Origin of the sequence: Mesorhizobium sp. CA6 (genome assembly GCF_020165035.1) — a bacterium.
In the GTDB taxonomy this organism is placed as follows: Bacteria; Pseudomonadota; Alphaproteobacteria; order Rhizobiales; family Rhizobiaceae; genus Mesorhizobium.
In genome coordinates this window covers 1-56967 of the sequence record NZ_JAIUHI010000026.1, presented here as the reverse complement: position 1 = coordinate 56967, position 56967 = coordinate 1, and the positions used below count along the sequence as shown (strand labels likewise).

Below are 56967 nucleotides of genomic sequence, written 5' to 3'. Positions count from 1 at the left end.
ACTCGGCCGGCGGGACTCCCTGGCTAAGCGCGAAATCCTCCAGCGCCTCGCGCGTGCCCGACCCGCCTTCCCTGATGATCCAGCGCAGCGCCCTGATGTCGAGGTTCCCCGCCCGCGTCATCGGGATTTCGGGATGCGCGCGCGCGACGACCAGCATCGGACGGTCTTCGTCGACCGTGGCGCGGCGCAGGATGTCGGACTCGGTGCGGCCCTCGACCAGTCCGAAATCGGCCCTGCCGTCCAGCACATTGGTCTCGACCTGCCTGGTGTTGCCGATTGTCACGCTGAGCTTCACGGCAGGATAGGCCTCGTGGAAGGACGCCAGGCGGCGCGGCAACCAGTAGCTGGCGATGGTCTGACTGGCCGCGATCGACAGGCTGCCGGCGACGGTCTGCGAGACATCCTCCAGCACGCCACGGGCCGCCACGGCGCGATCCAGAACCGCCTTCGCCTCCGGCAGGAAGCGGTGGCCGGTCTGGGCCAGCTCGATGTTGCGGCCGACCCGGTTGAACAGGCGCACGCCGTGCTGGCTTTCGAGCGCGCGAATGGCAGCCGACGCCGCCGACTGCGAGATGCCGAGCCGCTCGGCAGCCTTGGTCATATGGCCGTGCTCGGCGACAGCGACGAAGATGCGCAACTGATCGAGTGTCATGGGCTAACTAAGAAGCAAAATCGATCGGAATTACAAGAGCTGCTTGTTAGACGCATCAATAGCTTTGTTCTAAGTTTTTACAGGAAATTGGAAAAAACTGGTCGTCAGAGGCCAAGAGCGGGAAATGGCAGGGCGCTTCAAATCCCTATTCGCGCATTGGAGCCGCCGGCTGAAGCGGCAGCTCGCCGGTGAGCGCTATCATCCCGAGCTCCACTACATGCGCGGCCCCGGCCCCAAGACGAAGGCCAAGATGGCGAGCGGCAAGAGCGTTCGCGGATCATGAGCAGGGCCGAGCCGCGCGGCGCCAATTCCGCCCCCTCGCAACGGCCGCTGGCGGACAGCCGAGCGCCGGAGGAGGGCGATGGCGTCGAGACCTCGCCAAGCGTCTCCGACCGCATCGCCAAGACCACCTGCTACATGTGCGCCTGCCGCTGCGGCATCGACGTCCACATCAAGGACGGCAAGGTACGCTACATCAACGGCAACAAGGACCATCCGGTGAACCGCGGCGTGATCTGCGGCAAGGGCAGCGCCGGCATCATGCAGCATTACAGCCCGGCGCGGCTGAAGAAGCCGTTGCTGCGCACAGGTCCGCGCGGCTCCGGCGAATTCCGCGAGATCGAGTGGGAGGAAGCGCTGACCATCGCCACCGAGAGGCTGTCGGCGATCCGGCGCACCGACCCGAGGAAGCTTGCCTTCTTCACCGGGCGCGACCAGTCGCAATCGCTGACCGGCTGGTGGGCGTCAAAATTCGGCACACCCAACTTCGCCGCCCATGGCGGCTTCTGTTCGGTCAACATGGCGGCCGGCGGGCTCTATACGATCGGCGGCTCGTTCTGGGAATTCGGCGAGCCCGACTGGGACAACACCAGATACTTCATGCTGTTCGGCGTCGCCGAGGACCATGATTCCAACCCAATCAAGATCGGCCTCGGCAAGCTCAAGGCACGCGGCGCCAAGGTGGTTTCGATCAATCCCTGCCGCACCGGCTACAATGCCATCGCCGACGACTGGATCGGCATTCGCCCCGGCACGGACGGCCTGTTCGTGCTGGCGCTCGTCCACGAACTGCTCAAGGCCGGACGCGTCGATCTCGACTATCTGCTGCGCTACACCAACGCGCCCGTGCTGGTCGTGCAAGAACCGGGATCCGCCGATGACGGGTTGTTCGTTCGTGACGACGGCGGCAACCCGCTTGCATGGGACAGGATGGCGAAGCGGCCGGTCAACGCAGCCGACCCCGAAGCAAAGCCGGCGCTGACCGGCAGCTATGAGGCAGGCGGGCGGCGTTGTGTGCCGGTCTTCCAGCTCATCGCCGAACGCTATCTCGACGAGACGTACTCGCCGAACGCAGTGGCAGAGCGCTGCGGTGTTGCCGCCGACACGATCCGGCGCATCGCGGCTGAGCTGGCGCATGTCGCCTTCGAGCAGCCGATCGAGCTGCCGATCGCCTGGACCGATTGGGCCGGCCGGCGACACGAGACGATCAAGGGACGACCCGTCTCGATGCATGCCATGCGCGGCATCTCGGCCCATTCCAACGGCTTTCACACCTGCCGCGCCATCCATCTGCTGCAGGTTCTGCTGGGCACCGTCGATGTTCCAGGCGGTTTCCGCTTCAAGCCGCCCTACCCGCGCCCGGCGCCGCCGGAGCCGAAGCCATGCGGAAAAAACGTTCGGCCGATGACGCCGCTGGACGGCATGCCGCTCGGCTTCGTCTGCGGCCCGGACGATCTTCTCGTCGACGAGGCCGGCCGGCCCACCCGCATAGACAAGGCCTATTCCTGGGAAGCACCCCTGGCCGCGCACGGGCTGATGCACTCGGTCATCCGCAATGCCTGGGCCGGCGATCCTTATCCGATCGACACACTGATGATGTACATGTCGAACATGGCGTGGAACTCGTCGATGAATACGGTCGAGACCGTTCGTATGCTGACCGACAAGGACGAGGCGGGCGCCTACAAGATCCCGTTCATCATCTATTCCGACGCCTATTATTCCGAAACGGTGGCTTTCGCCGATCTGGTGCTGCCCGACACCACCTATCTCGAGCGGCACGACTGCATCAGCCTGCTCGACCGGCCGATCAGCCATGCCGACGGTCCGGGCGACGCCATCCGCCATCCCGTGGTGCAACCGGACCGCGACGTGCGGCCGTTCCAGTCGGTGCTGATCGAGCTCGGCGCGCGGCTTGGTCTGCCGGGCTTTGTCGACGAGGACGGCTCAGCCAAATACCGCGACTATGCCGACTACATCGTCAACCACGAGCGCACGCCCGGCATCGGCCCTTTAGCCGGCTGGCGCGGCGAGAATGGCGGCTCGATCGGCAGGGGCGACGTCAACCCCAACCAGCTGCAGCGCTACATCGACAATGGCGGCTTCTGGCACCACGATTTTTCCGACGACCAGCGCTATTACAAAATGGGCAACCGCGCCTATCTCGATTTCGCGGTCGAAATGAGTTTCATTTCCAAGGCCGAGCCTATCGTCTTCCAGCTCTACTCGGAGCCGATGCAGCGGTTCAGGCTTGCCGGGCGCGGCCATGGCGAGGTGCAGCCGCCGGACGCCGAGCGCGGGCGCATCGAGGCCTATATGGACCCGCTGCCCTTCTGGTACGCGCCCTTCGAGGACAGCACCGTCGACCTGCAAAAATATCCGCTGCATGCGCTGACGCAGCGGCCGATGCACATGTACCATTCCTGGGGTTCTCAAAATGCGTGGCTGCGGCAGATCACCAGCCAGAACCGCCTGTTCGTGCATAGGCAGACCGCCACCGGTCTTGGCCTTTCCGACAACGACTGGGTGTGGATCGAAAGCCTCAACGGAAGGGTGAAGGGCCAGATCAAGCTGGTCGACGGCGTGAACCCGGACACGGTGTGGACCTGGAACGCGATCGGCAAGCGGCGCGGCAGCTGGGGCCTGAAGGACGATGCGGCGGAGAGCAATCGCGGTTTCCTGCTCAACCATATCATCGACGACCAGACGGCGACGAACGCCAACGGCAAGCGCTACTCGAATTCCGATCCGGTCACCGGACAGGCCGCGTGGTTTGACGTGCGCGTGCGGATCGTCAAATGCGCGGCGGAGGAAGCCGGCTTCACCGAGCCGCATTTCGAGCGTTTTGCACAGCCACCGCATTTCGAGCCATCGCCTGACGTGCTTCGCTTCGGCACGGAATTCCGCATGAAGAGGGAAGCTGCCGAATGACCTGTCTTCCCGCGCAAACCGATAAGAAACTCGGCCTCGTCATCGACCTCGACACCTGCGTCGGCTGCCAAGCCTGCGTCACCGCCTGCAAGGAGTGGAACACTGGCGGCCATATGGCGCCGCTGACCGACATCGACCCCTATGGCGGGCATGTCGACGGCGTCTGGTTCAACCGGGTGCACAGCTACGAGCACATGACGGAATTGGGCAGCCGCACGGTGAACTTCCCGCGCTCCTGCCTGCATTGCGAGCAGCCGGCCTGCGTCACCGTCTGCCCGACCGGCGCCTCCTATAAGCGCGCCTCGGACGGCATCGTGCTGGTCGACGAAGACAAGTGCATTGGCTGCAAATTGTGCAGTTGGGCCTGTCCTTACGGCGCGCGTGAATTCGACACCGATGTCGGCGTGATGAAGAAATGCACGCTCTGCGTCGATCGGATCTACAACGACAATCTGGCTGAGGAGGACCGGGTGCCCGCCTGCGTCGCCGCCTGCCCGACCAGCGCCCGGCATTTCGGCGACCTCGGCGATCCGGCCTCGGCGATTTCGCAGCTTGTCGAGGAGCGTGGCGGCGTCGCGCTGATGCCGGAGCTCGGCTACAAGCCGACCAACCGGTATCTGCCGCCGCGCGCCCGTAGCGAACGCGCTGCGAAGGTCGACGCGGCGGCGCTGGAGCCGATCAAGGCCGAGGGCGGGTTCCTCGGCTGGATCGACCGCATGCTTTCGAACTAGCCATGCATCCCGCCTTCTCGGTCGTCTTCTTCACCACCGCCACCGGGGCAGGCTACGGCCTGCTCGCGCTGCTCGGCCTGCTTGGCGGATCTGGCGTGATCCCGGCCGATTTCTGGCTTGGCCTTGTCGGCATGGGGCTGGCGCTCGGTCTTGTTGTTGCAGGCCTGCTCTCCTCGACCGGCCATCTCGGCCGCCCTGAGCGAGCCTGGCGCGCTTTCTCGCAATGGCGCAGCTCGTGGCTGTCGCGCGAAGGCGTGGCCTCGGTCGCCACCTTCATTCCGGCCGGCCTGTTCGGCATCGGCTGGGTGTTGCTCGGCAGGAGCGGCGGCTGGGTAGCGATCGCCGGCCTGCTGGCGGCGGCAGGCGCGGTCGTGACAATCTGCACGACCGCCATGATCTATGCTTCGTTGAAGCCGATCGCGCAGTGGCACAGTCGCTATACTTTGCCGGCCTATCTCATCTTCGCGGTGATGACCGGAAGCGTTCTTGCCAACGCCTTGCTCCAGGGGTTCAAGCTGGGTTCAACGGCGATGCCGATCTGGGCTCTGCTTGCCACGCTCGCCGGCTGGGGCTGGAAGCTTGCGACTTGGCGCTACAATGACCGGCTGGAAATCCCGACCACCGCCAACACAGCGACCGGCCTTGCCGGCGGCACGGTGCGTTCCATCGAGTGGCCGCACACGGAAGAGAACTATCTGCTGAAGGAAATGGGATTCCGCATCGCGCGCAAGCATAGCGCCAAGTTGCGGCTGATCACGCAGGCGCTGGCATTCGCAGTGCCAGCCATTCTGCTGGCGATCGCGTACTTCCTGCCAGGGCCCTTAAGCGCAATTGCGTCCATGCTTGCAGCCGTCGCGCAACTCGCCGGCATGCTGGTCGAGCGCTGGCTGTTCTTCGCCGAGGCGAAGCACACGGTCACCCTCTATTACGGCAGGGAGTAAGTTTCAGCCCGGCCTGAGCATCGAGCCGGAGATAGCAAAAATGCGTTCGGCGCCCAGCATATAGGCCATTAGCGTCTCCAGCCGGAACAGGCCGGCATAGGCGCGGTCGAGAACGTTGAGCGAGCCGGTATAGGCGCCGAAGGCCGGCATGATCATGCGGCCGCCATCGCCGGCAAAGCAGCGCCGCCTGACCGAGCGCCCGCGCTGAACGATGCGCGCGCACGGATGGAGGTGGCCTGATATCTCGCCCTCCACCCGGACCTTCGACGGCTCGTGACGGAAGAGCAGCGAGCCGATGGCGAGTTCCCGCACGGTCTCGCCCGGCAGGTCGGCTGGCGCATCCGGGTCGTGGTTGCCGGCGACCCAGAACCAGTCGCGGCCGGCCATCATCGCCTCCAGCCTTTCGCGGAAACTCAGATGCATGCGCTCGGCACCGCCGCCGTCATGGAAGGAATCGCCCAGGCTGACGACGATGCGCGGCTGATAGTCGGCGATCACCGCCTGAAGCCGCAGCAGGGTGGCCCCGGTGTCGTAAGGCGGGATCAGCGCGCCGCGCCTGGCGAAAGAAGAGCCTTTTTCGAGATGCAGATCGGAGACCGCGAGCAGCCGCAGATCGGGGAAATAGAGCACGCCGCGCCGGTCGCAGACCGCGCGCTCGCCGGCGATGCCGACAGGGTCGGCCTCGGCGATCAGCGTTGCGCGCGACAGCGAAAAATTCATCCCCTCTTAGGCCTTCTTTCAGTCCGCCATCTCCGGCCCCATGGCCTCTTCGACGAGCGTGGCGGCGTCCATCAGCAGCGTCTCGTCTGCCTCGCCATTCACCGGCATCTTGCCGATTTCAAGCATGATCGGCACGGCCAACGGCGATATCTGCTCAAGGTTCTTATGCATGATTCGACCGCGGATGCGCGAGAGCATCTCGGCAAGTCTGCTGACATCGAGCAACCCGGTCGCGGCATCCGTACGGGTGGCCTGCAGCAGAATATGGTCGGGTTCATGGCTGCGCAACACGTCATAGATCAGGTCTGTCGACACGGTGACCTGGCGGCCGCTTTTTTCCTTGCCTGGGTGGCGCTTCTCGATCAATCCGGAAATCAGCGCGCAGTTGCGGAAGGTGCGCTTCAGCAGCCAGCTGTCGGCGAACCAGGCTTCGAGATCATCGCCCAGCATGTCCTGATCGAATAGCGTGGCCAGCGACGGTTTTCTGCTCTTGAACATCCAGCCCATGTCGGCCAGCGACCAGATGGCCAGCGCGTAATCGGTGGCCACGAAACCGACTGGCTTCGCGCCCGCCCGATCCAGCCGGCGGGTGAGCAGCATGCCCAGCGTCTGATGGGCAAGCCTGCCTTCGAAGGGATAGGCGACGAGGTAATAGCGGTTGCCGCGTGGAAAAGTCTCGATCAGCAGATCATCGCGTTTCGGCAAAACGGACTTGTCCGCCTGAAATCTTAACCAGTCAGCGACCTGCTCAGGCAGTTTCTTCCAGCGTTGCGGGTCGTCGAGCATGGCCCGCACCTGCTCGGCGAGATAGGTCGAAAGCGGGAATTTGCCGCCGCCATAATAGGGCACCTTCGCGTCGCTGCCGGGCGCGTTCGAGACGAAGCACTCGTTCTCGCGAATGCCTTCGAAGCGCAGGATCTTGCCACCGAACATAAAGGTGTCGCCGTGGCTCAAAGTCTCCAGGAATGCTTCCTCGATCTTTCCCAACACCCTGCCGCCGCGAGAGGCTGTCCCCCTGCTGCCGGCCTGGACGTAGCGCACATTGAGCGCCGGCACTTCGATGATGGTGCCGACATTCAGCCTGTATTGCTGGGCGACGGCGGGATTTGACACCCGCCACAAGCCTTCCTTGGTCTGTCGGATGCGGGCATAGCGCTCGTAATTTCTCAGCGCGTAGCCGCCGGTGGCGACGAAGTCGATAACCCGGTCGAATGTCGGCCTGTCCAGGCTGGCGTAAGGCGCGGCCGTCCTTACTTCATCGAACAGCGTGTCGGCATGGAACGGCGCCCCGCAGGCGCAGCCCAGCACGTGTTGAGCCAAGACGTCCAGCCCGCCATTGACAAGCGGCGGCGTGTCCTGGGCGCCGAGATAGTTGGCATCGAGCGCCGCCCGGCATTCCAGCACTTCGAAGCGGTTGGCCGGGATGAGAATCGCCTTTGAGGGCTCGTCCATACGATGGTTGGCACGGCCGATGCGCTGCGCGAGCCGGCTGGCGCCTTTCGGCGCACCGACATGCACGACCAGATCCACATCGCCCCAGTCGATGCCGAGATCCAGCGTCGAGGTAGCGACGATGGCGCGCAAAGCGTTTTCGCCCATGGCCTTCTCGACGCGGCGGCGCTGGGCGACATCCAGCGATCCGTGATGAAGCGCGATCGGCAGCGTGTCTTCGTTGACGCGCCATAGTTCCTGGAACAGCAGCTCGGCCTGGCTGCGCGTGTTGACGAACAGCAGCGTGGTCTTGTGCCGCTTGATCTCGCGGTAGATCTCAGGCGTGGCGTAGCGGGCGGAGTGACCGGCCCAGGGCACCCGCTCTTCCGAGTCGAGGATCGATATCTCGGGCTTCGCGCCGCCGGTGACGACGATGAGCTCGGACATGGCGCCTGGAGAAGCCTGGCTTACCAGCCAGCGCCGCAACTCGTCCGGCTCGGCCACCGTGGCCGACAGGCCTATGGTTTGCAACCCGGGCACAAAGGCGCGCAAGCGCGCAAGGCCGAGCGCCAGCAGATGGCCGCGCTTCGAGGTGACAAGCGAATGCAATTCGTCGAGCACGACATAGCGCAGGTCCTCGAAGAAGCGCTTTGCGTCGTTCGAAGCGATCAGCAAGGCGAGTTGCTCGGGCGTGGTGAGCAGGATGTCGGGCGGCGCCAGCTTTTGCCGCTGGCGCTTGTGCGAAGGCGTGTCGCCGGTGCGCGTCTCGATGGTGACAGGCAGGCCGATCTCCTCGACCGGCTTGCCGAGATTGCGCTCGATGTCGACGGCCAGCGCTTTCAGCGGCGAAATGTAGAGTGTGTGGATGCCGCGGCGGGCTTCGCCCGGCTTTCGCTTGGGACGGCTGGCCAGCTCGGTCAGCGAGGGCAGGAAGCCGGCCAATGTCTTGCCGGCGCCGGTCGGCGCGATCAGCAGCACCGATTGGCCGCTTTGAGCCTTCGACAGCAGCTCGAGCTGATGGACGCGCGGCGACCAGCCCTTTTCGCCGAACCATCTGACGAATGGCTCAGGCAGCAGGACGGCGGCATTCTGCTCGGCAAGGCGCGGCTGCTCGGTCACGCGCAAGAGGTAGCGCGGCAGCAAGCAATCGCCAAGGAAAATCGGAACAAAAGGGGATCAGCGCGATTCTTCCTTCCCCCCTTGTGGGGGAAGGTGGATTGCCGCGTAGCGGCAAGACGGATGAGGGGTGCTGGAAGAAACGAGACCTGACTAGATAAAGGTGCTAAAGACGCTTAGCTCTTCAACGTAGCGATCCGTCCAGCACCCCTCATCCGTCTCGGCGCTGCGCGCCGATCCACCTTCTCCCACAAGGGGAGAAGGGGAGGCTGGCGCTACGGCCTCCGAAACCCAGTCGGACCGCCATAAAGATAGCCGATGCGGTCGACAGCCTCTTTAAGGCCCTCACGCGAGACGAGCATGGTGTGGCCGTTGGCGTGGATCATGTCTCTTTCGTCGGTCATGATCGCGACGTGGCCTTTCCAGAAGACGAGATCACCGCGCCGGAGACCTGAATAGTCCGGACCCGGCTCAAACGGCGTGCCGATCGACGCCGCCTGCATATCGGAGTCGCGCAGCACATCCTTGCCCGTCATGCGCATTGCCAACTGCACGAGGCCGGAGCAGTCGATGCCGAAGCCCGAGACCCCGCCCCAGAGATAAGGCGTGCCGAGGAAGCTTTCGGCGACCGTGACGTAATCCTCGGCCAGCTCGGCGATCGGCCGCAGATGGCGGGCGACGATCGACTGGCCGGAGGGCAGCAGCGCATAATGCGTGCCGCGCGTTTCGGCCGAGCCGGTCACCGTCACGGTCGACCCCATCGACAGCTGCCCGCTCATCGGGAAACGCAAATCGGGGCCCGGATAGAGGAAGGTGCGCGGCACGGAGACGACATGCGTGGGCGCATGTTCGCGTGCCCCAATCAGATTGTCGGCCACATAGCCGACATAACCGTCGCGCTCGGCCTGCACCCAGGCCCAGCCTTCCGCGTCCTCGAAAACGAGCACGTCGTCGCCGAACAGCGCCTGCGTGTTGACGCCCGCGTCGGGGCGCGGCGCCTTGCGCAGATCGGCGATGGACGCCGTGATCCGCGCCGGGCGGCCGGTGACGAAGCGGTCGGCGGCGACCTCGCCCTTCAGCCTCGCATCGGCAAGGTCGGAGCGGAAGGCATGAAGGCGGGCATCCCTGGCGGTCAAATCGATAATCCAGTCATATCAGATAGGGCCAATGAGGTCAGATGGGCAGCTCGTGCGCCCGGGCGACGATACCATCGCCGAAGCGCTCGACAAAGAGCGCGCCTTCCACCGTGCGCCGGATCAGCACGTTGCGCTTGTCGAGCTCGTCGCGGTGGCGAGAGACCAGCTTCAGCGCGCCCATCGTGTCCAGCGCCCGGGTGATGACCGGCTTGGTGACGTTGAGCTTGGCGGCCAGCCCGCGCACCGTATGGGGCGGCGGATCGAGATAGATGGTGAACAGGATAGCCGTCTGGCGCATGGTGAGATCGGGCTCGCCGTCGCGCACCTGGGCCAGCATCACCTGCTGCCACAGTCGCAAGGCCTGGCTCGGGCGCATCGAGATCGACATCGCCCAAGCATGCCGGCAAATTGTTTCGGTTCCGTTTCAGTGACGATCTGCCACCTTGGTCTTTCGGCCTAGGCAAATCGCTGCGTAATTATCCGCTCCAGCGCGCGAATGCCTTGCGCTTCGCCGCCGGTCAGGCCGTAGGGTCGGTCGGCCGGGTTCCAGGCGAAGATGTCGAAATGCGCCCAGCTGTCGGTCTTCTCGACGAAGCGCTTGAGGAAAAGCGCGGCGGTGATCGATCCGGCAAAGCCGTCCGTCGTCACATTGTTGATGTCGGCGATCTTCGAGGAAAGCTTTGCATCGTAGGGGCGCCACAAAGGCATGCGCCACAGTGGATCCTCGACCGCGACCGACGCCGCGGCCAGGTCGGCGGCAAGCGTCTCGTCGTTGGTGTAGAAAGGCGGCAGATCGGGCCCCAGCGCGACGCGGGCGGCTCCGGTCAGCGTCGCCATGTCGACCAGCAAAGCGGGCTGCTCCTCATCGGCCAGCGCCAGCGCATCGGCCAGGATCAACCTGCCTTCGGCGTCCGTGTTGCCGATCTCGACCGTGATGCCCTTGCGGCTCCTGAGCACGTCGCCGGGCCGGAAGGCATTGCCGGCGATCGAATTCTCGACGGCGGGGATCAGCACGCGCAGCCGGACATTCAGTCTCGCCGCCATGATCATGGCGGCGAGGCCCAGCACGTTGGCGGCGCCGCCCATGTCCTTCTTCATCAAAAGCATGCCCGACGACGGCTTGATATCGAGGCCGCCGGTGTCGAAGCAGACGCCCTTGCCGACCAGCGTCACCTTAGGCGCGTCGGCACGTCCCCAGCTCATGTCGATCAGCCGCGGCGCGCCGGTGGAGGCCCGGCCGACGGCGTGGATCATCGGGAAATTCCGCATCAGCAGATCGTCGCCATGGATCACCGAGATATCGGCGCCGTGGGCGGCCGCCAGTTTTCGGGCGGCTTCTTCCAGTTCGACCGGACCGAGGTCGCTGGTCGGCGTGTTGACGAGGTCGCGTGTCAGGAACACGCTGTCGGCGATGCGGCGGAGATGCGCCGCGTCGGCGCCCTCCGGAAGCGCGAAGCGCAAAGCCTTGCCGGGCTTCTTGCCGTAGCGAGTAAAGACATAGCCGCCGAGGACAAGCGCGAGCGCCGCGAGATCGGGTTGCGCCGGGCGCGACGCGAAATGCCAGTCGCCCTCCGGCAACGCCCTTGCGAGCGCGCCGAGGGCAAGAACGCTCTCGCCATCGCCTGTGCCGAACAACGCGCCGGCAAGGCCGCCACCCTCGCCCGGCAAGACCAGCGTGCGCCCTGCTTCGCCGGAAAAACCGTTGGCTCTTGCCCAGGCGATGGCGGAGGGCGGCAGTGCCGCGGCTTCAAGGGCGTCCTTCGCCACCAGATAAACAGGCAAGGCGGCTTCCGGCTTCTGCTCAACGAGTTCGACAGGCATGCGATGATCTCCGGCCGAACCGTCCGAGTCGGCGCTTCTTAACGGTCCGTTAGGGTTAACAGAATATTTCTGCCGGAGGGAAGACGGCCAGCCAATGGCCGCACAGGAATGGAGACCGGGCGATGCCGACCGAAGCGTTGAACCTTACAGCCAAGCGTCTGATCACCACGGCTTTCATGGCGGCGCTGGCGGCCAGCGTGGCGGGTTGCGGCAGCACCAGCAAGTTCACCACGGGCTCCATCTCCCGCTCCGACAACAGGCCGCTGGAAACGATGTCGTCCGGCGAATTGCGTACCGCCACGTCCAGGCTCGGCCAGTCCTATGCCCGCAATCCGGGCGACAAGCGCATCGCGATGAATTTCGCGGCGGCACTGCAGATGGATGGCGATGCCGACCAGTCTCTGGCGGTGATGCGCAAGCTGGCGATCGCCTATCCCAAGGATCGCGAGGTGCTTGCGGCCTATGGCAAGGCGCTCGCCGCCAACGGCCAGTTCGAACCGGCCCTCGATGCCGTGCGGCGCGCGCAGACGCCCGAATATCCGGACTGGAAGCTGGTGTCGGCGGAAGCCGCCATTCTCGACCAGATGGGACAGAAAGACGAAGCGCGGCAAGACTATCGCAAGGCGCTGGAACTGAAGCCGAACGAGCCTTCGGTGCTGTCCAATCTCGGCATGTCCTATGTGCTCGAAGGCGACCTGCGCACGGCAGAAACCTATATGCGCTCGGCCGCGCAGCAGCCCGGCGCCGACAGCAGGGTGCGGCAGAACCTCGCGCTGGTTGTCGGTCTGCAGGGCCGCTTCGACGAAGCCGAAAAGATCGCCTCGCAGGAACTGTCGCCCGAACAGGCGCAGGCCAACGTCGCCTACCTGCGCCAGATGCTTGCCCAGCAGAACGCCTGGAGCCAATTGAAGGATCAGGACAAGAACAAGGCGAAGGTCGCCACGAACTGACCGCGGACGGCATTGCCAAATCGACCACCGTTGAAATCAAAAAAGCCGCGCGGATCCCGCGCGGCTTTTTGATTTGAAGCGAACGGCCCTACCTCTTTGTTTTTACGCAATTCCGGACGGAAAACCGCTCGACACTTTTCCTGGAAGCTTTACTGGCTCGAGGAGCTGTGCTGGTCGCCGAAGATGCCGCGCTGGCTGACCTGGATGCCGGCCGGTCCCAGAATGATGGCGAACAGAACCGGCAGGAAGAACAGGATCATCGGCACGGTAAGCTTCGGCGGAAGTGCCGCGGCCTTCTTCTCGGCGGCGTTCATGCGCATGTCGCGGCTTTCCGAGGCGAGCACGCGTAGCGCGTGCGCCACCGGCGTGCCGTAGCGTTCGGCCTGGACCAGGGCCTGGGACACCGACTTTACCGATTCCAGGCCGGTGCGGCTTGCCAGGTTCTCATAGGCGTTCTTGCGGTCCTGCAGATAGGACAGCTCCGCATTGGTGAGCACGAATTCCTCGGCAAGCGCCACCGACTGCGCGCCGATCTCGTCGGCAACCCTGCGCAGGGCCGCTTCCACCGACATGCCGGATTCCACGCAGATCAGCATCAGGTCGAGCGCATCCGGCCACGCCAGCTGGATCGACTGCTTGCGCTTGGTCGCGCGGTTGTTGACGTAGAGGATCGGCGCGTAGAAGCCGCCATAGGCGACAACGACACAGACGAACAGCTTGATGAAGGCCGGCTGCTGCGGCAGGCCGCCGAGCATGAACAGATAGATGGCCGCCAAGGCAAAACCGACGAATGGCAGGACCAGGCGGAAAAAGAGGAAGCGCGTCAGCGGGTTCTGGCCGCGGAAGCCCGCGACCTTGAGCTTCTGGATCGTGCTTTCATCGGCAAGCGCGCGCCTGAGATCCAGGCGGTCGACGATGTTGCGCATGCCGATGGACTGTTCCTCCCGCAGGCCCTTGCGGCGGCGGTCGGCCTCGTTGGCCAGCCGCGCACGCTGCTCGGCGCGCATTTTGTCGCGTTCGAGCGCCACGCTTTTCATACGCGACTTGAGCGACGTGCCGCCGAACGCCGGCATGAGCGTGAAGACGGTCGCGAACACGGCGATGCCGACCAGCATCGCGATCAGGAAAGAAGGGTCGGTGAGTGTTTTGACGACCTGCTCTGTCACCGGATCCGCGCCCCTACACTTCGAAGTTCATCATCTTGCGCATCACCAGGATGCCGATCGACATCCACACACCCGAGCAGCCGAGGATCAGGTTGCCGACGTTGGTGGTGAACAGCGGCATGATGTAGTTCGGGCTCGACAGATAGACGAGGAAGGCGACGACGAAGGGCAAGGCGCCGATGATGACGGCCGATGCCTTGGCTTCCATCGACAGCGCCTGGACCTTGGCCTTCATCTTCTTGCGGTCGCGCAGGACGCGCGAAAGGTTGCCCAGCGCCTCGGACAGGTTGCCGCCGGCCTGCGACTGAATCTGGATGACGATGCCGAAGAAGCCGGCTTCGCTGCACGGCATCGTCTCGGGCATGCGCATGGCGGCGTCGGGCACCGACATGCCCATCTGCTGGGAATCGACGATGCGGCGGAACTCGGACCGGACCGGTTCGGGCGATTCGTTGGCGATCAGGCGGATCGCATCGTTGAGCGGCAGGCCGGACTTGACCGCGCGCACGATGATGTCGAGCGCGTTCGGAAATTCTTCCAGGAAGGCCTTGGTGCGACGTGTGCGGCGAAACGACACGAACCAGCGCGGCAGGCCGAGGCCGCCCACCAGCAGGGCACCGGGCAGCGCCCATAGAGGCGCGCCGAGGAAAAAGAGAACGGCCGTCAGGATGATCCCGCAGACAGCGGAATAGATATAGAAACGCTCGATCGGAACCTGCATGCCGGCTTGGCGGATCTGAACCTTCAGCGGCGGTTTCTTGACGTTGCGATCATTGGCCTTCTGCTTCTCGTCGAGCTGCTTCAGCGTGTCCTGAACATTTTTTCGCCGCTTGACCGCCTCCGCGGCGCGGTCGCGCGTCGCTTTCACCACCGACCGGTCCGTCTCGGCTGTCTTGATGGTCTGAAGCCGTTTGCCGGCCTGCTTCTCGTTGTCGATGCGCGTGAACAGGAAAGCATAGGCCACCGCGCCGGCGCTGAAGCCGGCAAGCACGATGAAAGCCAGTACGGTGGTGTCAATTCCGAACATCGACCGGGGTCCCTAGGGCATTTCGCCGTTCCAAGGAAACGGCGAACCGTCCTGTCTCTTTGCCTTGACGCAATTGCGGACGGAAAGTTACGGCGAAGTCACCGAACTCGACCGCATCACGCCTTTCCTGGAATTGCTTCCAACCTCCAGATGCATCAGTCAGCGCGTTTCTCCATCGCCTCGAGCGCATTGGCGAGGCGCTGCTCCTCGCCATAATAGCGGGCGCGGTCCCAGAAATGCGGGCGGCCGATGCCTGTCGACACATGCTCGCCGACCAGCCGGCCGCCGGCGTCTTCACCCTTGATGTTGTAGAGCACAAGGTCCTGGGTGATGATGACGTCGCCTTCCATGCCGACCACCTCGGTGATGTGGGTGATGCGGCGTGAGCCATCGCGCAGGCGAGCCGCCTGGATGATCACGTCGATCGAGCCGACGACGATCTCGCGCACCGTCCGCTGCGGCAGGGAATAGCCGCCCATGGCGATCATCGATTCGATACGATTGAGGCATTCGCGCGGGCTGTTCGAGTGGATCGTCCCCATCGAGCCGTCGTGACCGGTATTCATCGCCTGCAGCAGGTCGAATACCTCCGGTCCGCGCACTTCGCCGACGATGATCCGCTCCGGCCGCATGCGCAGGCAGTTCTTGACCAGGTCGCGCATGGTCACCTCGCCCTCGCCCTCCAGATTGGGCGGCCGGGTTTCGAGACGGACCACATGCGGCTGCTGCAGCTGCAGTTCCGCCGAATCCTCGCAGGTGATGACGCGCTCCTCGCGGTCGATATAGTTGGTCAGACAGTTGAGCAGCGTCGTCTTGCCGGAGCCCGTGCCGCCCGAGATGACGACGTTGCAGCGGACGCGGCCTATGATCTTGAGGATTTCCGCGCCTTGCGGCGAGATGGCGCCGAACTTGACCAGCTGGTCCAGCGTCAGCTTGTCCTTCTTGAACTTGCGGATGGTGAGCGCGGTGCCGTCGATCGACAGCGGCGGCGCGATGACGTTGACGCGCGAGCCGTCGGGCAGGCGAGCGTCGCAGATCGGGCTCGATTCGTCGACGCGGCGGCCGACCTGGCTGACGATGCGCTGGCAGATGTTGAGCAGCTGCTGGTTGTCGCGGAAACGGACGCCGGTCTGTTCGACCTTGCCGTTGACTTCGATGTAGACGTTCTTGGAGCCGTTGACCATGATGTCGGCTATGTCGTCGCGGGCAAGCAACGGCTCCAGCGGTCCATAGCCCAGAACGTCGTTGCAGATGTCCTCGAGCAGCTCTTCCTGCTCGGAGATCGACATCGCGAAGTTCTTGATCGCGATGATGTCGTTTACGATGTCGCGGATTTCCTCGCGCGCGCTTTCGGGATCGAGCTTGGCGAGCTGCGACAGGTCGATCGTGTCGATGAGCGCCGAAAACACCTGGCTTTTGGTATCGTAATAGGTCTCGGAGCGCTCGCGCTGGACCCTTCTTGGCGGCTCCGGCGCCATAGGCGGCGCCTCGACGGGCCGGCGCGCCGGCGGCGTGGCCGGCGTGCCGGACGGCGGCGCGACCGGTCGTTCGGCCGTCATCGTCCCGGTTGGAGCGGCGGCGGGAGCGGATGCCGGCGGACGGAATTCGGGCGTTGCCCGGCCGCCGTCGTCTTTGCCTCTTTTACCAAACATGATCGACTACCCGATGCCGCTCAAATCAGCGTCACTTTTTGTTGCGCGAGAGCTTGCCGAGGATCGAGCCCAGGCCTGCTTTCTTCCTTGTCTTGATTTCGCTGCGTCCGGTCAGCACATGCGCTATTTCATTGATGGTGGTCACGACCGGGCTCTTGGCGTCCATCTCGGAGAGCATGCGGCCGTTGTTGGCGGCATTGCCGAACAGCAGCGGTTCGAAGTTGATCACCGCCATCGGCGTGATGCCGAGCGGTTCGGCGAAATCGGACGCCGCGATCTCGGGCCGTTTCGGCACGCCCGCCTGGTTGATGATCAGCTTCGGCGGCGGATCGTTCGGACGCAGCCGCTTCAGCATGTCCACCATGTTTTTAGTGTTGCGAAGATTTGCGAGCTCTGGCGTGGCCGTGATGACGATCTCGTCCGCCTTGATCAGCGTGCTCTTGGTCCACCCGCTCCAGACGTGCGGGACATCGAGGACCAGCAGAGGCGCGCTGCGCTGCGCTGTCTCTATGATCTGCGCGAAGGCCTCGGACTCGAAATCGTAGACGCGCTCGAGCGTGGAGGGAGCCGCGAGCAACGACAGATGCTCGGCGCATTGCGCAAGCAGACGGTCCAGATAGACCTCGTCGACCCGCTCCGGTGAAAACACCGCCTCGGCGATGCCTTGCGCCGGATCCTGATCGAAATTGATGTTGGCGGTGCCGAAGGCGAGATCGAGATCGGCGATGACGACCTCGGACTTGAACAGGGAAGACATCGCCCAGGCGACATTGTGAGCGATGGTCGAGGAGCCGACGCCGCCCTTGGCGCCGATGAACGCGATCGAGCGGCCGATCGGCTCCGAATCCGGATCGACGAAGATCGACGACACGACACTGACGATGTCTGTCATCGAGACCGGCGCGATGACATATTCGGAAATGCCCGAACGGATCAGCTCGCGGTAGAGCCCGACATCGTTGTAGTGGCCGATAACCACGACCTTGGAGGACGGATCACAATATTCCGAGAGGTGGCCGAGCTGTTCAAGCAGCTGCTGCGGTTCGCTGCGCGATTCCAGCAGGATCAGGTTCGGTGTCGGCGCGGACTGGTAGAATTCGATCGCGGTCGGGATGCCGCCCATATGAACCTTGAGATGGGCCTTGGCCATCCGGCGATCCTCGCCGGCGCGCTCGACGGGGTTGGCGACCCCCTCGGTCTCGCAGAAGGCCTGGATCGAAATGCGCGGCACGGGGCGCAGCGCCTGCATGGCGGCGATGTCCTGCTGCGAAAGGTCGCCGGTTTCCGCGGGCGTGTCGTAGGCAAGATTGCTCATCGTCATGCTCTTTCCGTGACTGCTTTCTTCGTCGTCCGGCGCAGCTTAGTAGGTTACTTCCGAATTGCCGAGGAACTCGTCCGAGATGCCCCTCTCGCGGTACCTGTCGATCACCGCGCCGCGATTTTCGGCGTCGATGTCGGACTGTTTGCGCGGCCCGATCAGATCGTTGGGATTGGCGATTTGAGCCGCGAGGTTGTTCTGATAGGAGCAGCCGAAGTCGGCGTAGTGCTTGTTCTGCGACGTCTCCAGGATGTCCTCGGGCCAACGCCCGCATTTGTCGGTCTGGGCCCTCACTGCGACGAAGGCGACGCGCACCGGCGCTGACGCCTCCGGCACCGCCGACTGATAGGATGTCATGACGATACGGTTGCGCTTGACGCCTGCTGCCATGGCGAGCCTGGCAAAATCGCGACCGGCGGCACGGGCGGCAAGCTCATTGGCGGACCCGGCCGGCATCGCGATCGTCAGCGCCGGCGCGGCGCTCTTGTCGTAGCGGTCGAGAAAACCGAGCAGCGTATCGCGCTGCGCACCGGTCATGCCGCGATCACCGGCGCCGACCGGCAGGTCAATCTTCTGGTTCTTCTCGGCAATGACGATCGGATGGGTCGTGCGGTAGTCGTCCGGGATCGACCCGACGGTCACGCTGTCGCGATTGGCGCAACCTGCGAGCGACGCGGCAAGCATGACCGCCAATGCCGGGACCACCTGCCGACGGATCCTTGCGATACCGGATGCTGTCCGGACCGTCATGACCTTCGATGCTGACTTGGACATATCCGCATTCCCACTCATTTGTAGATGAAGCCCACGACGCCGTGGTAGCGGCCGGCCGGCCTGTCGGTCTGCATGGTGCCGTAGACGCGGTTGACGCGGCCGAGGAACATGCCGGCGCCGTCGCTTGCCGCGTTGAAGTTGTCGTCCGGCTTGGCGAGATCGTTGCGCGCCACCGGCCGCGTCAGATAGGGCGTGATGATGATGATGAGCTCGCTCTCGTTGCGCACAAAATCCCGGCTGCGGAACAGCGTGCCGAGGACGGGGATCTTGCCCAAGCCAGGGAATTGGCTGATAGCCTGGCGAACATCGTCGCGGACAAGGCCTGCGATCATCATCGAGCCGCCCGAAGGGAGCTCGACGGTGGTGTCGGCGAGACGCTTGCGAATAGAGAGAATGTTTGCGGCGGGAACGTTCTTTGAGCCGGTCGAAAATGCGGCGGAGCCTTCTGTCGTCGGCTCGGAAACCGCCGTCCGGACTTTCAGGCTGATGCGACCGGCGGACAGGACGACCGGTTGAAATTCCAGTCCGATGCCGTAATCGACCTTGTCGAGTTGGTACGTCAGCTTCGCAGGAATGCCTTTGGTGATGTCAGGATCGGTAATGGCCTGGCTGGAGACAATATTATACTCGCCGCCAACCCTGAACGTGGCTTTCTCGCCTGAAACTGCCGTCAAAGTCGGCTCGGCTAGCGTCTTCATCACCCCCGACTGTTCCATGGCGTTGACATAGGCCTGCAGCGAGGACGAGCCGATGTTAAATCCCGAATTGCTGAGGGGCTTGCCGAGCCCCATCGGGTTGTCGCCTGTCGACATCCAGCTGATGCCGTTGCTCTCGCCGCTGCCAAACATGTTGACGCCGAGCTGCTTCATCACCGAGCGGCTGACTTCGGCGACGGTCACCTTGAGCGTCACCTGGTCGTCGCCGATGATCTGCAAGAGGTTGACGATCTTGGAGGTCCGGCGCTCCTGGTCGGGATTGTTGATGTCGACGCCGCCATTGACCGAGCCGCCGGCGGCGGTCTGCGAATATTGGCCCGTCGTCGCTTCACCGCCGGACACGAAGATGGTGGCCAGGTCGACGGCACGCTTGGAATCGAGCGGCGTGTCGACCATGCCCGTCAGGACGACGTTGTCATTGAGAAGCTCGACCTTGATCTGCGAGGACGGGATGAAGCGCTTGAGATAGTCTTCCAGACCTGCGACGTCGCGCTCGACGGCCAGATCCAGGCTGACGATCTGCTCGCCATTGGGGCCGAAGACGAAGATGTTGGTCTCGCCGACCGTCTTGCCGAACAGGTAGATGCGCCGCGCGGTGCGCGTCACGGCATCGGCAACCGCCGGATTGGCGACGAGGATATCATAGGCGTCGCTCGGCAAGTCGATGACAACGGATTTGTTGAGGCCGAGCTTGACGCGCTGCGTGGCGACGGAAGCCGACACGCCGGCGCCCGCGGCTTTGGCTTCGACCGTTCCCGGGGCGCCGGCGCCGAGCAGGAAAATAGCGATCGCCGCGGCGGCCAGGAAGGGCAGCAGTTTACCGTTCAGCCTCATTTCCTTGCTCCCACCTCGGAAACCTCGCCGGACTTGATCAGCCGCACGGTTCCGCGTCGGCCGTTGCCGTTGACCAGATAGTCGGCCTCGCCCGTATTCTTTTCATGGATGTCGGTGATCGGGCGCAGCGCCAGCGTCAGGCGGTCGGCCATCTGCTGCGCCACTGTGATGATTTCCGCCTGCTGCGGCGTCAGCTCCAGCGTCGCGGTCTGGCCGACCCTGGTCTTCTTACCTTCCTCGTCTTCCTGGATGGTCTGGTCGATGGCCAGCACGCGGATGTTCTTGAGGATCGTCTCGGTGTTGAACCCGCTGCCGCCGTTGCCGGTGTCGGCGCGGCGGGTCATGATGACGTCGACGAAGTCGTTGGGCAGGATGAACCCGCCGGCGGACGTGTCGGCCGATATCGCGGTGGCGACGGCGCGCATGCCGGAAGGCAGGATCGACGACATGAAGCTCTGCCCCTCGCCGACCAGCTTGGAGCGTCGCAACGGCTCGCCGGTATACATGGCTACGCGGGCGACCGAGCCCTTGAGCTTTTCGATCGCGTCAGGCTCGGCGGCGCGCGTGATGAAATTGGCGTTAACGCCATCGGCCGGCCATTCTTCCCAGCTGATGTTGTTGCCGAGCTGGCTGCCCATTGACACGTCACCGGAAAGCACCAGCACGTCCTGCAATGCGATCGCCGGCTGCTTGGGCGCATCGACAATGACCTGAGGCGGCGGCGCTACGACCATGTTCTTCGCCACGTAGCCCGCGCCACCCGCCGCGACCGCAGCCACGCCCAGAATAATCAATCGGGATGCTGGCATTCGTCCGAAACCCTTCGCCTCATGGCAACCACCTCGCCAGGCCGGACTTTGCAGCTGCAATCGTCAAAACAAGGTTAATGTAATGCTTACGATCGTGATTAATTTAAGGTTTACTCAAATTGGATTGAACAGTGTGCCGTTAACAGAAAAAAGCGGCCGGGGCCGCCTTCCGATCTGATAAAAGGCGCCCTGGGATCGCCGACATCGAGATCGCCGGGCCTATGTTGTGAGCCTCTCCAGCGCCCAGACCATCAGCGGCGAATCCGGGAAAGTGATCAGTCCGCCGGCGCCAAGCGCGATGCCATATGGGATGCCAACATTCTCGTCCGCGAAATGGCGCAGAAATCGGCTGTGGCCGGTGTACGTGACGAGCGGCGATTTCCGGTAGGCAAGGATTGCGAGGGTAAGCAGGCCGCCGATGAAAGCCGACGTCACCAGATAGCCGACCAGGTTGATGTTGAGGCCCATCCACAGAGCGGTCGCGGCCAGAAGCTTGGCGTCGCCGCCGCCCATGCCGCCGAGCGCAAAAAGGCCGAAGGTCGTGGCAAGCACGAGGGCGCCGGCGGCGAAATGCCAGCCATAGGTTGCCCAGTCCATACCGGCGAGTGGCGCAACAAGCGCGAATGTCGCCACCAACAGCACGGGAACGCGGTTGGCGATCGTCATCGACAGCGTGTCCGAGATCGCAGCAAACAGCATGCAGAAAGGAAAAACGACGAAGATCACGGCTTCAAGCATGGATGCGGCCTGCCTGTGGCATGTTTTCAGCGTCATCCTAGACGCGCTGGATTAACGATCGATGAGGCCGGACGATCAAATCGGCCGACTGCATAAAAAAGGGCCGCCAGCCGGCGGCCCTTTTTCTTTCTGTCGAAAAGGCGCGATACGCAGCCTTATTACGGAGCAGTGGCGCCGTTGAGGGTGGCGGCGATGTTGGCGAACTTGGCGTTCAGCGCGCCGCCGAGCTGGGTAGCACCAACCATGATGGCAAGCGCGATGAGAGCGGCGATCAGACCGTATTCGATGGCGGTCGCGCCGGATTCGTCCTTCACGAAACGTGCGATGAGATTAGACATTCGAGAGCTCCTACTCCACGTGTTACAGCACTACCGTCAACTTCTCTTCCGGGTTGATCGGATGGCGCAAATCTAGGGAGAAGCCGTTTCGATCGGCTTAATAAACAGCCTTACCGATTCCTTTCCGATGGCGAACGCACTGCGTGGTTAACCGTGGCCTAAACATCGCCAGAGGTCCGAGTTCCCGAGAAACCGGCGCTTGTGCAATATTCCTAAAACAGTAAGCGCCATGGACGCATGGCGCATCATGCAGGCGATCCTTAATCATGGCGGGCCCGGTTTAACCGTTACTTCACCAATCTCGTTCATGTTCCGTTGAAGAATCTGCCTGCCGGAGCGCTTCAATGACCTTGTCGAGATCGCTGTTTCCAGTCGCCGCGCTGCTGGCAACTGCTGCCTTGGTCATGCCGGCCAGCGCCGGCGCGGGTATAGAAGTCACCATGAACCAGGCCAAGATCGTCAAATTGTCACGCGGGGCCGATACGGTCGTCATCGGCAATCCGGCAATCGCCGACGCCTCCGTGCAGGACGCCTCGACCATCGTTCTCACCGGCAAGGGCTTCGGTGTCACCAATCTGGTCGTGCTCGACTCGGAAGGCAGCCCGATCATCGACGAACAGGTGACCGTCGTGCGACAAGCCGCCTCCTCGGTGCGCATCTACCGACGCGCCGAAGTCCAGACCATGTCCTGCACGCCCTATTGCGAGAGCGCATTCAAGAGCGAGGCCGAGAAAACTTCCGAAGCCGAAATGAGCGCCGGGCACTGAGCCCTGCGAGGGCGAGAACCCACGGGCATTAAAGACGGCTTAAAGCTTGCCCGACGAATTTAACGATCATCAAAACCGGAACTCAATGGGTTATCGCTAACCCTGCCGCCGGTACCGCAAAGGGGATCGGCAGGAACGCAATATGAGCAAGGATGCCATATCCGGCAACGGCATGGACAACAGGGCGCGCGCCAGATCGCGCCCCGGCTTCTTCAGCGACAGGCGCGGCAGCACGGCGATGGAATTCGCGATGCTGGCCATCCCGTTCGCGCTTCTCGTCTTCGCCATCCTCGAGAGCTGCATTTCTTTCGCCGGCCAGGAGGTGATGGCCAACGTCACCGACGACGTGGCCCGCCAGCTGCGGACCGGGCAGTTGCAGAAGTCGAACGTCACCGAAGCCTCCATCAAGCAGCTGATCTGCAGCAGGCTTGAGATCATGGTGGCCAAGGACTGCCCGGGATTGCTGGTGGATCTGCGCGAATATCCGAGTTTCGCCGACGCCGCCACGGCGGGCTTCAAGATTGTGGATGGAGATATCGTGCTTACACAGGGGACGAACTCGACGACCCCAACCGTCTCGCCCGGATTGGCAGAGTCCATCAACATGCTGCGGGTGTTCTACAAATGGCCGGTGATGACCGATTTCCTGGCCCAGTCGATGGCAAATCTGAAGGACAAGAAAACGCTGCATTTCGCATCGGTGACCTGGCAGAACGAACCGTTCGACGACAATTGAGACTGCTCGACGGCTAAGCCGCGGCGTGGAGGACGATATGCATAGTGCGGGGGCACTCCGGGGCATTTCGGCGAAGGTGAAGCGGTTTTGCCGCGATCGCCGCGGCATCGCGGCGATCGAGTTCGCGTTCATCGTGCCGGTGCTCCTGATCATGTATTTCATCACGATGGAGGCCTCGCAGGCCATCGAGACCGGCAAGAAGGTCAGCCGCATCGGCAGCATGGTTGCGGACCTCGTCACGCAGCAGCAGGCCGTCGTGAAGGCTAACCTCGATGCAATGATGAAGATCGGCATATCGACGCTTCGGCCCTACAATCGCTCAAGTCCAACGATCATCATCACCGGCATACAGATATCCGACGAGGCGTCGCCGACAGTGAAGGTGGCGTGGTCGCGCAAGCTGGTGGGCAACACCTACAGCGTCGATGCCAGTCCCGGCGACACCACGACCGTCCCTTCGACGCTAAAAATCCGCAACACTTTCCTGGTCCGCGTGGAAAGCGACCTCGGCTATGTGCCCGTCATCGCCTGGAGCGAGAACAACAACCAGCAGAAGGCGCTTGGACTGTTGTCGACCTTCAGCCACATAAATATGAGCGAGACTTATTATCTCCGGCCTCGCCGGAGCCCAACGATCCCCTGCAGCGACTGCTGACGGTCAGTCCCGGCCGTCGGACGCCTGCCGCACAATGGCCGTGGCCATAGCGTAGTCCTTGGACGCCGCCGGCACAAAGCCACCGGTATGCGCGGCCTCCAGCAGATCGTATATGTCGGGCGTCTGGGACTTGAGATTGGTCAGGAAGACCGTCAGCCGGCGCTTTGCCTCGGGATCGATATCGTTGCGGACGGCGTGCGGCCCGTAGCGCAAGAGGCCCGAGGTCCACAACACCCGAAGCGACGCCTCTGGGACGCCGGCAGCCTCCAGCCGCGCGACGGTGCCCCCGGAACGGGTGGATCGGCCGTCGGCATCGGCTGGTTCCCAGCCGAACAGGGCGTCCGCTTCGCCGCCGGCGAGCATCGTCTCGGCCGCAGTGGCTGAAGCGGCGCGCGCCAGGAAGGGCGAACCCCGGGTGATGTTGACGCCTTCAGCCGGCAGCGCCGTCAGCGGCAGCAGCGCGCCGCCGACGTTTTCGGCCGGCGCTATCGCGATCCGGTGCGAAGCCATGGCGGCAAGGTCCGCAAGCCGGCCGTCGCGCGTCACCAGGACGGAACGGATGCCGACGGCGCCGTCGGTATCGACCGGCGCCACCAGCGGCTCGACGCAGCCGCAGCGCTCCGAGGCCGTGGCATAGGCGAGAGCGGAATAGATCGCATATTGCACGCGCCCGCTCGCCTGCGCCTCGATCAGCGCCGCGTAGTCGCGCGCAACGACGAACTCGACCGTCATGCCGAGCGCATTGGCATAGGCGTCGGTCAGGCGCGCGAGCCCCGGGACGGTGTTGCCGCCGCCTGGTTCGGCAACGATGCCGATGCGGAACGTGCCGATGTCGCCACGCCAGTCGGCGCGTGCCGGCGAGGAGGCGGCACCTAAGGCCGCGAGAGCGGCCGCGCACATCTTCACGGCTTGCCTTGTCGCGGTTTTGCCGCGCCTTGCCATACCTGCCACGCTCCCGCCCCGCATCCGCGCCTCGCCGCAACTATGGCGCCAAGCCGTTGCGGTTTGGTTTCCGATTTGCCAACGCCGCCGGGGAACCTTATGTCTGGCGATCAAGGCTGACAACAAAGATACCCATGGCGCGCGCGTTCCTGTTCGTTCTCGATTCTTTCGGCATCGGCGGCGCGGCCGACGCCGAACGCTATGGCGATAACGGCGCCGACACGTTCAGGCATATTTTTCAGGCTTGCGCCGATGGTCGTGCCGATCGGCAAGGTTTGCGCAAAGGGCCGCTCGCCGTGCCCAACATGATGTCGCTCGGACTTGGCCGGGCGGCGCAAACCGCGACGGGACTGAAAACCGGTATCGACGCGCCGCCGGTCGCCTCGGCCTTTCATGGAGCCGCACAGGAAGTGTCGAGCGGCAAGGACACGCCTTCCGGCCACTGGGAGATCGCCGGCCTGCCGGTGCGTTTCGACTGGGGCTATTTCCCCGATACGGTGCCCGCCTTTCCGGCCGAACTGACCGACGCCATCATCCGCGAGGGCAAGCTGCCGGGTATCCTCGGCAACTGCCATGCACCCGGAACCGAGATCATCGAGCGGCTCGGCCAAGAGCATATCCGCACCGGCAAGCCGATCTGCTACACGTCGGTCGATTCCGTGCTGCAGATCGCCGCGCATGAGACGCATTTCGGCCTGGAGCGGCTTTATGAGCTTTGCCTCACGGTGCGTCGGCTGGTCGAGCCGCTCAAGATCGGGCGGGTGATCGCTCGGCCATTCGTGGGCGAGACGCCGGCCACGTTCCAGCGCACCCACAATCGCCGTGATTATGCGGTGCCGCCGCCGGAGCCGACCCTGCTCGACCGGCTGACCGGGCGCGGCAACAAGGTCATCGCCGTCGGCAAGATTGGCGACATCTTCGCTCATCGCGGCATTTCGGAAGTGCGCAAGGCCGGCGGCAACATGGCAATGTTCGACAAGGCGCTCGGCGCGATGAACGATGCCGGCGACGGCGACCTGGTCTTCGCCAATTTTGTCGATTTCGATACCGAGTTCGGTCACCGGCGCGACGTCGCCGGCTATGCCGGAGCGCTCGAAGCGTTCGACCGCCGGCTGCCGGAGGCGCTGTCGCGGATAAGGCCTGGCGACCTGCTCATCCTCACGGCCGATCATGGCAACGATCCGACATGGCGCGGCACCGACCATACGCGCGAACGCATTCCGGTGATCGGTATCGGGCCGGGACTGACGGGTGGCGACATCGGGCTCAGGCCGACCTTCGCCGATATCGGCGAGACCGTCGCGGACCACCTCGGCCTGGCTGCCGGTCGCCACGGAACATCGTTCCTTGCGATGATCGGCGGCCATGCCTGAGCTGCCCGAAGTCGAGACCGTCCGGCGCGGTCTGCAGCCGGTCCTGGAAGGGGCGCGGCTCGTCGAGGTCAGGGCGCGCAGGGCCGACCTTCGCTTTCCTTTCCCCGAACGCTTTTCGGAACGGCTTGCCGGCAAGACCGTGACGGCGCTTGGCCGGCGCGCCAAATACCTGACGATGCATATCGAAAACGGTCCGGTTCTCATCTGCCATCTCGGCATGTCGGGGTCGTTCCGGATCGAAGCCGCGGAAAGCAGCGACGTCCCCGGCGCCTTCCACCACGACCGCTCGAAAAGCGCGGCGCACGACCATGTCGTGTTCGACGTCGTCTCTCCGAGGGACGAGCGCTCCCGCGTCATCTTCAACGACCCGCGCCGCTTCGGCTTCATGCTGTTTGCCGAAGGAGCGCCGGACACGCATCCGATGCTGGCAGGGCTCGGCATCGAGCCAACTGGCAACGCGCTCGACGGTCCCCTGCTCGCCTCGCTGTTGAAGGGTCGCAGATCGCCGCTCAAGGCAGCCCTGCTCGACCAGCGGCTGATCGCCGGACTCGGCAATATATACGTGGCTGAGGCCTTGTGGCGCGCCGGCCTCTCGCCGCTGCGCGAAGCCGGCACCATCGCCGGGTCGGCCAAGAAGGCGAAAGAGCAAAGCGCGCGCCTTGCCGAAGCGATCCGCTCGGTCATCGCCGATGCGATCGCCGCCGGCGGCTCCTCGCTGCGCGACTATGTCCAGGCCGACGGATCGCTCGGCTATTTCCAGCATTCCTTCGCAGTCTACGATCGCGAGGGGGAACCATGCCCGAAGCCGGGCTGCCGCGGCCACATCGAGCGCATCGTGCAAAGCGGCCGCTCGACCTTCTATTGCCGGACCTGTCAGCGGTAAGCTAGGAACGTATCGATCGTCCCACTGCCGCGGAAGGAAGCGAACCATGGCCTATGAAACCGTTATCGTGGAAACACGCGGCAAGGTCGGGCTGATCACGCTGAACCGGCCCAAGGCGCTCAATGCACTGAATTCGCAGGTCCTTGCGGAGGTCGTGGCGGCGGCGAGCGCGTTCGATGCCGATCCCGAGATCGGCGCGATGGTGCTTACAGGGTCGGAGAAGGCGTTTGCCGCCGGCGCCGACATCAAGGAAATGCAGGCGATGTCCTTCGCCGACGCCTACACGCAGGACTTCTTCGTCGGCTGGGAGGAACTCACGCGCACGCGCAAGCCCATCATCGCGGCGGTCGCGGGCTATGCGCTCGGCGGCGGCTGCGAATTGGCCATGATGTGCGATTTCATCATCGCCGGCGACAACGCCAAGTTCGGCCAGCCCGAAATCACGCTCGGCGTCATGCCGGGCATGGGCGGCTCGCAGCGGCTGACCCGATTCGTCGGCAAGTCGAAGGCGATGGACATGTGCCTGACCGGGCGGATGATGGACGCCGCCGAAGCCGAGCGCAGCGGACTGGTCTCGCGGGTGGTGCCGGTCGCCGAGCTCGCCGAGGAGGCGCTGAAGGCGGCGGCCAAGATCGCCGAGTTCTCGCTGCCGTCGGTCATGATGACCAAGGAGGCGGTCAACCGCGCTTACGAGACGACGCTCGCCGAAGGGCTGCGCTTCGAGCGCCGCCTGTTCCATTCGCTGTTCGCGCTCGACGATCAGAAGGAAGGCATGGCCGCGTTTGTGGAGAAGCGGAAGCCGAATTTCACCAACCGCTAGAGCATGATGCCGAAAAGTGTGGAGCGGTTTTCGGACGACATCATGCTCTCTCTTTGATTTAGAGCCGGATTCAGATTTCAGGTCGGCTCGACCTGAAATCATCCGGCTCTAGGGCACCTTGCCCAATGTCTGAAGGCGGGTCATGACGTGACGCGCTTTCAGTCTCCAAAAAGACCGCCAAGTGGCGTTGACGCGCCGGAAAAGCTGAACTATAAGCCGCACCAACCGAGGCGGCCTGTGGCTGCCCGTTTGTTTTTTGCGCCCTGCGGCACCCGCTGGCGCCCACCAGATCGGAAGAGAGGCATCATGGCCAACACGTCTTCGGCCAAAAAGGCAACGCGCAAGATCGCCCGCCGCGCGGCGATCAACAAGAACCGTCGCTCGCGTGTCCGCACCTATGTGCGCCAGGTCGAAGAGGCGCTGGCCGCCGGCGACAAGGCCGCGGCGGTGGCAGCCTTCAAGGCGGCGGAGCCGGAATTGATGCGCGCCGCCACCAAGGGCGTCGTTCACAAGAACACGGCTTCCCGCAAGGTTTCGCGGCTGGCCCAGCGGGTTAAGACGCTGTCGGCCTGACCGACTTAATCCTTACTCCATCGATGTTGAACCCGGTCGCATAGACCGGGTTTTTTTCGTTTGCCGGCAAGTACTTAAAAAAATTGCTCGAGAGCAACGCTCGCGACGTGATTCCAACGCCAGTAATGTTTTGCCGGCATATTCAACGCCGCTGACAGCGGAACGCCCTCCCCGCGGCAACTGCCTAAATTTGCCTGGCAAAAAATCCGAAGTTTTTTCAAAGACTTACAGCCGGTCGTCCACAGCTTGTTCAGCTCAAGGTCGAGCGACGGGGGAGAAGTAGCTGTCAAGACAATTATTTCAGATTATTTCGTTTCGGGCCGCCTTTTTCATATTCGCCGGAAAAGGGTTTGAATCACAATGGCTTTGTCAAAACGTGCCGGCGCAGCTCCCGATTTCAAGCCCCGTCCGGTAACCAGATTCGTTAAAAAACCGTTAGATGTGGCCTTGCCCTATCCACAGCGATTTCGGTAATGTCCATCCATCGAAGGGACGGGCTCTAGCCCCTGACCCAGCCTGAATCGGCCAGCACAAAATGGCGGAATTCATGACGTGGAGCAATTCCGCGTACGGCTTGGTTTGTCTCTTCGGTGCGGGTAGGGGACTGGCGTAATTGTACATGGCAGTCGATGTCTCGCCGGCGTTTTCGCCGGAGGGTGAGGTATTGACTTGTTTTTGTCGGAGGCCGGCGTGCGGAGCCGGCAGCTGGTCCCTTGCGCGAGTTGCGACGATCGTTGCCGGCGGCGGCAATGGCATCGCGGCTGAATGAGGGTCGCCGGACCAAGGATGCAGGAGGCGCATCCCCGGCGGAAAAAGGGTACGAGAAGACAAAGGGACTTTGATCATGCAGAGCGGCATTGAAAGGGAGATAGCGGGCGAGCTCCCATTTCCAGCAACTTTTGTCGGAGGGGGCGACGTGGCGGTATCCAGCGACGCGGAACAGAAGTTCGAACGGGTCAAGGCCCAGCTGAAGGCGCGTCTTGGAGCCGAGGTCTATTCGAGCTGGTTCGGTCGCATGAAGGTCGCCGAGGCTTCCCGCGGCGTCGTTCGCATCTCCGTGCCTACAGCCTTCCTGCGGTCCTGGATCAACGGCCATTACCTCGAGCTTATCGCGGAGCTGTGGCGGCATGAGGATGCCGACGTCCTCAAGATCGAGATCGTCGTGCGCACCGCAACGCGCCAGGGGCGCAATCCTGTCGAGCCCGAGATCGCGCCGGCGCGCAAGATGACCAAGCAGACGCATACCGCGCTTGCCAACGGCACTGCGAGCGCCGGGCGTGTGGAGCAACGGGCGCCGGCGCCCCGCCAGGGCGTGTCAGCGGAACCGGAGTTCCGCCACAATGTGCTGGGGTCGCCGCTTGACCCGCGTTACACATTCTCCTCCTTCATCGAAGGGCCGTCGAACAGGGTGGCCTTCGCAGCGGCCAGGGCGGTGGCGGAATCGCAGTCCAGCGCGGTACGTTTCAACCCGCTTTTCCTGCACGCGACCGTCGGGCTCGGGAAGACGCACCTCCTGCAAGCGATCGCCGCGGAATCGCTGCGGCAAAACCCGAAGTCGCGCGTCGTCTACCTGACGGCGGAATATTTCATGTGGCGCTTCGCCACCGCGATCCGCGACAACAACGCGCTGACGCTGAAGGAGCAGCTGCGCGATATCGATCTCTTGATCATCGACGACATGCAGTTCTTGCAGGGCAAGTCGATCCAGCACGAATTCTGCCATCTCATCAACATGCTGCTCGACAGCGCCAAGCAGGTGGTGGTCGCGGCCGACCGGCCGCCCTCGGAACTGGAATCGCTGGAGCCGCGCGTGCGTTCGCGCCTCAATGGCGGCGTGGCGCTGGAAATGTCGGCGCCGGATTTCGCCATGCGGCTCGGCATGCTGAAACTGCGCCGCGCCAGCACCAAGACCGATGACACCTCGCTCGATATCTCGGACGAGATCCTGGAGCATGTCGCGCGCACGGTGACCGGCAGCGGGCGCGAGCTCGAAGGCGCCTTCAACCAGCTTCTGTTCCGCCAGTCCTTCGAGCCGCAGATCACCATCGACCGCATCGACGAGATCCTCGGCCACATCTACCGCTCCGGCGAGCCGAAGCGGGTGCGCATCGAGGACATCCAGCGCATCGTGGCGCGCCACTACAACGTGTCGAAGACCGAGCTTCTATCCAATAGGCGCACGCGCACGATCGTCAAGCCGCGGCAAGTGGCGATGTATCTGTCGAAGGTGATGACACCGCGCTCATTGCCGGAGATCGGGCGGCGGTTCGGCGGCCGCGACCACACGACCGTGCTGCATGCCGTGCGTAAGATCGAGGACCTTTCGGGCGGGGACAACACGCTGGCGCAGGAACTGGAACTGCTCAGAAGGCTGATCAACGACCAGGCCTGAAGGAGCGCACAAACAGCCGGCGGCACGCTTCGCCGGCTTTATCCCCAGAAAGCCCGCGCCGCCGGTCGGAACCGGCGCCGCGGGCTTGCCTTTGCAGGCTTTTTACTGTCAGCTTACGGAGATTCTGGAAGCCTTTCAGAGCTTTCACGGGATGCCGCCTGCCGGTGACCTGTTCATTCTTGAAGCGAGCCTGTTTCGTCATGCGTGTTATCCTGGAACGGTCAAATCTCTTGAAGTCCCTCAACCACGTCCACCGCGTGGTCGAGCGGCGCAACACCATACCGATCCTGTCCAACGTGCTGCTCAGCGCCGAGGGCGCCAGCCTCGAGATGAAGGCGACCGACCTCGACCTCGAAGTGACGGAGGCGACGCCCGCCAAAGTCGAGCGCGGCGGCGCGACGACGGTGCCGGCGCATCTGCTCTACGACATCGTGCGCAAGCTTTCCGACGGCGCGGAGGTGATGCTGAAGACGGACGAGGACGGCAACGCGATGACCGTCACCTCCGGTCGTTCGAGCTTCCGCCTGCAGTGCCTGCCGCAATCCGACTTCCCGGAGCTTTCGGCCGGTTCGTTCTCGCATATCTTCCGGCTGGAATCGGCGGCGCTCAAAGGGCTGATCGACAAGACGCAATTCGCCATCTCCACCGAAGAGACGCGCTATTATCTCAACGGCATCTTCCTGCACACGCATGAGGTCGGCGGCAAATTGAAGCTGCGCTCGGTGGCGACCGACGGGCACCGCCTGGCGCGGGCCGAGATCGACGCGCCGGCAGGCTCCGAAGGCATGCCCGGCATCATCATTCCGCGCAAGACGGTGAGCGAGCTGCAGAAGCTGGTCGACGATCCCGACGTGGCGGTGACCACGGAGCTGTCGGACACCAAGATCCGCTTTACCATCGGCAGCGTCGTTTTGACCTCGAAGCTGATCGACGGCACCTTCCCCGATTATCAGCGCGTCATTCCGACCGGCAACGACAAGAAGCTGATCATCGACCGGCAGAGCTTCGCTGCGGCGGTAGACCGCGTTTCGACCATTTCCTCCGAACGCGGCCGGGCGGTGAAGCTTTCGATCAATGACGGCCAGGTGACGCTCGCAGTCAACAATCCGGATTCGGGCAGCGCCACCGAGGAACTGGCGGCCGACTACTCGTCGGACCCGATCGAGATCGGCTTCAACGCCAAATATCTGCTCGACGTCGCGGCCCAGCTCACCGGCACGGAGGCGAAATTCATGCTGGCCGATGCCGGCTCGCCGACGCTGATCCACGACATGGCCGACGAGACCGCGCTCTACGTGCTGATGCCGATGCGGGTCTAGGCTCAGTCACCTTGACGCAATTCCGGACGGAAAACCGCTGTGCACTTTTCCCGGAATTGCGCCTTTGTCTTTCGCAATTCCGGACGGAAAACCGCTGTGCACTTTTCCTGGAATTGCTCTGACGGACCTGATGTGTCGCCGTGAACTCGGATGCGAAACAGCTTCGGCAGCAGAGCTATGTAAGTAAGCTTATACTTACGAATTTTCGCAATTACGCGACGCTGTCGCTCGAGCTCGCGCCCGGCGCGGTGGTGCTGTCAGGCGACAATGGCGCCGGCAAGACCAATCTCTTGGAAGCGATCTCGTTCCTGACGCCCGGCCGCGGCCTGCGCCGCGCGCCCTATGGCGATGTGGCGCGCGAAGGCGGCGATGGCGGCTTCGCCTTGCATGCGCGCATTGAGGGGCCGGGAGGCCAGGTCGAGATCGGCACCGGAATTTCCGGCGGAGACGCCGCCGGCGAAGGCGGCAGGAAGGTACGGATCAACGGCGCGCCGGCGCGATCGGCCGAGGATATGCTGGAATGGCTGCGGGTCGTGTGGCTGACGCCGGCGATGGACGGGCTGTTTCGAGGGCCGGCGGCGGACCGCCGCCGCTTCCTCGACCGGCTGGTGCTGGCGATCGATCCCGGGCATGGCCAGCGCGCGCTCGACTATGAGAAAGCCATGCGCGGCCGTAACCGCTTGCTTACCGAAGGCTCCCGCGACGGCGCCTGGTTCGACGCGATCGAGACGCAGATGGCCGAGACCGGGGTGGCGATCGCCGCGGCGCGGGCCGAGCTGATAAGGCTGCTTGCCGCCATGATCGACAGATTGCCTGGCAGCGGACCGTTTCCGCAGGCTGACATCAGCCTTGCCGGCGACCTGGAGAGCGAGGTCGCCGCCGCGCCGGCCGTCGATGTCGAGGAGCGCTTCCGCCGCGCGCTTGCCAATGGCCGCGAGCGCGATCGTGCCGCCGGCCGCACGCTGGACGGCCCGCATCGTTCCGATCTCGTGGTGCGGCACCGGCCGAAGTCGATGCCGGCCGAGCTTTGTTCGACCGGCGAGCAGAAGGCGCTGCTGGTCGGCATCGTGCTGTCGCATGCCAGGCTGACCGGCGAGATGTCGGGCCTGACGCCGATCCTTCTGCTGGACGAGATCGCCGCGCATCTCGACGCGGGCCGGCGCGCGGCGCTGTTTTCCATCCTGGAAGAGCTGAACTGCCAGGCCTTCATGACCGGCACCGATGCCGCCCTATTCTCCAGCCTTGCCGGCCGCGCGCAGTTCCTGACCGTCGATCACGGCAACGTCGAGCCGACCGGCTGACCTTTGAAGCGAGTTCTGCACCTGCGTATATGCGACAAGGCCGCGCCTTGCGCTTACTGACAAGGCCTCGCCACGGCGATATGGTCCAGCCATGACCGACGCCGCCCTCACCGACGAAGAGCTCGAACGCTACGCTCGCCATATCGTGCTGCCGGAGATCGGCGGGCCGGGCCAGCAGAAGCTGAAACGGGCACGGGTGCTGGTGATCGGTGCCGGCGGGCTCGGCGCGCCGGTGCTCGAATATCTTGCCGCCGCCGGCGTCGGCACGCTCGGCGTCGTCGATGACGACACCGTCTCCTTGTCCAACCTGCAACGGCAGGTGATCCATGGCAGCGACAGGGTCGGCATGGCCAAGACCGACAGCGCACGGGAAGCGATCATGCGCATCAATCCCAACGTCACGGTGGAATCGCACCGCCTGAGGTTGACGGAGGAGAATGCCCCTGCCCTCGTCGCCCGCTACGATATCGTCGTCGACGGCTCCGACAATTTTGAAACGCGCTACGCCGTCGCCGATGCCTGCGCGGGCGAGAAGAAACCCCTCGTCACGGCGGCCGTCGGGCGCTTCGACGGCTCGGTGACGGTGCTGAAGCCGTTCGAGGCTGGCGCCGACGGCAAGCGCAATCCAAGCTATCGCGACCTGTTTCCGGAAGCCCCGCCCGAAGGGCTGGTGCCGTCCTGCGCCGTCGCCGGCATCGTCGGCGCGCTGACGGGCGTCATCGGCACGCTGGAGGCGATGGAGGCGATCAAGCTGATCGCTGGCATAGGCGAGCCGCTGATCGGCCGGCTGCTGCTCTATGACGGGCTCACGGCCCGCTTCGACACCATCCGCTACAAGGCCGTCTGAGCGCATGGACCAGAACGTCGGCATCTCCATAACCGGCCTTCCAGCGGATTTCGATCGGTGGGACGATCTGCTCGCGCTGATCCGGCGCGCCTTCGCCTATATGGACGGCGTCATCGACCCGCCCTCCTCGGCGCATCTTTTGACCGCCGAGGCGCTTGCCGCGAAGGCGAAGCGGGAGACGGGGTTTCTGGCCGTCGAGAACGGCCGCATCGTCGGCTGCGTCTTCGCCCTGGAACGGGCGCGGGACTTCTATGTTGGCAAGCTCGCGGTCGAGCCACGGCTGCAGGGCCAAGGCATCGGAACCCGGCTGATGCGGGCGGTGGAGGATCTTGCCCGCAAGCGCGGCATGGACGCCATCGAGCTTCAGACCCGTATCGAACTGACCGCAAACCATGCAGCCTTCACCCAGCTCGGCTTCCGCGAGACCGAGCGCACGGCGCATGCGGGCTATGACAGGCCGACCTCCATCACCATGCGCAAGGTGCTGTCTTGAGCCTGGTCCTCAGCCCGGAAGAACGGGCGATCGCCGCCGGCCGGGACGGCGTGGGCATGGCGATGCGCATCGTCGCCGAAAGCGCTCGCCTGCTCGGCGCGCCGCGACTGATCCCGATCGTCTCCACGCATATCGATGGCGCTCTGTATCACGGCGATTCCGGCACGCTGTTCGCTGAAAAACTGGTCGAAGGCGGTGCGAAGGTCGCGGTGCGCTCGACGCTCAATGTCGGGGCGCTCGACCTGATGGGTTGCTCGCGCATCCGCCTCGAGGAGCCGCAGCGCGGCATGGCACGGCGGATGATGGAGGCCTATCGCAAGCTGGGCTGCGAGCAGAGCTGGACCTGCGCCCCGTACCAGGCCGGACACAGGCCCGCGCTCGGCAGCGACGTCGCCTGGGGGGAGTCCAACGCGGTCGTCTTCTGCAATTCGGTACTGGGCGCGCGCACCAACCGCTATGGCGATTTCCTGGACATTGCCTGCGCCATCACTGCCAGAGCGCCTGACTACGGCCTGCATCGGACGGAGAACCGCCGAGCGCGGCTCATTTTCGATGTCTCGGGCCTGTCGCCGTCCTTCCTTGCCTCGGAGATCGCCTGGCCGGTGCTGGGCAGCCTCTATGGCCGCGAGGTGGGCAACGCCATCGCCGTCGTCACCGGCGTGACGGATAATCCCGGCGAAGACGCGCTGAAAGCCTTCGGCGCGGCGGCCGCATCGTCCGGCGCGGTCGGCCTGTTCCACATTGCCGGCGTGACGCCCGAGGCTCCAGACGCCGAAGCCATTCTGGCCGGGCCGGAGCCGGAAGCGGTGATCCGCGTGACACCCGACATGGTGGCGACGGCGCGCGCGGGCCTGTCGACCGCGGCAGCGACCGAGACCATCGACGCGGTGGCGATCGGCAGCCCGCATCTGTCGAACGCCGAGTTCGACAGCCTGGAACGGCTGATCGCCGGGCGGCGGCTCTCTGTCCCGATCTATGCCTGCACCGGCCGTCACGCGCTCGCCCTGCTGGAGCAGAACGGCCGGCGGAAGCGGCTCGAAGCCAGCGGCGTCGTTGTCGTCGCCGACACCTGCGTGGTGGTGACGCCGATCATTCCGGACCTTGCCGGCGGTATTTTGATGACCAATTCGGGCAAGTTCGCGCATTACGCGCCGGGCAACACCGGCTATGCGGTGCTCTACGCCTCGCTCGCCGATTGCGTCGAAAGCGCGGTCCTCGGCAAGCCGGTCTTCACGGATATCGCGGCATGAGCGCGAGGGCCGAAATCCTGGTGCCGGGCAAGGCGGGCGAAGGCGACGCGCTGGTGCTGACGGCGCCGATCAGCTTCTGGGGCGGCGTCGACCCCAGGACCGGGCGTATCGCCGACGTTCGCCACCCGCAACATGGCGAAGTCATCGCCGGTCGGGTTCTGTTCCTGCCGGGCACGATCGGCTCGTCATCCGCTTCGGCGGTGCTGATGGAGCTCGTCCACAACGGCCGCGCGCCGGTCGCCCTGGTGCTGCACGAGCCGGACGCCATCCTGCTGCTCGGCCTGATCGTAGCCCATGAGATGGGCTGGGAAACGCCGATGGCGGTGAGGCTCGAACGCGGCGCGTTCGACAACTACCGCGGAGCCGCCGTCACGGTCGCTTCGGACGGCGCAGTGAGCGCCGCCGTCTAAAGCTTTTCAGGTCCTGAGCGGCAGGACACGATCCGGCGGACGGTGGCCATCGAAGAAGGCGCGGATGTTGATGATCACCTTCTCGCCCATGTCGATGCGGCCCTCGAGCGTGGCCGAGCCCATATGCGGCAACAGCACCACCTTGCCCTTGGCGGCGAGCTTCAACAGCTTGCTGTTCAGCGCCGGCTCATGTTCGTAGACGTCGAGGCCGGCGCCGGCGATCTTGCCGTCATGGATGAGCTTGATCAGCGATTCCTCGTCGATGATATCGCCGCGCGCGGTGTTGACGAGGTAGGCCGAAGGCTGCATCAGCGCGAGCCGACGGCCGGACAAAAGGTGGAACGTCGCCGGCGTCGAGGGGCAGTTGACCGAGATGATGTCCATGCGGGCCAGCATCTGGTCGAGGCTTTCCCAGTAGGTCGCCTCCAGTTCTTCCTCGACCGCCGGCAGCACGCGGTGCCGGTTGTGATAGTGAATCGATAGGCCGAAGGCCTTGGCCCGCCTGGCGACCGCCGTGCCGATGCGGCCCATGCCGACGATGCCGAGACGTTTGCCCCAGATGCGCCGGCCGAGCATCCAGGTCGGCGACCAGCCGGCCCATTTCTTCTCGCCCGTCAGCACATTGGCGCCTTCGGCGAGCCTGCGCGGCACGGCGAGCATCAGCGCCATGGTCATGTCGGCGGTGTCTTCGGTGAGCACGTTCGGCGTGTTGGTGACGGTGATGCCTTTCTTGGCGGCCGCCGCGACGTCGATCTTGTCGACGCCGTTGCCGAAATTCGCGATCAGCTTGAGGTTCTCGCCGGCCTGGGCGATCAGCGCGGCATCGATATGGTCGGTGATGGTGGGAACCAGCACATCGGCTTCCTTGACCGCTGCGACCAGCTCCGGCTGCGTCATCGGCCGGTCCTCGACATTCAGCCTTGCGTCGAACAGCTCGCGCATGCGCGTTTCGACCGGATCGGGCAGCTTGCGCGTGATGACGACGAGGGGCCGTTTTTTGCCTGCCATTTTATCCCCGAAGCTTCTTCGATCAGGATGACGTTCGTCGAATCGTCATCCTGATCCTACTCTTTGTAGGAGCATGATCTTTTCCGAAAACCGGTTCCCACTTTTCGGGATCATGCTCTCGAAACCGATCTCGTTGAGACCTCTTTAACCAAGACCGGCGAAACTTGCAGCCAGTCGCGGCATCAGTCCACTCCTGTAACAAGCGGTGCCGCCGAAGACAAAGAAAAAGGGGCGCTCATCCGCACGGACCGGCGCCGAAAGGAACGAAAGTGTCTGGATTCGCGTCGCTTCGCCTGGCCTTCAGTGCAGCCATTCTTGGCGCCCTGCTTTGCGCGCCGCAGGCATTCGCGCAAAGCGCGGCCGCGCCGGCGCAAACCATAACGCTTGGCCCGAGCGGGCTGCCGCTGCCGCGTTTCGTCAGCCTCAAGCCGGCCCGGGTCAACTCGCGCGTCGGCCCCGGCGCTAACTATTCCGTCAACTGGATGTATCTGAAGGCCGGCCTGCCGATGGAAGTCATCCAGGAATTTGATACATGGCGCCGCGTGCGCGACGCCGACGGCTCGGAAGGCTGGATCAACCAGTCGCTGCTTTCCGGCCGCCGCACCGCGATCGTCGCGCCCTGGCAGCGCGGCAAGGGCGGGCGAATCAACCTGCTCGACGAGCCCGACAAGGATGCGGGTGTGATCGCCATCATCGAGCCAGGCGTGATCGGCTCGATCAAGAAATGCGACGGCCAATGGTGCGAGATGACCTTCGACGGTCACACCGGCTGGATGGCGCAGTCACAGGTGTGGGGCGCCTATCCCGGCGAGAAGGTCAAGAACTAGGCTGTGTCGAGATTCAGGTGAGGCCGGTCTGCGAATGCCGGCTTTCTGCGCTTCCGGTGCTCACGTACTTTAAGTACGCTCCGCTCCGGTTCTCGAAAACCGCCATTCTCGACTCGGCCTGACCTGAATCTCAACACAGCCTAACTGGACACACCGTCCTGCTGGCGGCCGATGCGGCCGAGATGCGTATCCTGAAAACCGGTGGGCAGCTTGAGGCCGTAGCCGAGGGCACGGTCGATGGCGATGTGCGCGATCCAGATGAGCGCCACAGCGGTCGTCATCGGGCCGGCGAGCAACGCGCCCGCAAGCAGAAGCACGAGCGGGGCAATCAGGATATGCAAGGCGTTGTAGGTGACGGCGCCGACGCTTGGCCCGGCGAGATAGCCCAGCATCGACAGGTCCGGCGCAAGGATGAGCAGCGCAAACAGCCACCAGGAAAAACCGGAGATCGCATAGCAAACGATAGCCAATGCAGCGACGGTGGCCCATTCAAACCGGACAATCAAATCGACGGGCCGCATCACCACGGATCAGTTGCCGCGCTTCGGGCGAAGCCTCACGACGATGTCCACATTGGCGATCTCCATGCCTTCCGGAGGCGCCGGCAGGTTGGAGACGGTCACCGGTCCGCTCTCGATGTCGAAAATCCGGTTCTCGCCCTCGACGTAGAAGTGATGGTGGTCGGAGGTGTTGGTGTCGAAATAGGTTTTCGAGCCTTCGACCGCCAGGATGCGCAGCAGTCCGGCCTGGGTGAACTGGTGGAGCGCGTTATAGACCGTCGCCAGCGAAACCGGCACGCCGGCGGCTATCGCCTCTTCGTGCAGTTCCTCGGCCGAAAGGTGGCGGTCGCCCTTGGCGAAAAGCAGGTCGGCCAGCGCAATGCGCTGGCGCGTCGGCCTCAGGCCGGCTTCGCGAACCCGCTTGTCCACAGCGACATTTTCCTTCCTGTAGCCCGAATCCATCTCTTCGCGTCGAAGCTTTGCTGCCCAGCCCACCAACAGGTCCAGAATGGCAAAAAGACGTCAAAAGCCAAAACCGGACATCAGCCGACATATATTCTGTAGTCCGAATGCGATCAATAGCGCGCATTGACCCGGGCAGGCGCACGGGTTAAGCGCAAACGCCGGTTTCCGGCCGCAAACAGAGTGTGTTAGGAAACCAACGAGAAGGGCGCCCTGCCGCCCGCGAAGGAACACGGGGACAGAAATTTGATGGCGGATCAAAAGTCCAGCTACGATTATGAGGAACTGCTTGCCTGCGCCCGCGGCGAGCTGTTCGGCCCGGGCAATGCCCAACTGCCCTATCCACCGATGCTGATGTTCGACCGCATAACCGAGATCAGCGAGACCGGCGGCGCTTTCGACAAGGGCTTCATCCGCGCCGAGTTCGACATCAAGCCGGACCTGTGGTTCTTCGCCTGCCACTTCATCGGCAACCCGATCATGCCGGGCTGCCTCGGCCTCGACGCCATGTGGCAGTTGACCGGCTTCTATCTCGGCTGGCTGGGCGAACCGGGCAAGGGCATGGCGCTTTCGACCGGCGAGGTGAAGTTCAAGGGCATGGTGACGCCGTCGGTGAAGAAGGTCGAATATGGCATCGACTTCAAGCGCGTGATGCGCGGCCGCCTGGTGCTCGGCATCGCCGATGGGTGGCTCAAGGCGGATGGCGAACCCATATATGCGGCTACGGATCTGAAGGTCGGCCTGTCCAAGCAGCCGGCCGCCTGACCGTTTTCCGCCACGGCGCCCGCGTAGCCAACGGATGCCACGTCAGTTTGTTTGCGTATGATCAAGGGCGAAGCCGGTTAGGTCTTTCGCCCGAATACGCGGGAAGGAGTTGCGAATGAGACGGGTCGTAGTGACAGGGCTCGGCATTGTGTCCTCGATCGGCAACAATGCCAATGAGGTGCAGAGCTCGCTTTACGATGCAAAATCAGGCATCAGCTTTTCCAATTCCTTCGCCGAACACGGCTTCCGCTGCCAGGTCTGGGGCGCGCCGACGCTCGATCCCACCCCGATGATCGACCGCCGCGCCATGCGCTTCCTGAGCCAAGGCGCCGCCTGGAATCACGTCGCCATGGACCAAGCGATCGCCGATGCCGGCTTAAGCGAAGGCGACATCACCAATGAGCGGACCGGCATCGTGATGGGTTCCGGCGGGCCCTCGACCCGCACCATCGTCGAAGCGGCCGAAACCACGATCAAGAACAACAGCCCCAAGCGTATCGGCCCGTTCGCCGTGCCGAAAGCCATGTCATCGACGGCGTCGGCCACCTTGGCCACATGGTTCAAGATCCACGGCGTCAATTATTCGATCTCGTCGGCCTGCTCGACCTCCGCGCATTGCATAGGCAATGCCTATGAGCTCATCCAGTGGGGCAAGCAGGACGTGATGTTTGCCGGCGGCCACGAGGACCTTGACTGGACCATGTCTGACCTGTTCGACGCCATGGGCGCCATGTCGTCGAAGTTCAACGACAACGCATCGGCCGCTTCGCGCGCCTATGACGCCAACCGCGACGGTTTCGTCATCGCCGGCGGCGCCGGCGTGCTGGTGCTGGAGGAACTGGAGCACGCCAAGGCGCGCGGCGCCAAGATCTACGCCGAGGTCGTCGGGTACGGCGCGACTTCCGACGGCTACGACATGGTCGCACCTTCGGGGGAAGGCGCGATCCGCTGCATGCGCCAGGCGCTTGCCACGGTGTCTTCGCCGGTTGACTACATCAACACCCACGGCACCTCGACGCCGGTCGGCGATTCCAAGGAAATGGGCGCCATCCGCGAGGTGTTCGGCGACAAGATGCCTTACATCACCTCGACCAAATCGCTCACCGGCCATTCGCTGGGCGCGGCCGGCGTGCAGGAATCGATCTATTCGATCCTGATGATGCAGGGCGGTTTCATCGGCGAGAGCGCCCATATCGAGGAGCTCGATCCGGAATTCGAGGGCATGCCGATCGTGCGCAAGCGTATCGACGACGCCAGGATCGACACCGTCCTGTCCAACTCCTTCGGTTTCGGCGGCACCAACGCAACGCTGATTTTCCAGCGCTATTCCGCATAAGACCAGCGTTTTTCATAAGGATTGCCAGGCATGGAAGGGTTGATGAAGGGCAAGCGCGGGCTTGTCATGGGTGTTGCCAACGACCATTCGATTGCCTGGGGCATCGCCAAGAAGCTGTCGGAACATGGGGCCGAGCTCGCCTTCACCTATCAGGGCGACGCCTTCGGGCGGCGGGTCAAGCCGCTTGCCGAGAAAGTTGGAGCCTCGCTGATCGTGCCCTGCGATGTCGAGGACAGTGCCTCGGTCACCGCGACCTTCGAGACCCTCGGCAAGGCCTGGGGCGGGCTGGATTTCGTGGTGCACGCCATCGGCTTTTCCGACAAGAACGAGCTGAAGGGCCTTTATGCAGACACCAGCCGCGACAACTTCGTGCGCACCATGGTGATCTCCTGCTATTCCTTCACCGAGATCGCCCGCAACGCCGCCGCGTTGATGGGCAATGGCGGCTCGATGATCACACTCACCTATGCCGGCTCGGTCAGGGTGATGCCGAACTACAACGTCATGGGCGTCGCCAAGGCCGGGCTGGAAGCCAGCGTGCGCTACCTGGCCAACGACTACGGCCCGCGCGGCATCAGGGTGAACGGCATCTCGGCCGGGCCGGTGCGGACGCTGGCCGGCTCCGGCGTGTCCGATGCCCGCCACATGTTCTCCTACCAGCAGCGCAACTCGCCTTTGCGGCGCACCGTGACCATCGACGAAGTCGGCGGCTCGGCGCTTTACCTGCTTTCCGATCTGTCGTCGGGCGTCACCGGTGAAATCCACTATGTCGATTCCGGCTATCATATCGTTTCGATGCCGGCACTGGAGGAATTGAAGCAGAACGACGGCACGCGGGAATAGTTCGCGGCGGCGACAGTTGCGCTCCAGTAAAATTGGATTCATCGGCGGAAACTCATTTTAAGGAGATATCCGCTATAAGGCCCCGTAATCTGGGGACAATGCATGCCTGCAGTCAGCAATCCCAAACGGACTCCGCTGTTCCGGCTGATCACCATCGCCAGCTCGGGCATGGGCAGTTTCATCCTTGGACTGTGGGGGCTGAGGTTCGGCTTCGGCGACGGCATGGCCGGCATGCCGGCCGAAACGATGGCGGGCGTCATTGCCGCTCTCTGCGCCCTTGCCGCCGGCGGAGCAGCACTCTCGTTCTTTGCCGGGGTCGACGAATCGGCGGCCTATGTCTTCAAGGAAACCCATTTCGACAAGCTGACCGGCCTTTTGTCGCGCCAGGCCATGGTCGGCAAGATAGCCGAGGCCGCCTCTGGGACGATCCGAACCGGCGAGCCGGTATTCTTGATCGACATCGATATCGACCGCTTCAAGCAGATCAACGACGCCATCGGCTACAGCCAGGGCGACGAACTGATCTGCGCCTTCACCAGCAGGCTGACGGAGAATATGCCGGAGGATGCGGTGATCGGCCGTATCGGCGCCGGCGAATTTGCGGTGCTTTTGCCGGACCGCCAGATCAGGGGCTCGATCGAGCGGCTGATCGAGAAGCTCATCAACGAGATGATGGAGCCCTATCAGCTGCAGACGCATCTGCAGTCGGTCAGCCTGTCGGTCGGCATCGTGGCGATGCCAAAGGACGGCGTCGACCCGGTCCTGGTCCTGCGCCGCTCGAACCTGGCGCTGCAGAACGCGCGCGCCAGCGGCATCGGCAACTGGTCTGTCTTCAACGCCGACATGGGCCGCGTTGCGGACTATCGGCAATGGATCGAGTCGGAGCTGAAGACCGCTTTCGACCGAGGCGACTTCAGTCTTCACTACCAGCCGCAGCTCGACCTGCCGAGCGGCCGCATCGTCGGTTATGAGGCGCTGATCCGCTGGAAGCACCCGGAGCGCGGCATGATCCCGCCGATGGAATTCATTCCGATCGCCGAGGAAACCGGCATGATCAATCCGATCGGCGAGTGGGTGCTGCGCAAGGCCTGCAGCGACGCCCGGTACCTGCCGGAGGAATGCTTCGTCGCCGTCAACATCTCGCCTGTCCAGTTCATGACCAGGGATTTCGTCGGCATCGTGCGGGAGGTGATGGAATCGACCGGCATCAAGCCCTCGCGGCTGGAACTCGAGGTCACCGAGACGGCGATGATGCAGGACCGCGACCGCGCCGCAGCCATCCTGGAACAGCTTGCCGAGATGGGTATCTCTGTGGCCGTCGACGATTTCGGCACAGGCTATTCCAATTTGAGCTACCTGATCGATTTCTCCTTCGGCAAGCTGAAGATCGACCGTTCCTTCGTCAGCCGCATCGACACCGATTCCAGCTCCGGCGCGATCGTTTCGACCATTGTCGGCCTGTCGCGGGCGCTGGGCGTGGGCATCATTGCCGAAGGCGTCGAGACCGAGAATCAGGCCACCCTGCTCCGAGCGGCCGGCTGCGAGGTGGTGCAGGGCTATCTGTTCGGCCGGCCGGCGCCGCTCAAGGTCGAGCTTGGCGAAGCGCGGTCCGCCTTCGGCACGCACGAGCCGGCCCGCATCGTCAGCCTGCAATAGAACAAGTATTCTTCCCGCCGCGATTGTGGATCCAAGGCTACGGCGAAGGCGCCGAATCCACCCCGCTGCACGCTTTTCCTTGGTTGCTTCAGCGGCGCGCCGAAAACACCTTGAACATGCCGTCGCGGGCGATCTCGGCATGGCTGGCGAAGGCCGCCGAGAGCGCCTGTTCGTAAGGAAGCTGGCGGTTGGCGACCATGAACAGGCGGCCGCCCGGTTTCAATGCCTTCGACGCGGCGCGGATCATGCCGGCGCCGATCTCCGGCTCGGACGCGCGGCCGCGGTGAAAGGGTGGATTCATGACGATCGCGTCGTAGCGCCGTTCGACCGCCTCGGTCAGCAGATCGGTCCAGAAGAAACGCGGCTCGATGGCGCCGCCGTGGACGTTCAACCTGGCTGCTTCCAGGGCCCCAAAATCCGCTTCGTAGAGATCGAGTGCGGTGAGGCCTTGTGAGCGCTGCAGGACTTCCACCGCCAGATAACCCCAGCCGGCGCAGAAATCAGCGACATTGCCTTTGAGATCGTCAGGCAGGTTCGCGGCCAGCAGTTTCGAACCGGCATCGATCCGATCGAAGGAGAACATGCCAGGCCTGGTCTTGAAACCGCCTTCGATGATCAAATCGGGGTTGCCGGCGCGCAGCGTCGCGGCTGTCTCCGCGCCGGCTCGCTTGAACCAGAAGGCAACGCCGTGATGCTTCGGCAAATGGCCTTCGAGCGGCACCAGGGCGTTGATCCGTTTGCGCAGGCTGTCGATGCCGTCGTCCTTGCCGCCGGCAACGACGACCAGCCCGCCCGGCTGGACGCGTTCTATCGCCTCGGCGACGCGCTGCTCGTTCTGGCCGCGATGACGGCCAGCAAGCACCAACGCCAGGTCGAAGCCGGTATCCTCAGCGCGCGGCGTGACCGCGTAGCCGGACGCCTGCAGCGTTCGAAAGTGTGGCCGAAAGCCTTGCACGAGATGCAGCGCCGCCTCGAAGCCGGCAGGCAAGCGGAAGCCGGGCTCGGCGCCGAGAAACAGGACACGGGCATCCTTTCGCGGCAAAGGCAGCGCCTCGGCCTCGAACGGGTAGAACAGCGTCTTCAGCGGCTCCGCGGCCATTCACCTGCTCCGTAGGACCTTTGGCCGACGCAATTCCGGACGAAAACGGTTGCCGCTATCCTGAAACTGCCCTGAAACAAAACGGGCGCGACCTCGCGGCGCGCCCGTCTAAATTATCCGGTCAAACCGATCAGGCGGCGTCTTCCTCGCCGTCCGACTTCTTCTTGTCCTGGACGATTTCCTTGCCGGTCGCCTGGTCGACGACCTTCATCGACAGGCGCACCTTGCCGCGCTCGTCGAAGCCCATCAACTTGACCCAAACCTTGTCGCCTTCCTTGACGACGTCCGAGGTCTTGGCGACGCGCTCATTGGCGAGCTGCGAGATATGGACGAGACCGTCGCGCGGGCCGAAGAAATTGACGAACGCGCCGAAGTCGGCCGTCTTGACGACCGTGCCTTCATAGATCTCGCCTACTTCCGGCTCGGCGACGATGGTGTGGATCCACTTCTTCGCCGCCTCGATCTCCTTGGCGTTCGCCGAAGCGATCTTGACCGTGCCGTCGTCCTCGATGTTGATCTTGGCGCCGGTCTTCTCGACGATCTCGCGGATCACCTTGCCGCCGGAACCGATGACGTCGCGGATCTTGTCTGTCGGGATATGCATGACCTCGATGCGCGGCGCGAATTCGCCGAGCTCGGCGCGGGCGCCGGACAGCGCATGCGCCATCTCGCCGAGGATATGCAGGCGGCCGTCCTTGGCCTGGGCCAGGGCAATGCCCATGATCTCCTCGGTGATGCCATCGATCTTGATGTCCATCTGCAGCGAGGTGACGCCGTTGGCGGTGCCGGCGACCTTGAAGTCCATGTCGCCGAGGTGGTCCTCGTCACCGAGGATGTCGGAGAGCACCGCGAAGCGCTCGCCTTCCTTGATCAGGCCCATGGCAATGCCGGCGACCGGCTTTGCCAGCGGCACGCCGGCATCCATCAGCGCCAGCGAGGTGCCGCAGACGGTCGCCATCGAGGACGAGCCGTTGGACTCGGTGATCTCCGAAACGACGCGCAGCGTGTAGGGGAACTGGTCCGCGCTCGGCAACATCGGCCGGATGGCGCGCCAGGCGAGCTTGCCGTGGCCGATCTCGCGGCGGCCCGGCGAACCCATGCGGCCGGTCTCGCCGACGGAATAGGGCGGGAAGTTGTAGTGAAGGAGGAACTTCTCCTTGTACATGCCGGTCAGCGAATCGACATACTGCTCGTCCTCGCCGGTGCCGAGCGTGGCAACGACCAGAGCCTGGGTTTCGCCGCGTGTGAACAGCGCCGAACCATGGGTGCGCGCCAGGACGCCGACTTCGGAGACGATCTTGCGGACCGTCTTCAGGTCGCGGCCGTCAATGCGCGAGCCGGTGTCGAGGATGTTCCAGCGCACGACCTTGGCCTGGAGTTCCTTGAACACCGAGCCGATCTGCTCGGAGGTGTATTTGGCCTCTTCGCCTTCGGCCGGCGCAAACGCGGCCTTGACCTTCGACTTGACGGCGTCGACGGCGGCATAGCGCTTCTGCTTGTCGGTGATCTTGTAGGCCTCGCGAAGCTCATCGCCGACGATCTTCAGCATCTCGGCTTCAAGCGCGGAATAATCCGGCGCGGTGAAGTCGCGCGGCTCCTTGGCGGCGACCTCGGCCAGCTTGATGATCGCGTCGATGACAGGCTGGAAGCTCTTGTGGCCGAACACGACGGCACCGAGCATCAGTTCCTCGGAGAGTTCCTTGGCCTCGGATTCGACCATAAGCACGGCGTCGCCGGTGCCGGCGACGACGAGGTCGAGCTTGGATTCCTGCATTTCGTCGATGTGCGGATTGAGCACATATTCGCCGTTGATGTAGCCGACGCGGGCGCCGCCGATCGGGCCCATGAACGGCACGCCGGAAAGCGTGAGCGCAGCGGAGGTGGCCACGATCGACAGAATATCGGGATCGTTCTCGAGATCATGCTGGACGACGGTGACGACGATCTGGGTATCGTTCTTGTAGCCGTCGGCGAAAAGCGGGCGGATCGGGCGGTCGATCAGGCGGGAAACCAGCGTTTCCTTTTCGCTCGGGCGGCCCTCACGCTTGAAGTAGCCACCCGGGATCTTGCCGGCGGCGTAGGTCTTTTCCTGGTAGTTAACGGTAAGCGGGAAGAAATCGAGGCCGGGCTTCGGCTCCTTCATCGAAACGACGGTGGCGAGAACGACGGTCTCGCCATAGGTGGCGAGCACCGCGCCGTCAGCCTGGCGCGCGATCTTGCCGGTTTCCAGGATGAGCGGACGGCCGCCCCATTCGATTTCCACTTTGTGTTGATTGAACATGTCTTGTCCTTCATATGCGGAAAGGGCCGCGCCGTCCTAACGGTCACGGGTTCTCCCTTTCCTGGCTTCCTTCGGGCAGCCACGGGCAAGACAACGGGAAGCTCGTAGGTCCGGCTCATAAGCCGAGCGAGCATCCTGCAATCCTGCCCCATGACCGTCCATGGGCGGTTCCGAATGGCCCTCTGCGCGTCCGGAACCGTTTTGGCCGACCGATCGGCCGGCTTTTGCGCATGACGCCGGAAACCGCTGTTTCCGGAACGCGCCCTGCGCGAATGCGAATTTCTAGAGCGCGCCGCGCTCCGCCATTATCGCACCGGATCGACCGATGCGCCAATGCGCGACCGGCGGGCCCTCCGAGGAAGACCCACCGGTCAATTCGTCAGCGACGCAGACCGAGCTTGTCGATCAGCGTCTGGTAGCGCCCGTCATCCTTGCGCTTGAGGTAGTCAAGCAGGCTGCGGCGCTGGGAGACCAGAGCAAGCAGGCCACGGCGGGAATGGTTATCCTTCTTGTGGTCCTTGAAGTGCTCGGTCAGGTTCTTGATGCGCTCGGAAAGAATGGCAACCTGGACTTCCGGAGATCCGGTGTCGCCCTTGGCGGTTGCGAATTCGGTCATCAATTCCTTCTTGCGGTCGGCAGTAATCGACATCGTGCTTTTCCTTATCTGTTGGAGGAAACGGGACGCCCACAGCCGGGATGTCGTCCAGCAGGGGCCAGTGCAAGCGACGCGTCAGGGCGCGAAGCTGCGGCGCATATAGTCCAATTCCGGAATAAACACCAGCCCAAATGTCAAGCCGGCTTGTCGCAGGTCTTGCCACGAAAACAAAGGGTTCAGCGGCTATAGCCACTTCTTCCATTTGAAGAAGAAGATCAGTCCGGCGGCGACAAGCGCCATGAACAGAATTGCCACCGGATAGCCGTAATAGGCCTTCAGCTCCGGCATGTTCCAGGGCGAGCTTTGCGGATCGAAATTCATCCCCCAGACGCCGACCAGGAAGGTCAGCGGCATGAAGATCACCGAGACGATCGTCAAATAGGAAATGACGTCGTTGGTGCGGGCCTGGGTCAGCGAGACATGCATCTCGATCAGGCCGGTGAGCATGTCGCGCTGGTTCTCGACAAGCTCGATCAGACGCAGCGAATGGTCGAGCGTGTCGTTGAAGAATATCTTGGTCTCGGCCTTCACGAAGGCCACGTCGTTGCGGATCAGCGTCGCCAGCGTGTCGCGCATCGGCCACAGCACGCCTTTGAGCACGTTGGCGTCGCGCCGCAATTCATGCAGCTGCCGCATCTGGTGCTTGTGCGGCTTATTCAGCATCTCGTCCTCGATGCCGTCGACCAATTCGCTCGCCGCCTCGATCGGTGGGAAATAGCTGTCGACGATGGCATCGATCAGCGCATAGGCAAGATAGTCGGCCCCGCGCGAGCGCAGGCGGTTGGGCATCGCGGCCGCAATGCGCTTGCGCACCGGATCGAACGGATCGCCTTCGCGCTCCTGGAACGTGACGACGAAATTGCCGCCGAAGAACAACGCGATCTGCTCGTAGCGATGCGAGGTGACATCGTCGATCATGCGCATGACGACGAAGGCATGATCCTCGAAGAAATCCACCTTGGGCCGCTGTCCAGTGTTCACGACGTCCTCCAGCGCCAGCGGATGCAGGCTGAAGATGCGGCCGATCTCCTCGATCAGCGGGATATTGGCAAGTCCGGTGCAATCCAGCCAGACGACAGGCCATTTCTCGCAATGCGCGTTGAGATCGTCGATCGAGGCATTGTCGATTGTTTTGTATTTCTCGGGCGAGATCAGCGTCAGCCGGAGCTCGCTGCGCCGCGCCGCCGGATCGGCGATAAGCGTGCCTGGCGACGCCCCAACCGGCGGCCGGCGGGTTTTCAGCGGTTCCCGCTTCTTGCCTGCATCAGCCTTGGCCATGAGATATCCTCGGGACTCAGCATTCGGCCTAGATTAGAGCAATTCCAGCAAAGTGCGCAGCGGTTTCCCGTCCGGAATCGCGTAAATACAAATACTTAGACCGGATTACCCGACAAAGACCCGCTTGGGCTTGAACATGCCCTGCTCGATGGCGCCGATGGCGACGAGCTTGCCGCGCGCGGTGGCGCAGGCCTCCTCGGCCTCGACCGGCGCATCGCGGCCGCGAATGATGACGGGATTGCCGAGGCGGATCTTCGTCGCCGCGTCGTCGCTGACCGCGACCTGCGGCAGGCAATCGAGCGCCGCCGCCGTTTCGACAAGCAGCGCATCAATGGCGCTGAAATCGACCGGGGCGTCCATTTCATCGGATTTGTCGTCATCCTTTTCGCCAAAGCGAGCCGCTTCCAGCTCGGCGACAGTGACGAAATCCTCCGGCGTGAACGGCTCGACCTCGACGCGGCGCAATTCGGCGACGTGGCCGAAGCAGCCGAGATCGCGGCCCATGTCGCGGGCCAGCGAGCGCACATAGGTGCCCTTGCCGCATTCGACCTCGAAAACGGTTTTGTCGGTGCCATGCGCGACAATATCCAAACGGCCGATTTCAATTTCCCGCGCGGGTATCTCGACCGTCTCGCCTTCACGGGCAAGGTCATAGGCGCGTTCGCCGGCGATCTTGATGGCCGAGAATTGCGGCGGCGTCTGCATGATGACGCCGGTGTATTTCGGCAGCAGCGCCCTCACCTCCGCCTCGTCCGGCCGACGGTCGGAATTGCTGGTCACCGGACCTTCGAGGTCGTCGGTCGAGCGCTCTTCGCCCCAGGCGACGGTGAAGCGGTAGACCTTGGCGCCGTCCTGCACATAGGGAACGGTCTTGGTCGCCTCGCCGAGCGCGATCGGCAACATGCCGGAAGCCAGCGGATCGAGCGTGCCGGCATGGCCGGCCTTCTCGGCCTGAAACAGCCATTTGATCTTGGAAACCGCCTCGGTCGAGCCCATGCCGACCGGCTTGTCCAGCACCACCCAACCGGAGACCGGCCGCCCCTTCTTCTTGCCGCGACGCGCCACCTATTCCTCGTCCTTGTCGTTGTTCTTGCCGTCACCGAGATCGCGTGCGACTTCGGGCGATTTCAGCAGTTCATTGATCTTCGCGAAATTGTCGAAGGACGTGTCCAGCCTAAAGCGAAACTCCGGCATGTACTTCATCTGCCTGAGCGCGCCGGAGACGCGGCCGCGGATGAATTTCGCGTGCCTGTTGAGCGCCTCGATCACGGCGGCGTCGTCGCCCGCGCCAAGCGGCGAAACGAAGGCGGTGGCGATCTTGAGATCGGGCGACATGCGCACCTCGGACACCGAGACGACGCTGTTCTGGATCACCGGATCGATGATCTCGCCGCGCTGCAAGGTTTCAGACAGGGCGTGACGCACCTGCTCGCCGACGCGCAGCATGCGCTGGGAGGGGCCTGGCGGTGTCGAACGGGGCATTTTCTCTGGTCCTGAAATCGTGAAGCGCGGGATGGGACCGCGCCACATGTCTCAACATGCATGAGGGATCTGGGCGGCAGCCTTTCGGCCGCCGCCCTTTATTATTCGGCAAGTATACCCGAATTAGAGCGTTCTGGTTACCATCTCGACGCGGAAGCACTCGATGATATCGCCGACACGCATGTCCTCGTAGTTCTGGAAGGCCATGCCGCATTCCTGGCCGCCCGGCACTTCCGCAACCTCGTCCTTAAAGCGCTTCAGCGTCTTCAGCGTGCCTTCGTGGATCACGACGTTGTCGCGGATCAGGCGAACACCCGCGCCACGCTCGACCTTGCCTTCGGTGACACGGCAGCCGGCGATCTTGCCGACCTTGGAGATGTCGAAGATCTCGAGGATCTCGGCATTGCCGATGAAGGTCTCGCGCCGCTCCGGCGAAAGCATGCCGGAAAGCGCTGCCTTCACGTCATCGACGAGGTTGTAGATGATCGAGTAGTAGCGGATCTCGATGCCGGCCGCGGCCGCGGCCGCACGCGCCTGCGCATTGGCGCGGACGTTGAAGCCGATGATCGCCGCTCCGGACGTCTCGGCGAGCGAGACATCGCTTTCGGTAATGCCGCCGGCGCCGGCATGGACGATGCGCGCGCGCACCTCGTCATTGCCGAGCTTTTCAAGCGCGGCATTGATCGCCTCGATCGAACCCTGCACGTCGCCCTTGATCACCAGCGGGAATTCCTTCAATCCGCTCGTCTGCAGCTGCGACATCATCTGCTCGAGCGAGCCGCGCTGGCCGGCATGCTTGGCCACCGCCTTATCGCGCGCCAGGCGCTGGCGGTATTCGGTGATCTCACGGGCGCGCGCCTCGTTGTTGACGACGGCGAAGCGGTCGCCCGCCTGCGGCGTGCCCTGGAGGCCAAGCACCTCGACCGGCATTGCCGGCGGCGCTTCCGGCACATGCTCGCCGCGATCGTTGACGAGCGCGCGCACACGGCCCCACTCGTTGCCGGCGACGATGATGTCGCCCGGCATCAGCGTGCCGGTCTGCACCAGCACGGTGGCGACGGGACCGCGTCCCTTGTCCAGCTGCGCCTCGATGACCGCGCCTTCGGCGGTGCGGTCGGGATTGGCCTTGAGGTCGAGGACTTCGGACTGCAGCAGGATCGCTTCCAAGAGCTTGTCGAGATTGATGCCCTTGGTCGCCGAAACCTCGACGTCCAACACCTCACCGCCCATCGATTCCACGAACACTTCGTGGCGCAGCAGTTCGGTCCGCACCTTCTGCGGGTCGGCATCGCGCTTGTCGATCTTGTTGATGGCCACGATGATCGGCACGCCGGCCGCCTTGGCGTGGTTGATCGATTCGATCGTCTGCGGCATCACGCTGTCGTCGGCCGCCACCACCAACACCGCGATGTCGGTAACCTGCGCGCCACGGGCGCGCATGGCAGTAAAGGCCGCGTGGCCGGGCGTGTCGATGAAGGTGATCTTCTGACCGTTCTTCTCGATCTGGTAGGCACCGATATGCTGGGTGATGCCGCCGGCCTCGCCGGAGACGACATTGGCGTTGCGGATCGCGTCGAGCAGCGAGGTCTTGCCGTGGTCGACATGGCCCATGATCGTCACGACCGGCGGACGCGACACAAGGTCTTCCGGGCGGTCGGCAATGTTGAACAGGCCTTCCTCGATGTCGGACTCGGCGACGCGGCGGACCGTGTGACCGAATTCGGAGGCGACCAGTTCGGCCGTGTCGGCGTCGATGACATCGCCCGGCTTCAGGATCTGGCCCTGCTTCATGAAGAACTTGACCACGTCCACGGCGCGCTCGGACATGCGCTGCGCCAGTTCCTGGATGGTGATGGTTTCGGGCAAGATCACTTCGCGCATGACTTTCTCGCGCGGCTCATTGTGAAGCGCGCGTTTGAATTTTTCCTGGCGGCGACGCATCGACGACAGCGAACGGGCGCGTGCGTCGTCATCCGACAGCGCCGAGTTCAGCGTCAGCTTGCCGCGGCGGCGATCTTCCTCGCCCTTTGTCGGCTTGGCAGGCCTTGCCACTTCCGGCGTCGCAAGACGGCGCGGCGGCGCACTCGCGGCACCGGCACCGGTACGCCTCGGCTTGGCCTCCTCCTCGTCGTCAGCGGTGGCGACATCCGCCGCCAGCGGCGCGCGGCGGCGAGCCTCTTCCTCGGCGCGCCGGCGGGCCTCGGCCTCAGTCTGCAGGCGTGCCTCCTCCTCGGCCTGACGGCGCGCGGATTCGTCGCGCTCGCGCTTGCGCCGTTCCTCTTCCTCGGCGCGGCGCTTGGCATCTTCCTGAGCGCGCTGGCGATCCTCGGCCTCGCGGGCCTTGGAGCCTTCCAGCGCCTTGCGGCGCGCTTCCATCTCGCCGCGCGAGAGCTCGTTCAGGACCATGCCGGAACGCTCAGGCGGCGGAGGCGGCGCCTTCGGCGCTTCCTGCACGACAGGCGCGGCGGCAACGGCGGGCTTCGGCGTGAAGACGGACGCAGCCACCGGTTCCGGCTTGTCGCCGGGCAGCGAGAACTTGCGCTTCTTGGTCTCGACCACGACCGACTTGGTGCGGCCATGCGAGAAATTCTGGCGCACGGTGCCCTGCTCGAGGCCGGGGCGCTTCAGCGTCAAGGTCTTCTTCGGCGTCACGCTCAACGTCTTGTCGTCGCCCGATTTCGTATCGCTCATTCCATATCCTCTGCGGCATCATCTTCGTCAGCAACGGCCGCAAGCATTGCCAGATCGTTCGGGGTACCGCCCCGATATCGGTCGAGCGCAACTACGCGCTTCTCAACCGCCTGTCCCGCGTCCTGCGCGAGAACGGCAGCATGTATCACATTTGTACCCCCCAATGCCAAGCTCAACTCGGCTTCGGGGAAAAGTTTGTAGGCAAGGATGGCCGGTCCGCCGAGATGAACGGTTGCCCGCCGCGCCTGACTGATCTTGCGGACACCGTCGTCCGAAGCCTCGGTCGCATGCAGCACCAGAAGCGCCAGCCCGTCGCGCACCGCACCTTCGACCTTGGCGGCGCCAAGGACGACGGCGCCAGCCTTGCGAGCAAGGCCAAGCATGCCCAGAGCGGATCTGGAGAGCAGCCCGTCGACCATGCCGCCGAGATCGGCCGGAACGGTCACCTGCGCCTTGAAGGCACGGGCAAACAGGTTCTTGGCCGCTGCCTTCTCGATATGTAGGCGATCGGCAGTAACCCAGCAACCGCGGCCGGGCAGATTTCTCTTGATGTCCGGAACGACGACCGAATCCGGGCCGACGACGAAGCGGATCAGTTCATCCGCTTCGGCCTGCCTGCGCGTAACGATGCAAGTGCGATCGTTCATCTCGTCCACGGGCTTTGCGATTGGTGGTCACCTCACGCACCGACGGTTTCGTCGGCCGCTGCCTCTTCGGCAGCGAGTTCTTCCTCGGTGATCCAGCCGGCCTGCTTGCGGGCGGCGAGCACCATCTGCTCCGCCTCCGCGCGCGAGACGCCGTGGCTGGCGAGCACGCCCGGATAGACCTTGGTCTCGCCGTCCTTGCGCTCTTTCCAGCCGATCAGATCGTCGGCGGCATAGCCGGCGAAGTCCTCGACCGTCTTCACGCCGTCCTCGCCGAGCGTCACCATCATGGCGGTGGTGATGCCGGGAATGTCGCGCAGCTCGTCCTTCACGCCCAGCGCCTTGCGCTTTTCGTCGTGCTCGGCCTCGATCTTCTCCAGATATTCGCGGGCGCGGGTCTGGATTTCCGAAGCGGTGTCCTCGTCGAAGCCATCGATCGAAGAAATTTCGCCAGAGTCGACATAAGCGACTTCCTCGACGCTGGTGAAGCCTTCGGAGGCAAGCACCTGGCCGACCATCTCATCGACGTCGAGCGCTTCCATGAAGAGCGCCGAACGCTCGACGAATTCCTTCTGGCGACGCTCGCTTTCTTCCTGCTCGGTCAGAATGTCGATATCCCAGCCGGTGAGCTGCGAGGCAAGGCGCACGTTCTGGCCGCGGCGGCCGATGGCCAGCGACAGCTGGTCGTCCGGTACCACCACCTCGATGCGCTCGGCGTCCTCGTCGAGCACCACCTTGGCGACCTCGGCTGGCTGCAGCGCGTTGACGATGAAGGACGCGGCCGATGGCGACCACGGAATGATATCGATCTTCTCGCCCTGCAATTCGCCGACCACGGCCTGGACGCGGCTGCCGCGCATGCCGACGCAGGCGCCGACCGGATCGATCGAGGAATCGCGCGAGATAACGGCGATCTTGGCGCGCGAGCCCGGATCGCGGGCGACCGACTTGATCTCGATGATGCCGTCATAGATTTCCGGCACTTCCATGGTGAACAGCTTGGCCATGAACTGCGGATGGGTGCGCGACAGGAAGATCTGCGGGCCGCGCTGCTCGCGGCGCACGTCATAGACATAGGCCCGCACGCGGTCGCCATACTTGTAGTTCTCGCGCGGGATCAGCTCGTCGCGGCGGATGATCGCCTCGCCTCGGCCGAGATCGACGATGACATTGCCGTACTCGACGCGCTTGACGGTGCCGTTGACGATCTCGCCGATGCGATCCTTGTACTCGTCATACTGGCGATCGCGCTCGGCCTCACGCACCTTCTGGACGATGACCTGCTTGGCCGACTGCGCGGCGATGCGGCCGAAATCCATGGGCGGCAGCTGCTCGGCGATGAAGTCGCCGATCTGGGCGTCGGGGTTGCGCTCGCGCGCCGTGGAAAGCGCGATCTGCGTCGCGTAGTCCTCGACCTTCTCGACCACTTCCATCAGCCGCTGCAGCTTCATCTCGCCGGTGTTCGGGTTGATGTCGGCGCGGATGTTGGTCTCCTGGCCGTAACGAGAGCGCGCTGCCTTCTGGATCGCATCGGCCATGGCGGCGATAACGATCTGCTTGTCGATCGACTTTTCACGCGCGACCGCGTCGGCGATCTGCAGCAGTTCAAGCCTGTTGGCGCTTACAACCATTGTCTTTCTCCCGATTTCGCGCCGGGCATACGGCCCGGCTACTCAATCAACTTTCCTGTTCGGTTTCATTTTCCTCGCCGTCGGCAGCGTCTTCCGCTTCGCCACGGCGCTTCCTGGCTTCCTTGCGCGCCCGGTTGTCCTTCGACAGGGCATCGCGAATGAGATCGTCGGTCAGCACCAGCCGGGCCTCGGCGATCGCGTCGTAAGGCACGCGCACCGTCGGCTCTTCGCCATAGGCCGCCTTGTCGCGCTCGATCAGGATGCCATCGGCATCCGCCTCGGCGATCTTGCCCTTGAAGCGTTTGCGGTCGCCGACAAGAACCGATGTCTCCAGCTTGACCAGATGGCCGGTCCAGGCGGTGAAATCCGACTTGCGCACCAGCGGCCGGTCGATGCCTGGCGAGGAAACTTCCAAATGATACGCCTTTTCGATCGGATCATCGACATCGAGCGCCGGCGACACGGCGCGGCTGACCTCTTCGCAATCCTCGACGGTCATGGTGCCGTCCTCGCGTTCGGCCATGATCTGCAGCGTCAGCCCGTTCTGGCCAGTCAACTGCACCCGCACGAGCCGGAAGCCGATGGCCTTGAGCACCGGCTGCACGATCAGCGCAATGCGCGCATCGATACCGCTTTCGCGGATGATACGGTCGTCGGCCTCGCTTGCCGCTGCAGTCATCAGATCCCTGTCGCTTTTTGCTTCCGGCCGGCAGGTAACAAAAAAGAGCGGGACCGGGTGGACCCACTCTTCGTCATACCGACCAAGAATTTGAAGTTGATATAGACGATTGCCGCCGGCGTTTCAAGCCTTGAGGCACAAGGCCAGCGGTGGTGTCTACAACTGGCGCGGCCATCGTTGGGCCGCATGCATCACGGTGAGTATCTCGATCTCCTCGCCGATAACACGGTAGGGAATTATGTAGGGGACATCAGCGAGGACCAGTTCTCGTGTACCTTTCACCCGCCCG

At 63.8% G+C, this 56967-nt stretch carries 55 protein-coding genes (1 of these 55 only partly in view); 24 read left to right on the top strand and 31 right to left on the bottom strand.

Features of this window, described 5'->3' with window-relative positions:
• On the bottom strand, window positions 1-652 hold the 5' portion of the coding sequence (locus LB526_RS27710) for a LysR substrate-binding domain-containing protein (protein WP_224523420.1). 236 nt of this gene lie to the left of the window's left edge; the window shows 652 of its 888 coding nt (coding positions 1-652); the start codon lies at window positions 650-652; its stop codon lies off the left edge, out of view.
• A gap of 124 nt (window positions 653-776) precedes the next feature.
• Between LB526_RS27710 and LB526_RS27705 the strand changes: the two genes are divergently transcribed.
• From LB526_RS27705 to LB526_RS27690, 4 genes are read left to right on the top strand one after another with little or no spacing between them, the layout of a single operon-like run.
• Window positions 777-935 carry a hypothetical protein gene (locus LB526_RS27705; RefSeq protein ID WP_224523418.1) on the top strand — a complete coding sequence of 53 codons (159 nt, stop codon included), beginning with the start codon at window positions 777-779 and terminating at the stop codon, window positions 933-935.
• Window positions 932-3862: a molybdopterin oxidoreductase family protein gene (locus tag LB526_RS27700; RefSeq protein ID WP_224630438.1), complete on the top strand. Its 2931-nt coding sequence runs from the start codon at window positions 932-934 to the stop codon at window positions 3860-3862. Before LB526_RS27705 ends, LB526_RS27700 begins: the two co-directional genes overlap by 4 nt.
• The gene (locus tag LB526_RS27695; protein ID WP_224630437.1) at window positions 3859-4593 is read left to right on the top strand and encodes a 4Fe-4S dicluster domain-containing protein; all 735 of its coding nucleotides are present in this window, start codon (window positions 3859-3861) and stop codon (window positions 4591-4593) included. The genes LB526_RS27700 and LB526_RS27695 overlap by 4 nt, the downstream gene beginning before the upstream one ends.
• Window positions 4594-4595: 2 nt before the next feature.
• The gene (locus tag LB526_RS27690; protein ID WP_224630436.1) at window positions 4596-5534 is read left to right on the top strand and encodes a dimethyl sulfoxide reductase anchor subunit family protein; all 939 of its coding nucleotides are present in this window, start codon (window positions 4596-4598) and stop codon (window positions 5532-5534) included.
• Window positions 5535-5537: 3 nt separating this feature from the next.
• On the opposite strand, the gene pdeM is transcribed toward LB526_RS27690, so the two are convergent.
• From pdeM to LB526_RS27665, 5 genes are all read right to left on the bottom strand, one after another.
• On the bottom strand, window positions 5538-6254 hold the full coding sequence (gene pdeM / locus LB526_RS27685) for a ligase-associated DNA damage response endonuclease PdeM (protein ID WP_095765921.1): 717 nt from the start codon (window positions 6252-6254) through the stop codon (window positions 5538-5540).
• Between the two features lie 18 nt (window positions 6255-6272).
• Window positions 6273-8804, bottom strand: a complete 2532-nt coding sequence (locus LB526_RS27680) for a ligase-associated DNA damage response DEXH box helicase (RefSeq protein WP_224630442.1) — start codon at window positions 8802-8804, stop codon at window positions 6273-6275.
• A 272-nt stretch (window positions 8805-9076) separates the two neighbouring features.
• Window positions 9077-9937, bottom strand: coding sequence for an NlpC/P60 family protein (locus tag LB526_RS27675; protein WP_224630435.1), 861 nt, complete (start codon window positions 9935-9937; stop codon window positions 9077-9079).
• A gap of 37 nt (window positions 9938-9974) precedes the next feature.
• The gene (locus tag LB526_RS27670) at window positions 9975-10325 is read right to left on the bottom strand and encodes a MarR family winged helix-turn-helix transcriptional regulator (RefSeq protein WP_040985896.1); all 351 of its coding nucleotides are present in this window, start codon (window positions 10323-10325) and stop codon (window positions 9975-9977) included.
• A 68-nt stretch (window positions 10326-10393) separates the two neighbouring features.
• Window positions 10394-11758, bottom strand: a complete 1365-nt coding sequence (locus LB526_RS27665; RefSeq protein WP_224630434.1) for a leucyl aminopeptidase family protein — start codon at window positions 11756-11758, stop codon at window positions 10394-10396.
• A 122-nt stretch (window positions 11759-11880) separates the two neighbouring features.
• Here LB526_RS27665 and LB526_RS27660 point away from each other — a divergent pair, with 122 nt between their 5' ends.
• Complete coding sequence (locus LB526_RS27660; protein WP_224630433.1) at window positions 11881-12708, top strand: tetratricopeptide repeat protein; 828 nt, start codon at window positions 11881-11883, stop codon at window positions 12706-12708.
• A gap of 149 nt (window positions 12709-12857) precedes the next feature.
• Here LB526_RS27660 and LB526_RS27655 read toward each other — a convergent pair whose 3' ends face one another.
• From LB526_RS27655 to LB526_RS27615, 9 genes are all read right to left on the bottom strand, one after another.
• Entirely contained in the window at window positions 12858-13874 is a 1017-nt protein-coding gene (locus LB526_RS27655; RefSeq protein WP_224630432.1) for a type II secretion system F family protein, read from the bottom strand.
• A 13-nt stretch (window positions 13875-13887) separates the two neighbouring features.
• Entirely contained in the window at window positions 13888-14901 is a 1014-nt protein-coding gene (locus tag LB526_RS27650; protein WP_095765926.1) for a type II secretion system F family protein, read from the bottom strand.
• Window positions 14902-15056: 155 nt separating this feature from the next.
• A complete protein-coding gene (locus tag LB526_RS27645; protein ID WP_224523403.1) occupies window positions 15057-16553 on the bottom strand; it encodes a CpaF family protein in 1497 nt (498 codons plus the stop codon).
• Between the two features lie 31 nt (window positions 16554-16584).
• Complete coding sequence (locus LB526_RS27640; RefSeq protein ID WP_176476963.1) at window positions 16585-17868, bottom strand: CpaE family protein; 1284 nt, start codon at window positions 17866-17868, stop codon at window positions 16585-16587.
• Between the two features lie 45 nt (window positions 17869-17913).
• Complete coding sequence (locus LB526_RS27635; protein WP_095765929.1) at window positions 17914-18645, bottom strand: CpaD family pilus assembly protein; 732 nt, start codon at window positions 18643-18645, stop codon at window positions 17914-17916.
• A gap of 14 nt (window positions 18646-18659) precedes the next feature.
• Window positions 18660-20195, bottom strand: coding sequence for a type II and III secretion system protein family protein (locus tag LB526_RS27630; protein WP_224603029.1), 1536 nt, complete (start codon window positions 20193-20195; stop codon window positions 18660-18662).
• A complete protein-coding gene (gene cpaB, locus LB526_RS27625; protein ID WP_224523395.1) occupies window positions 20192-21004 on the bottom strand; it encodes a Flp pilus assembly protein CpaB in 813 nt (270 codons plus the stop codon). The genes LB526_RS27630 and cpaB overlap by 4 nt, the downstream gene beginning before the upstream one ends.
• A 219-nt stretch (window positions 21005-21223) precedes the next feature.
• Window positions 21224-21742, bottom strand: coding sequence for a prepilin peptidase (locus tag LB526_RS27620; RefSeq protein ID WP_095765932.1), 519 nt, complete (start codon window positions 21740-21742; stop codon window positions 21224-21226).
• Window positions 21743-21900: 158 nt separating this feature from the next.
• Complete coding sequence (locus LB526_RS27615) at window positions 21901-22080, bottom strand: Flp family type IVb pilin (RefSeq protein ID WP_095765933.1); 180 nt, start codon at window positions 22078-22080, stop codon at window positions 21901-21903.
• A gap of 344 nt (window positions 22081-22424) precedes the next feature.
• Here LB526_RS27615 and LB526_RS27610 point away from each other — a divergent pair, with 344 nt between their 5' ends.
• From LB526_RS27610 to LB526_RS27600, 3 genes are all read left to right on the top strand, one after another.
• Window positions 22425-22847, top strand: coding sequence for a pilus assembly protein N-terminal domain-containing protein (locus LB526_RS27610; RefSeq protein ID WP_095765934.1), 423 nt, complete (start codon window positions 22425-22427; stop codon window positions 22845-22847).
• A gap of 172 nt (window positions 22848-23019) precedes the next feature.
• Window positions 23020-23583, top strand: a complete 564-nt coding sequence (locus tag LB526_RS27605) for a TadE/TadG family type IV pilus assembly protein (protein ID WP_224548784.1) — start codon at window positions 23020-23022, stop codon at window positions 23581-23583.
• A gap of 37 nt (window positions 23584-23620) precedes the next feature.
• A complete protein-coding gene (locus LB526_RS27600) occupies window positions 23621-24238 on the top strand; it encodes a TadE/TadG family type IV pilus assembly protein (RefSeq protein ID WP_095766193.1) in 618 nt (205 codons plus the stop codon).
• Window positions 24239-24241: 3 nt separating this feature from the next.
• On the opposite strand, the gene LB526_RS27595 is transcribed toward LB526_RS27600, so the two are convergent.
• Window positions 24242-25180, bottom strand: a complete 939-nt coding sequence (locus LB526_RS27595) for a phosphate/phosphite/phosphonate ABC transporter substrate-binding protein (protein WP_224630431.1) — start codon at window positions 25178-25180, stop codon at window positions 24242-24244.
• A 134-nt stretch (window positions 25181-25314) separates the two neighbouring features.
• Here LB526_RS27595 and LB526_RS27590 point away from each other — a divergent pair, with 134 nt between their 5' ends.
• The 5 genes from LB526_RS27590 to dnaA all read left to right on the top strand — a co-directional run bounded on the left by LB526_RS27590 (window position 25315) and on the right by dnaA (window position 31221).
• Window positions 25315-26553 (top strand): phosphopentomutase, encoded by a 1239-nt coding sequence (locus LB526_RS27590; protein ID WP_224630430.1) that lies wholly within the window; start codon window positions 25315-25317, stop codon window positions 26551-26553.
• Complete coding sequence (gene mutM, locus LB526_RS27585) at window positions 26546-27436, top strand: bifunctional DNA-formamidopyrimidine glycosylase/DNA-(apurinic or apyrimidinic site) lyase (protein ID WP_224630429.1); 891 nt, start codon at window positions 26546-26548, stop codon at window positions 27434-27436. Before LB526_RS27590 ends, mutM begins: the two co-directional genes overlap by 8 nt.
• Before the next feature lie 46 nt (window positions 27437-27482).
• Window positions 27483-28256 carry an enoyl-CoA hydratase gene (locus LB526_RS27580; RefSeq protein WP_224630428.1) on the top strand — a complete coding sequence of 258 codons (774 nt, stop codon included), beginning with the start codon at window positions 27483-27485 and terminating at the stop codon, window positions 28254-28256.
• Between the two features lie 306 nt (window positions 28257-28562).
• A complete protein-coding gene (rpsT, locus tag LB526_RS27575; RefSeq protein ID WP_095765940.1) occupies window positions 28563-28829 on the top strand; it encodes a 30S ribosomal protein S20 in 267 nt (88 codons plus the stop codon).
• 844 nt (window positions 28830-29673) lie between these two features.
• Window positions 29674-31221, top strand: a complete 1548-nt coding sequence (dnaA, locus tag LB526_RS27570; protein ID WP_095765941.1) for a chromosomal replication initiator protein DnaA — start codon at window positions 29674-29676, stop codon at window positions 31219-31221.
• On the opposite strand, the gene LB526_RS27565 is transcribed toward dnaA, so the two are convergent.
• Window positions 31205-31423 (bottom strand): hypothetical protein, encoded by a 219-nt coding sequence (locus LB526_RS27565; RefSeq protein WP_224603038.1) that lies wholly within the window; start codon window positions 31421-31423, stop codon window positions 31205-31207. The two genes, dnaA and LB526_RS27565, sit on opposite strands and share 17 nt — an antisense overlap.
• On the opposite strand from LB526_RS27565, the gene dnaN reads away from it, so the two are divergent.
• The 6 genes from dnaN (at window position 31422) to LB526_RS27535 (ending at window position 36841) form a co-directional block, all read left to right on the top strand.
• Window positions 31422-32540: a DNA polymerase III subunit beta gene (gene dnaN / locus LB526_RS27560; protein ID WP_095765942.1), complete on the top strand. Its 1119-nt coding sequence runs from the start codon at window positions 31422-31424 to the stop codon at window positions 32538-32540. The two genes, LB526_RS27565 and dnaN, sit on opposite strands and share 2 nt — an antisense overlap.
• 140 nt (window positions 32541-32680) lie before the next feature.
• Window positions 32681-33841 (top strand): DNA replication/repair protein RecF, encoded by a 1161-nt coding sequence (recF, locus tag LB526_RS27555; RefSeq protein WP_224630427.1) that lies wholly within the window; start codon window positions 32681-32683, stop codon window positions 33839-33841.
• Window positions 33842-33932: 91 nt separating this feature from the next.
• Window positions 33933-34688, top strand: a complete 756-nt coding sequence (locus tag LB526_RS27550) for a molybdopterin-synthase adenylyltransferase MoeB (protein ID WP_224630426.1) — start codon at window positions 33933-33935, stop codon at window positions 34686-34688.
• Window positions 34689-34692: 4 nt separating this feature from the next.
• Window positions 34693-35181 (top strand): GNAT family N-acetyltransferase, encoded by a 489-nt coding sequence (locus tag LB526_RS27545; RefSeq protein ID WP_224630425.1) that lies wholly within the window; start codon window positions 34693-34695, stop codon window positions 35179-35181.
• Window positions 35178-36431, top strand: a complete 1254-nt coding sequence (locus LB526_RS27540) for an aconitase X (RefSeq protein ID WP_224630424.1) — start codon at window positions 35178-35180, stop codon at window positions 36429-36431. Before LB526_RS27545 ends, LB526_RS27540 begins: the two co-directional genes overlap by 4 nt.
• Window positions 36428-36841, top strand: a complete 414-nt coding sequence (locus tag LB526_RS27535) for an aconitase X swivel domain-containing protein (protein ID WP_224630423.1) — start codon at window positions 36428-36430, stop codon at window positions 36839-36841. Before LB526_RS27540 ends, LB526_RS27535 begins: the two co-directional genes overlap by 4 nt.
• A gap of 6 nt (window positions 36842-36847) precedes the next feature.
• Here LB526_RS27535 and LB526_RS27530 read toward each other — a convergent pair whose 3' ends face one another.
• Window positions 36848-37849, bottom strand: a complete 1002-nt coding sequence (locus LB526_RS27530) for a 2-hydroxyacid dehydrogenase (RefSeq protein ID WP_095765949.1) — start codon at window positions 37847-37849, stop codon at window positions 36848-36850.
• A gap of 269 nt (window positions 37850-38118) precedes the next feature.
• On the opposite strand from LB526_RS27530, the gene LB526_RS27525 reads away from it, so the two are divergent.
• Window positions 38119-38676, top strand: coding sequence for an SH3 domain-containing protein (locus tag LB526_RS27525; RefSeq protein WP_095765950.1), 558 nt, complete (start codon window positions 38119-38121; stop codon window positions 38674-38676).
• A gap of 140 nt (window positions 38677-38816) precedes the next feature.
• On the opposite strand, the gene LB526_RS27520 is transcribed toward LB526_RS27525, so the two are convergent.
• Together LB526_RS27520 and irrA are read right to left on the bottom strand one after the other, a co-directional pair.
• The gene (locus tag LB526_RS27520) at window positions 38817-39197 is read right to left on the bottom strand and encodes a DUF4260 domain-containing protein (protein ID WP_224630422.1); all 381 of its coding nucleotides are present in this window, start codon (window positions 39195-39197) and stop codon (window positions 38817-38819) included.
• A 9-nt stretch (window positions 39198-39206) separates the two neighbouring features.
• Window positions 39207-39638, bottom strand: a complete 432-nt coding sequence (irrA, locus tag LB526_RS27515) for an iron response transcriptional regulator IrrA (protein ID WP_095766194.1) — start codon at window positions 39636-39638, stop codon at window positions 39207-39209.
• A gap of 249 nt (window positions 39639-39887) precedes the next feature.
• On the opposite strand from irrA, the gene fabA reads away from it, so the two are divergent.
• The 4 genes from fabA (at window position 39888) to LB526_RS27495 (ending at window position 44238) form a co-directional block, all read left to right on the top strand.
• On the top strand, window positions 39888-40403 hold the full coding sequence (fabA, locus tag LB526_RS27510) for a 3-hydroxyacyl-[acyl-carrier-protein] dehydratase FabA (protein WP_140845655.1): 516 nt from the start codon (window positions 39888-39890) through the stop codon (window positions 40401-40403).
• Window positions 40404-40518: 115 nt separating this feature from the next.
• Window positions 40519-41739, top strand: coding sequence for a beta-ketoacyl-ACP synthase I (fabB, locus tag LB526_RS27505; protein ID WP_224630421.1), 1221 nt, complete (start codon window positions 40519-40521; stop codon window positions 41737-41739).
• Between the two features lie 30 nt (window positions 41740-41769).
• A complete protein-coding gene (fabI, locus tag LB526_RS27500) occupies window positions 41770-42582 on the top strand; it encodes an enoyl-ACP reductase FabI (RefSeq protein ID WP_095765954.1) in 813 nt (270 codons plus the stop codon).
• Window positions 42583-42684: 102 nt separating this feature from the next.
• Window positions 42685-44238: a putative bifunctional diguanylate cyclase/phosphodiesterase gene (locus LB526_RS27495; RefSeq protein WP_140845654.1), complete on the top strand. Its 1554-nt coding sequence runs from the start codon at window positions 42685-42687 to the stop codon at window positions 44236-44238.
• Window positions 44239-44326: 88 nt separating this feature from the next.
• Here LB526_RS27495 and LB526_RS27490 read toward each other — a convergent pair whose 3' ends face one another.
• The 11 genes from LB526_RS27490 to LB526_RS27440 form a co-directional block, all read right to left on the bottom strand.
• Entirely contained in the window at window positions 44327-45337 is a 1011-nt protein-coding gene (locus tag LB526_RS27490; protein ID WP_224630420.1) for a class I SAM-dependent methyltransferase, read from the bottom strand.
• 130 nt (window positions 45338-45467) lie between these two features.
• The gene (gene pnp, locus LB526_RS27485) at window positions 45468-47618 is read right to left on the bottom strand and encodes a polyribonucleotide nucleotidyltransferase (protein WP_095765957.1); all 2151 of its coding nucleotides are present in this window, start codon (window positions 47616-47618) and stop codon (window positions 45468-45470) included.
• Between the two features lie 379 nt (window positions 47619-47997).
• Window positions 47998-48267, bottom strand: coding sequence for a 30S ribosomal protein S15 (gene rpsO / locus LB526_RS27480; protein WP_095765958.1), 270 nt, complete (start codon window positions 48265-48267; stop codon window positions 47998-48000).
• 189 nt (window positions 48268-48456) lie between these two features.
• Entirely contained in the window at window positions 48457-49551 is a 1095-nt protein-coding gene (corA, locus tag LB526_RS27475) for a magnesium/cobalt transporter CorA (protein ID WP_095765959.1), read from the bottom strand.
• Window positions 49552-49656: 105 nt separating this feature from the next.
• Window positions 49657-50616: a tRNA pseudouridine(55) synthase TruB gene (gene truB, locus LB526_RS27470; protein WP_224630419.1), complete on the bottom strand. Its 960-nt coding sequence runs from the start codon at window positions 50614-50616 to the stop codon at window positions 49657-49659.
• Window positions 50617-51033 (bottom strand): 30S ribosome-binding factor RbfA, encoded by a 417-nt coding sequence (rbfA, locus tag LB526_RS27465; protein ID WP_224630418.1) that lies wholly within the window; start codon window positions 51031-51033, stop codon window positions 50617-50619.
• Between the two features lie 123 nt (window positions 51034-51156).
• Window positions 51157-53724: a translation initiation factor IF-2 gene (gene infB, locus LB526_RS27460; protein ID WP_224630417.1), complete on the bottom strand. Its 2568-nt coding sequence runs from the start codon at window positions 53722-53724 to the stop codon at window positions 51157-51159.
• Window positions 53721-54371, bottom strand: coding sequence for an RNA-binding protein (locus LB526_RS27455; protein ID WP_224523891.1), 651 nt, complete (start codon window positions 54369-54371; stop codon window positions 53721-53723). Before LB526_RS27455 ends, infB begins: the two co-directional genes overlap by 4 nt.
• Window positions 54372-54403: 32 nt before the next feature.
• A complete protein-coding gene (gene nusA / locus LB526_RS27450) occupies window positions 54404-55999 on the bottom strand; it encodes a transcription termination factor NusA (protein WP_095765964.1) in 1596 nt (531 codons plus the stop codon).
• Between the two features lie 46 nt (window positions 56000-56045).
• Window positions 56046-56678 carry a ribosome maturation factor RimP gene (gene rimP / locus LB526_RS27445; RefSeq protein WP_140629422.1) on the bottom strand — a complete coding sequence of 211 codons (633 nt, stop codon included), beginning with the start codon at window positions 56676-56678 and terminating at the stop codon, window positions 56046-56048.
• A gap of 156 nt (window positions 56679-56834) precedes the next feature.
• Window positions 56835-56967: type II toxin-antitoxin system RelE/ParE family toxin (locus LB526_RS27440; RefSeq protein ID WP_224630441.1), on the bottom strand; the 133-nt coding region annotated here is incomplete at its 5' end.

Coding starts and splice junctions, on each gene's coding strand:
- pdeM (WP_095765921.1), bottom strand. CDS start 6,254: ATGAATTTTTCGCTGTCGCGCGCAACGCTGATCGCCGAGGCCGACCCT.
- LB526_RS27600 (WP_095766193.1), top strand. CDS start 23,621: ATGCATAGTGCGGGGGCACTCCGGGGCATTTCGGCGAAGGTGAAGCGG.
- LB526_RS27530 (WP_095765949.1), bottom strand. CDS start 37,849: ATGGCAGGCAAAAAACGGCCCCTCGTCGTCATCACGCGCAAGCTGCCC.
- LB526_RS27550 (WP_224630426.1), top strand. CDS start 33,933: ATGACCGACGCCGCCCTCACCGACGAAGAGCTCGAACGCTACGCTCGC.
- LB526_RS27495 (WP_140845654.1), top strand. CDS start 42,685: ATGCCTGCAGTCAGCAATCCCAAACGGACTCCGCTGTTCCGGCTGATC.
- LB526_RS27700 (WP_224630438.1), top strand. CDS start 932: ATGAGCAGGGCCGAGCCGCGCGGCGCCAATTCCGCCCCCTCGCAACGG.
- LB526_RS27605 (WP_224548784.1), top strand. CDS start 23,020: ATGGACAACAGGGCGCGCGCCAGATCGCGCCCCGGCTTCTTCAGCGAC.
- LB526_RS27620 (WP_095765932.1), bottom strand. CDS start 21,742: ATGCTTGAAGCCGTGATCTTCGTCGTTTTTCCTTTCTGCATGCTGTTT.
- rpsT (WP_095765940.1), top strand. CDS start 28,563: ATGGCCAACACGTCTTCGGCCAAAAAGGCAACGCGCAAGATCGCCCGC.
- LB526_RS27650 (WP_095765926.1), bottom strand. CDS start 14,901: ATGTTCGGAATTGACACCACCGTACTGGCTTTCATCGTGCTTGCCGGC.
- LB526_RS27670 (WP_040985896.1), bottom strand. CDS start 10,325: ATGTCGATCTCGATGCGCCCGAGCCAGGCCTTGCGACTGTGGCAGCAG.
- fabB (WP_224630421.1), top strand. CDS start 40,519: ATGAGACGGGTCGTAGTGACAGGGCTCGGCATTGTGTCCTCGATCGGC.
- rpsO (WP_095765958.1), bottom strand. CDS start 48,267: ATGTCGATTACTGCCGACCGCAAGAAGGAATTGATGACCGAATTCGCA.
- pnp (WP_095765957.1), bottom strand. CDS start 47,618: ATGTTCAATCAACACAAAGTGGAAATCGAATGGGGCGGCCGTCCGCTC.
- LB526_RS27590 (WP_224630430.1), top strand. CDS start 25,315: ATGGCGCGCGCGTTCCTGTTCGTTCTCGATTCTTTCGGCATCGGCGGC.
- LB526_RS27580 (WP_224630428.1), top strand. CDS start 27,483: ATGGCCTATGAAACCGTTATCGTGGAAACACGCGGCAAGGTCGGGCTG.
- dnaN (WP_095765942.1), top strand. CDS start 31,422: ATGCGTGTTATCCTGGAACGGTCAAATCTCTTGAAGTCCCTCAACCAC.
- LB526_RS27665 (WP_224630434.1), bottom strand. CDS start 11,758: ATGCCTGTCGAACTCGTTGAGCAGAAGCCGGAAGCCGCCTTGCCTGTT.
- LB526_RS27535 (WP_224630423.1), top strand. CDS start 36,428: ATGAGCGCGAGGGCCGAAATCCTGGTGCCGGGCAAGGCGGGCGAAGGC.
- LB526_RS27520 (WP_224630422.1), bottom strand. CDS start 39,197: ATGCGGCCCGTCGATTTGATTGTCCGGTTTGAATGGGCCACCGTCGCT.
- fabA (WP_140845655.1), top strand. CDS start 39,888: ATGGCGGATCAAAAGTCCAGCTACGATTATGAGGAACTGCTTGCCTGC.
- LB526_RS27610 (WP_095765934.1), top strand. CDS start 22,425: ATGACCTTGTCGAGATCGCTGTTTCCAGTCGCCGCGCTGCTGGCAACT.
- mutM (WP_224630429.1), top strand. CDS start 26,546: ATGCCTGAGCTGCCCGAAGTCGAGACCGTCCGGCGCGGTCTGCAGCCG.
- corA (WP_095765959.1), bottom strand. CDS start 49,551: ATGGCCAAGGCTGATGCAGGCAAGAAGCGGGAACCGCTGAAAACCCGC.
- rimP (WP_140629422.1), bottom strand. CDS start 56,678: ATGACTGCAGCGGCAAGCGAGGCCGACGACCGTATCATCCGCGAAAGC.
- LB526_RS27490 (WP_224630420.1), bottom strand. CDS start 45,337: ATGGCCGCGGAGCCGCTGAAGACGCTGTTCTACCCGTTCGAGGCCGAG.
- LB526_RS27640 (WP_176476963.1), bottom strand. CDS start 17,868: ATGAGCAATCTTGCCTACGACACGCCCGCGGAAACCGGCGACCTTTCG.
- cpaB (WP_224523395.1), bottom strand. CDS start 21,004: ATGCCAGCATCCCGATTGATTATTCTGGGCGTGGCTGCGGTCGCGGCG.
- LB526_RS27690 (WP_224630436.1), top strand. CDS start 4,596: ATGCATCCCGCCTTCTCGGTCGTCTTCTTCACCACCGCCACCGGGGCA.
- LB526_RS27595 (WP_224630431.1), bottom strand. CDS start 25,180: ATGGCAAGGCGCGGCAAAACCGCGACAAGGCAAGCCGTGAAGATGTGC.
- LB526_RS27615 (WP_095765933.1), bottom strand. CDS start 22,080: ATGTCTAATCTCATCGCACGTTTCGTGAAGGACGAATCCGGCGCGACC.
- LB526_RS27660 (WP_224630433.1), top strand. CDS start 11,881: ATGCCGACCGAAGCGTTGAACCTTACAGCCAAGCGTCTGATCACCACG.
- LB526_RS27695 (WP_224630437.1), top strand. CDS start 3,859: ATGACCTGTCTTCCCGCGCAAACCGATAAGAAACTCGGCCTCGTCATC.
- LB526_RS27565 (WP_224603038.1), bottom strand. CDS start 31,423: ATGACGAAACAGGCTCGCTTCAAGAATGAACAGGTCACCGGCAGGCGG.
- dnaA (WP_095765941.1), top strand. CDS start 29,674: ATGCAGAGCGGCATTGAAAGGGAGATAGCGGGCGAGCTCCCATTTCCA.
- fabI (WP_095765954.1), top strand. CDS start 41,770: ATGGAAGGGTTGATGAAGGGCAAGCGCGGGCTTGTCATGGGTGTTGCC.
- LB526_RS27455 (WP_224523891.1), bottom strand. CDS start 54,371: ATGAACGATCGCACTTGCATCGTTACGCGCAGGCAGGCCGAAGCGGAT.
- irrA (WP_095766194.1), bottom strand. CDS start 39,638: ATGGATTCGGGCTACAGGAAGGAAAATGTCGCTGTGGACAAGCGGGTT.
- LB526_RS27630 (WP_224603029.1), bottom strand. CDS start 20,195: ATGAGGCTGAACGGTAAACTGCTGCCCTTCCTGGCCGCCGCGGCGATC.
- LB526_RS27545 (WP_224630425.1), top strand. CDS start 34,693: ATGGACCAGAACGTCGGCATCTCCATAACCGGCCTTCCAGCGGATTTC.
- LB526_RS27645 (WP_224523403.1), bottom strand. CDS start 16,553: ATGTTTGGTAAAAGAGGCAAAGACGACGGCGGCCGGGCAACGCCCGAA.
- LB526_RS27635 (WP_095765929.1), bottom strand. CDS start 18,645: ATGTCCAAGTCAGCATCGAAGGTCATGACGGTCCGGACAGCATCCGGT.
- LB526_RS27705 (WP_224523418.1), top strand. CDS start 777: ATGGCAGGGCGCTTCAAATCCCTATTCGCGCATTGGAGCCGCCGGCTG.
- rbfA (WP_224630418.1), bottom strand. CDS start 51,033: ATGCCCCGTTCGACACCGCCAGGCCCCTCCCAGCGCATGCTGCGCGTC.
- nusA (WP_095765964.1), bottom strand. CDS start 55,999: ATGGTTGTAAGCGCCAACAGGCTTGAACTGCTGCAGATCGCCGACGCG.
- infB (WP_224630417.1), bottom strand. CDS start 53,724: ATGAGCGATACGAAATCGGGCGACGACAAGACGTTGAGCGTGACGCCG.